39 protein-coding genes, 1 tRNA gene and 2 pseudogenes are annotated in these 42,073 nt (G+C 56.9%); 33 read left to right on the forward strand and 9 right to left on the reverse strand.

What is annotated here, in order from left to right:
• Positions 1 to 213 precede the first annotated feature (213 nt).
• From SOR61_RS05295 to SOR61_RS05440, 30 genes and pseudogenes are all read left to right on the forward strand, one after another.
• Positions 214 to 369 (forward strand): hypothetical protein, encoded by a 156-nt coding sequence (locus SOR61_RS05295; protein ID WP_320611636.1) that lies wholly within the window; start codon positions 214 to 216, stop codon positions 367 to 369.
• Between the two features lie 176 nt (positions 370 to 545).
• Positions 546 to 1,898, forward strand: coding sequence for a DUF4143 domain-containing protein (locus SOR61_RS05300; protein ID WP_320611637.1), 1,353 nt, complete (start codon positions 546 to 548; stop codon positions 1,896 to 1,898).
• 229 nt (positions 1,899 to 2,127) lie between these two features.
• Positions 2,128 to 2,247 (forward strand): DUF3848 domain-containing protein, encoded by a 120-nt coding sequence (locus SOR61_RS05305; RefSeq protein ID WP_407066510.1) that lies wholly within the window; start codon positions 2,128 to 2,130, stop codon positions 2,245 to 2,247.
• A 165-nt stretch (positions 2,248 to 2,412) separates the two neighbouring features.
• Positions 2,413 to 2,700: a hypothetical protein gene (locus SOR61_RS05310; protein WP_320611638.1), complete on the forward strand. Its 288-nt coding sequence runs from the start codon at positions 2,413 to 2,415 to the stop codon at positions 2,698 to 2,700.
• On the forward strand, positions 2,663 to 3,571 hold the full coding sequence (locus SOR61_RS05315) for a hypothetical protein (protein ID WP_320611639.1): 909 nt from the start codon (positions 2,663 to 2,665) through the stop codon (positions 3,569 to 3,571). The genes SOR61_RS05310 and SOR61_RS05315 overlap by 38 nt, the downstream gene beginning before the upstream one ends.
• Positions 3,572 to 4,502: 931 nt before the next feature.
• On the forward strand, positions 4,503 to 5,210 hold the full coding sequence (locus tag SOR61_RS05320; RefSeq protein ID WP_320611640.1) for a hypothetical protein: 708 nt from the start codon (positions 4,503 to 4,505) through the stop codon (positions 5,208 to 5,210).
• A 5-nt stretch (positions 5,211 to 5,215) separates the two neighbouring features.
• Positions 5,216 to 6,478, forward strand: a complete 1,263-nt coding sequence (locus tag SOR61_RS05325) for a hypothetical protein (protein WP_320611641.1) — start codon at positions 5,216 to 5,218, stop codon at positions 6,476 to 6,478.
• A 41-nt stretch (positions 6,479 to 6,519) separates the two neighbouring features.
• Positions 6,520 to 7,341, forward strand: a complete 822-nt coding sequence (locus tag SOR61_RS05330; protein ID WP_320611642.1) for a class B sortase — start codon at positions 6,520 to 6,522, stop codon at positions 7,339 to 7,341.
• Positions 7,342 to 7,436: 95 nt separating this feature from the next.
• The gene (locus SOR61_RS05335) at positions 7,437 to 8,018 is read left to right on the forward strand and encodes a TetR/AcrR family transcriptional regulator (RefSeq protein ID WP_320611643.1); all 582 of its coding nucleotides are present in this window, start codon (positions 7,437 to 7,439) and stop codon (positions 8,016 to 8,018) included.
• Between the two features lie 363 nt (positions 8,019 to 8,381).
• Positions 8,382 to 9,746 carry an extracellular solute-binding protein gene (locus SOR61_RS05340; protein WP_320611644.1) on the forward strand — a complete coding sequence of 455 codons (1,365 nt, stop codon included), beginning with the start codon at positions 8,382 to 8,384 and terminating at the stop codon, positions 9,744 to 9,746.
• A gap of 21 nt (positions 9,747 to 9,767) precedes the next feature.
• Positions 9,768 to 11,360: a LuxR C-terminal-related transcriptional regulator gene (locus SOR61_RS05345; protein WP_320611645.1), complete on the forward strand. Its 1,593-nt coding sequence runs from the start codon at positions 9,768 to 9,770 to the stop codon at positions 11,358 to 11,360.
• A gap of 174 nt (positions 11,361 to 11,534) precedes the next feature.
• A complete protein-coding gene (locus SOR61_RS05350; protein ID WP_320611646.1) occupies positions 11,535 to 11,888 on the forward strand; it encodes a hypothetical protein in 354 nt (117 codons plus the stop codon).
• Positions 11,885 to 14,305: a histidine kinase N-terminal 7TM domain-containing protein gene (locus SOR61_RS05355; protein ID WP_320611647.1), complete on the forward strand. Its 2,421-nt coding sequence runs from the start codon at positions 11,885 to 11,887 to the stop codon at positions 14,303 to 14,305. Before SOR61_RS05350 ends, SOR61_RS05355 begins: the two co-directional genes overlap by 4 nt.
• A complete protein-coding gene (locus SOR61_RS05360) occupies positions 14,298 to 15,728 on the forward strand; it encodes a hypothetical protein (protein WP_320611648.1) in 1,431 nt (476 codons plus the stop codon). The genes SOR61_RS05355 and SOR61_RS05360 overlap by 8 nt, the downstream gene beginning before the upstream one ends.
• Positions 15,725 to 16,342: a response regulator transcription factor gene (locus tag SOR61_RS05365; protein ID WP_320611649.1), complete on the forward strand. Its 618-nt coding sequence runs from the start codon at positions 15,725 to 15,727 to the stop codon at positions 16,340 to 16,342. Before SOR61_RS05360 ends, SOR61_RS05365 begins: the two co-directional genes overlap by 4 nt.
• Before the next feature lie 141 nt (positions 16,343 to 16,483).
• On the forward strand, positions 16,484 to 16,864 hold the full coding sequence (locus SOR61_RS05370; RefSeq protein WP_320611650.1) for a hypothetical protein: 381 nt from the start codon (positions 16,484 to 16,486) through the stop codon (positions 16,862 to 16,864).
• Between the two features lie 155 nt (positions 16,865 to 17,019).
• A complete protein-coding gene (locus SOR61_RS05375; protein ID WP_320611651.1) occupies positions 17,020 to 17,418 on the forward strand; it encodes a lipocalin family protein in 399 nt (132 codons plus the stop codon).
• 188 nt (positions 17,419 to 17,606) lie between these two features.
• Positions 17,607 to 19,061, forward strand: coding sequence for an SPFH domain-containing protein (locus SOR61_RS05380; protein ID WP_320611652.1), 1,455 nt, complete (start codon positions 17,607 to 17,609; stop codon positions 19,059 to 19,061).
• A 53-nt stretch (positions 19,062 to 19,114) separates the two neighbouring features.
• Positions 19,115 to 19,954, forward strand: coding sequence for a DUF4428 domain-containing protein (locus SOR61_RS05385; protein ID WP_320611653.1), 840 nt, complete (start codon positions 19,115 to 19,117; stop codon positions 19,952 to 19,954).
• Positions 19,955 to 20,014: 60 nt separating this feature from the next.
• Positions 20,015 to 20,698 (forward strand): TIGR00266 family protein, encoded by a 684-nt coding sequence (locus SOR61_RS05390; RefSeq protein WP_320611654.1) that lies wholly within the window; start codon positions 20,015 to 20,017, stop codon positions 20,696 to 20,698.
• A gap of 34 nt (positions 20,699 to 20,732) precedes the next feature.
• Positions 20,733 to 22,166, forward strand: a complete 1,434-nt coding sequence (locus SOR61_RS05395; RefSeq protein WP_320611655.1) for a hypothetical protein — start codon at positions 20,733 to 20,735, stop codon at positions 22,164 to 22,166.
• Between the two features lie 365 nt (positions 22,167 to 22,531).
• The gene (locus tag SOR61_RS05400; protein ID WP_320611656.1) at positions 22,532 to 23,665 is read left to right on the forward strand and encodes a hypothetical protein; all 1,134 of its coding nucleotides are present in this window, start codon (positions 22,532 to 22,534) and stop codon (positions 23,663 to 23,665) included.
• 19 nt (positions 23,666 to 23,684) lie between these two features.
• Positions 23,685 to 25,001: a TPM domain-containing protein gene (locus tag SOR61_RS05405; protein ID WP_320611657.1), complete on the forward strand. Its 1,317-nt coding sequence runs from the start codon at positions 23,685 to 23,687 to the stop codon at positions 24,999 to 25,001.
• 15 nt (positions 25,002 to 25,016) lie between these two features.
• On the forward strand, positions 25,017 to 26,177 hold the full coding sequence (locus tag SOR61_RS05410) for a hypothetical protein (protein WP_320611658.1): 1,161 nt from the start codon (positions 25,017 to 25,019) through the stop codon (positions 26,175 to 26,177).
• A gap of 50 nt (positions 26,178 to 26,227) precedes the next feature.
• Complete coding sequence (locus SOR61_RS05415; RefSeq protein ID WP_320611659.1) at positions 26,228 to 26,797, forward strand: DUF6935 domain-containing protein; 570 nt, start codon at positions 26,228 to 26,230, stop codon at positions 26,795 to 26,797.
• Positions 26,798 to 26,875: 78 nt separating this feature from the next.
• Entirely contained in the window at positions 26,876 to 27,253 is a 378-nt protein-coding gene (locus SOR61_RS05420) for a hypothetical protein (protein WP_320611660.1), read from the forward strand.
• A 208-nt stretch (positions 27,254 to 27,461) separates the two neighbouring features.
• A pseudogene (locus SOR61_RS05425) lies at positions 27,462 to 28,312 on the forward strand (aldo/keto reductase).
• A 12-nt stretch (positions 28,313 to 28,324) separates the two neighbouring features.
• Complete coding sequence (locus SOR61_RS05430; RefSeq protein ID WP_320611661.1) at positions 28,325 to 28,846, forward strand: hypothetical protein; 522 nt, start codon at positions 28,325 to 28,327, stop codon at positions 28,844 to 28,846.
• Positions 28,847 to 28,868: 22 nt separating this feature from the next.
• Positions 28,869 to 30,818 carry an FAD-dependent oxidoreductase gene (locus tag SOR61_RS05435; RefSeq protein ID WP_320611662.1) on the forward strand — a complete coding sequence of 650 codons (1,950 nt, stop codon included), beginning with the start codon at positions 28,869 to 28,871 and terminating at the stop codon, positions 30,816 to 30,818.
• Between the two features lie 167 nt (positions 30,819 to 30,985).
• Positions 30,986 to 31,804, forward strand: a complete 819-nt coding sequence (locus SOR61_RS05440) for an HAD-IIA family hydrolase (RefSeq protein WP_320611663.1) — start codon at positions 30,986 to 30,988, stop codon at positions 31,802 to 31,804.
• A gap of 91 nt (positions 31,805 to 31,895) precedes the next feature.
• Here SOR61_RS05440 and obgE read toward each other — a convergent pair whose 3' ends face one another.
• The 6 genes from obgE to SOR61_RS05470 all read right to left on the reverse strand — a co-directional run bounded on the left by obgE (position 31,896) and on the right by SOR61_RS05470 (position 36,687).
• The gene (obgE, locus tag SOR61_RS05445; protein ID WP_320611664.1) at positions 31,896 to 33,176 is read right to left on the reverse strand and encodes a GTPase ObgE; all 1,281 of its coding nucleotides are present in this window, start codon (positions 33,174 to 33,176) and stop codon (positions 31,896 to 31,898) included.
• A gap of 97 nt (positions 33,177 to 33,273) precedes the next feature.
• A complete protein-coding gene (gene rpmA, locus SOR61_RS05450) occupies positions 33,274 to 33,561 on the reverse strand; it encodes a 50S ribosomal protein L27 (protein WP_320611665.1) in 288 nt (95 codons plus the stop codon).
• Between the two features lie 3 nt (positions 33,562 to 33,564).
• Complete coding sequence (locus tag SOR61_RS05455; protein ID WP_320611666.1) at positions 33,565 to 33,894, reverse strand: ribosomal-processing cysteine protease Prp; 330 nt, start codon at positions 33,892 to 33,894, stop codon at positions 33,565 to 33,567.
• The gene (gene rplU, locus SOR61_RS05460; protein ID WP_320611667.1) at positions 33,894 to 34,202 is read right to left on the reverse strand and encodes a 50S ribosomal protein L21; all 309 of its coding nucleotides are present in this window, start codon (positions 34,200 to 34,202) and stop codon (positions 33,894 to 33,896) included. Before rplU ends, SOR61_RS05455 begins: the two co-directional genes overlap by 1 nt.
• Positions 34,203 to 34,364: 162 nt before the next feature.
• A complete protein-coding gene (gene prmA, locus SOR61_RS05465) occupies positions 34,365 to 35,318 on the reverse strand; it encodes a 50S ribosomal protein L11 methyltransferase (protein ID WP_320611668.1) in 954 nt (317 codons plus the stop codon).
• Positions 35,319 to 35,460: 142 nt separating this feature from the next.
• Positions 35,461 to 36,687 (reverse strand): acetyl-CoA C-acyltransferase, encoded by a 1,227-nt coding sequence (locus SOR61_RS05470; RefSeq protein ID WP_320611669.1) that lies wholly within the window; start codon positions 36,685 to 36,687, stop codon positions 35,461 to 35,463.
• Between the two features lie 286 nt (positions 36,688 to 36,973).
• Here SOR61_RS05470 and SOR61_RS05475 point away from each other — a divergent pair, with 286 nt between their 5' ends.
• On the forward strand, positions 36,974 to 38,137 hold the full coding sequence (locus SOR61_RS05475; RefSeq protein ID WP_320611670.1) for a helix-turn-helix transcriptional regulator: 1,164 nt from the start codon (positions 36,974 to 36,976) through the stop codon (positions 38,135 to 38,137).
• A gap of 52 nt (positions 38,138 to 38,189) precedes the next feature.
• Here SOR61_RS05475 and SOR61_RS05480 read toward each other — a convergent pair whose 3' ends face one another.
• Together SOR61_RS05480 and SOR61_RS05485 are read right to left on the reverse strand one after the other, a co-directional pair.
• Positions 38,190 to 39,533 carry a hypothetical protein gene (locus tag SOR61_RS05480; RefSeq protein ID WP_320611671.1) on the reverse strand — a complete coding sequence of 448 codons (1,344 nt, stop codon included), beginning with the start codon at positions 39,531 to 39,533 and terminating at the stop codon, positions 38,190 to 38,192.
• A gap of 26 nt (positions 39,534 to 39,559) precedes the next feature.
• Positions 39,560 to 40,942, reverse strand: a complete 1,383-nt coding sequence (locus SOR61_RS05485; protein WP_320611672.1) for an RNA-binding domain-containing protein — start codon at positions 40,940 to 40,942, stop codon at positions 39,560 to 39,562.
• Positions 40,943 to 41,153: 211 nt separating this feature from the next.
• Here SOR61_RS05485 and SOR61_RS05490 point away from each other — a divergent pair.
• Both SOR61_RS05490 and SOR61_RS05495 read left to right on the forward strand, forming a co-directional pair.
• Positions 41,154 to 41,230 (forward strand) — tRNA-Val (locus tag SOR61_RS05490).
• Positions 41,231 to 41,676: 446 nt separating this feature from the next.
• Positions 41,677 to 41,976, forward strand: a complete 300-nt coding sequence (locus SOR61_RS05495) for an EAL domain-containing protein (protein ID WP_320611673.1) — start codon at positions 41,677 to 41,679, stop codon at positions 41,974 to 41,976.
• Here SOR61_RS05495 and SOR61_RS05500 read toward each other — a convergent pair.
• Positions 41,932 to 42,073: pseudogene (locus SOR61_RS05500) on the reverse strand (relaxase/mobilization nuclease domain-containing protein); the annotation flags it as partial. The gene SOR61_RS05495 and the pseudogene SOR61_RS05500 overlap by 45 nt on opposite strands.

The raw sequence follows: 42,073 nt of genomic DNA on the forward strand, positions 1-42,073 counted from the left end.
GGAAGAACTGAAAGCCAAATCGGAACGGCTAAATGAACTGAATGCGATGCTCAATCTCGACAAAAGAGAGAACGAGATCGTTGACGGTGAGCGAGCCGATGAAGAACCGAGCCGCTCCAGCGATGACAGGGAGCGATGAAACGATCCGCACATTTGCAATACGGCATTTCCGTCGCTACAATGAAGTCAGATCAAAGGACGGAGGTGCCTGATATGTTCAGACGCAAAAAGGATAAGCGAATTGTTGAGTTAAATCCGGAAGAACTCCGGCTCGCTAAATATGCGCTCCTGGGGTTCCGAAACAAGCTGGTCGCACAGGGCAAACCGACCGAAGATGTCAATGCGCTGTTACTGAAAATCATGAAGTAACCAATGATAGCCGCAAGGAATCAAAACCTTGCGGCTATCATAAACTAATGAGGTCGATAATCTAAAAATGTGTGCGGAGCGACTTCTATTCGCCCATGAAATGTGCGGAGCGGATTGACAATCGCCCATGTTTTGTGTATAATGAAGCAGGAAACTCATGCTGGAGAGTGATTCAGATGTATTTGAAAAGAAAAGTAGATGCCTTCTTAGAGGAATGGAAAGCAGATAAAAACAGAAAGCCCCTTATTGTCAAGGGAAGCCGTCAAATAGGCAAAACGGAATCGATCCTGCATTTTGCTGCCGATCATTACGAAAATGTGATCGAGATCAATTTTGTCCGTGACGAGAAATACAAGGGAATCATCGCGGACGGATATGAAGCCGCTGACATTATCAAGAACATTTCACTCATTGACCCGACAAAGAAGTTTGTGCCCGAAAAGACGCTGATCTTCTTCGACGAGATTACGGAGTTTCCGGAAATTGCAACATCGCTCAAGTTCTTCTGCATAGATGGGCGGTTTGATGTGATTTGCAGTGGGTCAATGCTGGGAGTCAATTACAAGAAGATCGAAAGCAACAGCGTAGGGTATAAAAAAGACTATGAGATGTTTTCGATGGATTTCGAGGAGTTCTTGTGGGCAAAGGGCTATGGAGATGACACGGTAGAAAACCTGCTTTCCCATATGAAGGAATTCAATCCTTTTAGCGAGTTGGAGATGAATGTCTTCCATTCGCTGTTTCTGGATTACAATATCCTTGGCGGAATGCCTGCTGTCGTCGCGGAGTATATCGAGCGAAACACCTTTGAGGGATCGCTTGATACGCAGAAGCAGCTCATAGCGGACTATAAAGAAGATATTCGCAAGTATGCCACCGGAATCGATCAAACAAGAATTATCAATGTGTTCAACCGGGTTGCGCCGCAGCTTGCAAGGGAAAACAAAAAATTCCAGATTTCCAAGGTGGCATCCGGCGCAAGATTCCGGGATTATCGAGGATGCGCAGAGTGGCTTTCGGATGCAGGTATGGTCAACATCTGTTACTGCATGGAGTTTCCGGAACTGCCATTGGGAGGTAATTACGAGCCCAACACATTCAAGCTGTATTTTGCGGATACGGGTCTTCTGGTATCCATGCTGGATGATGAATCGCAGGAGGATTTAAGAGCCAATAAGAACCTGGGTGTTTATAAGGGAGCCCTCTATGAGAACATGGTAGGAGAAGCTCTCATCAAGCAAGGATATAAGCTGTTCTATTACAAAAAAGAGGATTCCACGCTGGAAGCCGATTTCTTCATTCGTTCAACCGCATCCTTGATTCCTGTTGAAGTAAAGGCGAAAAGTGGGCGGGCAAAATCAATGAAAACATTGATTGCCTCTGATCACTACCCGGATATCAGATATGGGATTAAGTTCTCAAAGAACAATATCGGGCATGAGAACAGGATATACACATTCCCGTACTTCTGCACATTTCTGCTGAAAAGATTTATGGCTGGTTTTCACGCTGAAGAAGAAGCGGAATAACAAAGACAGCATGGGGAGCATACAGCAAAAAATCTGGCAAAAATTCCCTGCAAAACGGAATACAACCCGATTCGACCGTTCATTGAAAAAGTGGACGGTCTTTCTTTTTGTCAAAGTTCACTTCCGTTGAGAACTTGGCTAAAAATATGTTCAACTTCTCAATTGAATGCTACATAGCCGCCGGCGATTCCCTCATCGGCGGCTAAATCTTTATGAAGGAGGAAGCAAAATGACAAACGAAGAACTGAACACCGCTTTATACAAGAAGGTGTTCGCAGAACAAGAGAAGTATCGGGAGTGGCTGCTTTCCCAGCCGCCCGACGAAATCCTGAACCACTGCTACGAATAATCCTTATTGCGTTTATGCCGTTCTCTATGAAAACGAGGCTCGATACCCGGGCAAAACAATAAAGGTGCGGAGCTTTCAGGTACAAGGCGTTGCTCGGCACGTAATAAAATCACTCTAAACAATAATCTAATGTCGATGGGAGATGTGTTGTTTTGAATGCGAAAGATGTTAAATGATCTGCATCAATTTAACAGAGATATTGCCTACCAACGTCATACGCAGCGTTTGGACGTTCTTGAAGAGCCTGACATGGAGGAAGAGGGATACAACCCTTTATTGCATAAATTTATTGATGCTTTGGCTGTATGTCAGCAATCGACTGAGGATGTTAAATTCTGGTGGCTTGACGAGATTGAGGACGCAGACCTAATAAAAAGTCTAATGCGACTTACGGATGATGAACTCGATCTGATTGATGGAGCTTGCGAAGTCCCTTTGGTATCTGCACCGTGATCTCAGCGAGGAAGCCGGTAAACAGGGCTATCTTTCCTGTCTGGACGATTACCAACGCGGAGGGTTTCCCGACGCCACCGCCCGTCTTGCGGAAGCCTTGAAGGATGCAGCGTTTTACCAGACGCTGAAGGATGAGTTTGCCGCGTTCTCCGCCGCCTATTCTCAGGACAAAAGCCTCATGCGCTTCCGCTTCCATAATCAGCAGAAGATTTGGACGCAGCTCAGCGAGCTTCCGCTGGAACGCAGAGAATACCATTCGGATATGGCGGAGATCCCATCTGTCGGAAGATTTATCACTGAGGATGAAATCTCCGCCTCTCTGACCCGTGGGAGCGGCATTGACGGCGGAAAGGGGCGCATCTACGCCTATTTCACAGAAAAGCACAGCTCTAAGGAACAAGTGGACTTTCTGAAAAACGAATACGGCATCGGCGGCAGGTCTCACGCAGTATCCGGTGCGACGCACAGCGGTGAGGAGCACGGCGGAAAAGGCATCGTCCTGAAAAAGCAGGACTGCCCGGATGTGCAGATGAACTGGGCGAATGTCGCCAAGCGTATCTCCGAGCTGATCCGTAAAGACCGCTTTCTGACGCCGGAGGAAAAGACACAGTACGAAGAGCTTCAGCGGCAAAACACAGAGCGAAATGCGGGCTGGAACGAGTACAACGCCGTAAAGGAAGCGCACCCCGACGATATGGTGCTGTATCAGGTGGGCGATTTCTTTGAGATGTACGGCGAGGACGCAAGACAGGCGGCGGAGCTGCTTGATCTGCATCTGACCACCCGGAACATCCCGGATACGGGGCGTGTAGCCATGTGCGGCATCCCTTCAAACCGTCTGGAGCAGTATGCAGCGCCACCAACGTTCTAAAAGCAGCATATTGCAACCTCCTGAAAAAGGGAAAGACCCCTTTGACTTGATATCTCAGTCAAAGGAGTCCCCTAAAAATAAAGCGTCCTTGACAGAAAGATACCTTCTGTCAAGGACGAATAAAACACTTATCCGCGGTGCCACCTTGATTCACGGCATGACCCGTGCACTTAGCAGGATACCAACATATCCCCGGCAAATGACGTCTGCCTGCAACGTCGCAGAATACTTTGTGAAATCACATTTGACTGCGCCCTCAGCGGTCCATTTGACAACTTGTTTCTTACCTGATTCTCAGCACCACAGGCTCTCTGTAAAGGCATCATTGCCGTTATCTCCGCTTCAACGGTTTGAAATATTAAAATTTTTTTAGAATATAGCATACACAGATCAGGATGTCAATAGGTCAATTCTGGTATCATTTGAGAGAAAAAACTGGGATGCTGCTCTGAGAGGGGAAAAGAAATTCTGCCCGGAACAAGCGGAATGGATGGCGCGCAGTTTTCGGCCCGAGAAGTGGTCTATGAAAGATGCAAGAACAAATTGTTGATAGTGCTGTTGCTTGCTGATAAAACGTTGAATTAGTTCTTTACTTTTTTGACCATTCTGGTACTATGGTCATATAGTAGATTGGTGTTCATAGATAATAGGAAGTACTACTGCGCAAATATATTTTGAGAGCAACATATGACACTCTTTTGGTGACTATTATGATTATTTGGTCACATCGTTGGATTTGTGGGATGCAATATAAGTTGGTAGAACATGCGCTTTCCTGATTGTTTGGGAGCATACAGACTACATATCAATCTGTTGCGGAGGTGAAATTGATTATATTATTAAGGTGCTTCCTTTTCTTAGAAAATAATCTAAAAATTAACTTGTAAAATAGAGGAGTCACCTATATAAAAAATAAATTGGAGGAAATGAGATGAACCATAAGCTACGAACAAGAGTTTTTTCCGTTCTAATGATTTTCGCCCTAGTATTTGGAGCGTTTTTGGGGATGATGACTGTCTATAAAGATAATAGTGTAATGACAATCTATCCGAAGGAAGCGGTACGGTCAGGTGCTTTGGGTGGAGAAAGTATAGAAAAGGAGTCCGCTATACGTCCCGAGAATTCGATAGTGACCGAGGGCGGAGCTGCCAGGGAAAGTGCTTCTGCCAACACTTTGTCGCCCTCCGGTTCGACTGTGGCGGCCCCCCTCCCTTCCAACCAATTGGCGTTCCAGTGTATTTATAGCACCCAGATGAAAGGTGAAATCAAAATTACTGGTAATACGCTGCATATGCCCGATTCCCGCTATTATACGCAAAAGTACATTGATAGCTATGGAATGACTGGAGCTGGAGGTCGAGGAAGTTCACAAAATAATGATCTGTATATGGGTGAGTACGATGCTGATAGTGATCCGAGTACCCGCAACTCCTCTGCAGATGAAATTGAAGTAACCGGCCAAGCGCGGATTCATAAAGCGTTTTTGGTCTGGGGTGGTACAACCAAGGCTGGTGATAAAACACGTACCGGCAGCCAAGTGTCCGGCAAAACACCGCAGGAAGAACCGCAAGCGGCAGCAGAAGCGGAGATTGCAGCCGGTCCGGTTATCAAGTTTAAAACGCCCCAAATGACGGGATAACGACGGTGAGCCCGACGAGATCCAATCGTCTTACAAATTATAAGAATGATTATACCGCCTATGCTGATGTGACTGAGATGGTCAAAGAAGGTGGGGCGGGCACCTATTGGGCAGGTGACCTTCCGATATCTACCGGTTATGATACCTATGGTGGCTGGGCTTTGGTTTTGGTCTATGCAGATGATACAAAACCGAGAAATGACCTTAATGTGTTCTTTGGACATCGATATGCAGATAAAAACATGGCCATCGCAATACAGCTCACTGGTTTAGTGACTCCGCCGGCCGGTACAGTTCACGGTAAGCTGGGAATGGTTACATGGGAAGGAGACTATTCGGGCAAAGGGGACTATATGACGCTTGGTAAGGTTCCGGATGCCAATAACCCGAGGGTTTATGATGGATTGAACGATCAAGATAATATTGCGAATTCAGCCGTAACTTGTAATGGTGAGGTGATCGCAAATCGTATCCCTGCTTACACCAATACCTTTGGTACAGACGCTAAGATCATCAACATTGATGGTAAAATAGAGAATGAACAAGACAAAGTCGGTCTTTATTTGACATCTGTTGGCGACGTGTATTACCCAACTATTGTCACTACAGAAGTGGAGTTGTATGCGCCGAATGTACAGGTGGAGAAGTCCGTAAAGAATATTACCCGTCCTGGCGCACAAGTTGCGATGGGGGGAGATATCCTGGAATATACCATCGATATGAAAAACATTGGCTACGATCGAGCCACACTTACTACGGCAACGGACAGATTGCCGGATGGCGTGGAGTATATCTCTGGCAGTGCTTCTTGTTTCAGCGGAAATAACTGGAGTCCCCGGACCGATGTTTCGGGCGACGATGAGGTGGTTTATGATGAGAATAACCGCTCTCTGATTTTCTATGTAGGAGATAATGCAACGTCCTCGGAGGGGGGGACGCTCGACTATAATCAAGCGAGCAGATACCGTTATCGAGCTGTTGTGAATGAGCCGGATCAAGTCAAAAAAATTACGAATACCATTCGGGTAGATTATGCAGGATCTGATAAGGATAAGAGCAACGGTGGAAGCTCAAGTGCAAGTAGCACGGTTACAGTAGAGCCGCAGAATCCAGCGCTTTTATTTTCAAAAGTGGCAGACAAGAATACGGTAGTGGCAGAAGATGTCATCACCTATACATTCACGGTGAAGAATACGGGCAATGTGACATTGAGCAACCTTACGCTACTCGTTCCTCTCTTCACTCAGAAGGAGGATTATGCGGAGTAATTCTGAAACATAACCGATTTTTCAAGGAGGTGACGAGTTCTTTGGATAAGAGAAGGCGAAAAAAGAGCAAGGATCTTTTGTTTTTATTTCTGCTTGTGTTTCTGTGTGCGATTGCAGCAATATCTTTCTTTATGATACTCTCCCAATTTTTTGAGGCGAAAAGAGAACAGGAAGCTTTTGAGGAATTATCGAACATCATTCCATACCACTACATAGACGAAGAAAGTGCAACCGACAAGGGAGACCTCCCTTTGAAGAATCCTGATAACGCGACGGAAAATGGAGACAGCCCTGTTAATCCGTATGCTGAATTAGCACAGAGGAATCCCGACTTTGCTGCATGGCTTCAAATGCCAGGAACCAACGTAAATTATCCTGTGATGTTCACACCAGATAAACCGGAGTACTATTTACGTCGTGCATTTGATCGCTCCGCTTCCATAAGTGGAACACCGTTTATTGGGGCAGATGCCTCTCTGGACAGTGACTGCTTTATCATTTATGGACATAAGATGAAGAACGGCTCTATGTTCGGCACGCTCGAATATTATACAGGTCCCGAGTTTTGGTCCCAGCAGAAATACTTTACGCTTGATACCGTAGATGAACAGCGAATCTATGAAATATTCGCCGTTGTAAAAACAAAAATCCTTGCAGCAGATACTTTGGATTTTCAGTATTACCGCTATACCGGAGCATTAAGCGATTCAAAGTTTTCGGAATTAACAGAATGGCTGCGAGGGCAGTCGCTGTATGACACGAAGATAAACCCTGTTTATGGAGAGCAGATTCTCATTCTTTCAACTTGCAGCTATCATACAGAGAATGGAAGACTGATTGTAGCTGCGAGAAAAGTGAAATGAATCGATAGAGTGGGTTATAATTTGGTTGGATTTGGTGTAGCGATCTTTTGCAGAATCTTACCTATACAGATTCTAAGAATATGAAAGGAAAAAATATGGCATTTAGTGAACAGGAACTTGTTACGATCCGTCAAACAATGTTGGACAAAGCCCGGCAGTGTGCGATTTCCGTTGGAGTGAAACTAACCTCTCTGGAGGTCATTACAGAAACATCTAACATTGCGAAGGGTTCGTTTTATCGATTCTTCCCATCTAAAGAATTGCTTTATTTGGAAGTGTTGAAGGGTATTGAGCAGGAGACATATAAGGCCGCAGGAGAGGCGATCCAATCAGAGAATGCCCTGCCAGCGTTTGAAGTGGCATCCAAAATGACGCTTTCTGCTTGTAAACACCTCCACACCTCAGGTGTGGTCCCATTTATAAAAAAAGATGTGCAGTATCTTCTGTCACGGCTTCCTGCGGAAGAGCGTAAAGCACATGACGAACAATACAAAGCGAATATCTTAGCGCTCCTAAAAGCTGCAGGCTTACAGCCGAAATGCAGTTTTGATCTGGCTGTTGCGACCATACAACTCCTGGTTCTGACCGTATTGCATTGGGATAGAATTGGAGGCTTATATCAGCAGGAGGTTATCGAAACGGTGATTCGGGGGACATGCCGTGAACTCTTTGATTGAAAAGCATTGTTTTTCCGGGAGTTTTTTCATTTGGAGAGTTTGAAAACGCTCTTTGCAGTTTGCCCGCCCTTGATTTTTACCTGGTTTTGGGTGGTTATCCAGTGGATAACCACCCAAAATTTGTGTAAAATGAGGGCTAAGTGGCGCCCCGATCGTATCACAAGAGCCAGTTTTTTGAAGAGGGAAGAAGGACCGTGCTTGTAATGCCTGTTTTCAGCCTTTATAATAGGGGTGAAAAGAGAACGGACAATGTGGAAGGAAAAGAGACTACCCACTGCGGGTAGGGGAGAAGAAGAGGATCTGTGCTATACTGAAACATAACGATTTTCGTGGAAACAGAACATAGGAGCGTGGGATGGAGATATGAAGAGCAGAGCATTCATTTTTTTGCTGATTCCTGTGTTGTTGCTTTTTGCAGGCTGTTCTGACACAACGGAACAAGAGGAGACGCCGACCACCATTACGGTCTGGCATGTCTATGGCGGACAGACCGATTCCCCATTGAATGACCTCATCAACCAGTTTAACCGGACGGTGGGAAAGGAGAAGCAGATCAATGTACAGGTCACTTCCGTGTCCAACACCAATACGATCCACGAGCTGGTCCTGGCTGCGGCCAACGGGGAGCCGGGGGCTTCGGAGCTGCCTGACCTCTTCATCTCCTATCCCAAGACGGTGATGGCGCTGCCTGATGACAGCATTCTGGTGGATTACCGGGACTACTTCAGCGAGAAAGAACTGGACGCCTTTCTTCCGGCGTTCCTGGAGGAAGGCACAATAAACGACCGTCTGCTCATCCTTCCGGTGGCCAAATCCACAGAGATCATGTTCATCAATCAGACCATCTTCGACCGCTTCTCCCAAGCCACCGGTGTGACCATGGAGGATCTGGACACCTGGGAGGGGCTCTTCGAGGCTGCTGAGCTCTATGCGACATGGACCGATGGAAAGACACCGGATATTCCGGGGGATGCCAAGTCCATGTTTGTCCACGACTACTACTTTAACTACTTCCAGGTAGGAGCGGAGTCTCTGGGTGAGGATTTCTTCCAGGGAGACAGGCTGGCCTTTGGGCCTGCGTTCCAGACAGCGTGGGAACCGCTGGCCCGGGCTGCCCTTCGGGGAGGCGTCTGGCTCAAGGGTGGGTACGCTACCGAGTCCATCCGCACCGGTGAGAGCATTGTCAGTGTGGCCTCCTCTGCCAGTATCCTCTATTACAGCGATGTGGTGACCTACCCGGATAATACATCCGAGGATATCACCATCGTCTCCCGCCCCTGCCCGGTCTTTGAAAAGGGAGACCGGCTGGTGATGCAGAGGGGGGCGGGCTTCTGCGCAGTGCGCTCCACCCCGGAGCGGGAGCGGGCTGCGGTGACCTTTCTCAAGTGGCTGACCGAACCGAAACACAATGTGGAGTTCGTGACCCGAACAGGCTACATGCCAGTGACCAAGGCTGCATTTGAAAACGAGCTGCCAAAGGCCATCGAGGGACTGGAGAGCGCCAAATATGCCTCGCTCTATCAGGCGTATCTGGACACCCAGGAAACCTACTCGTTTTATGTGCCGCCGCAGCTGGAGACCTATCTGAGCCTGGAAACGACCCTGGAGGACCGTGTGCGGGCGCAGCTTGCCCTGGGCCGCCAGGACTATCTGGCCGCCGGAGAAACCGGCCTGGAACAGATCGGTGCAGAACGGCTCCAGGCCTTCCGTGAGATCATGGAGCGATGACACAGGAGAGGAGGAAACACCGTGCTGAACAAGCTGAAGGGGCTCCGGGCACTGAGTGCCTTTGACAAAAAGCAGAGCGTCGGCATGCAGAGAAAACTGATGCTCTACTGGGTCTCCATGATCCTGGTGGTCTTTGCGGCGGTGATCCTCCTGCTGTCCATTGCCGGGGCCTTTTCCCGGGACGATGCGCAGCTCCATGAGGTGATGGAGCTCCACCTGAAAAACACAAAGGATAATCTCACCAGTCATCTGGAGCACCTGACCGCCCAGAGCCTGCATTTATCCCGGGAGCTGAGCCGGGAGATCGAGGGGGTGCTGGTAGAGGAGGGCATCTCCCTGCAGGAGGTGAATGATGACCCGGAGCGGCTGCTGAAGCTGCAGGAGGTCATGTACCCGCTGGTCAGCACCACCCTCCAGGCAGCCAACTGCAATGGTGCGTATGCCATGTTGAATGCCACCACCAACACCGGGCTGGCGGTGGCAGACCATTCCCGGAGCGGGCTCCACCTGCGCTACTCCAACCTCAGCGCCAGCAGCCCGGTCACGCCCACGGTGGTCTACTTCCGGGGCATCCCGGACATCGCCCGGAAAAAGGATCTGGAACTGCACAACCGGTGGAATCTGGAGTTTGACACCGATCAGGTCCCAGGGCTCCGGGACCTGATGGACATGCCTCTGACCCGACCGGCAGAACGCTACTTCTGGTCCCAGCGGTTCGACTTAAAGGATACCTGGGAATCTGCCATGCTGCTGTGCGTCCCCATTGTGGGCAGCGGCGGGACCGTGTACGGGGTCTGCGGCGTGGAGATCAGCGCCCTGTATTTCCAGTTTTCCTATCCCACAGTAGAGGGTCAATTCGGCTCCGCTGTTACTGTGCTGGCCCCCATCCGGGACGGCCGGCTCCAGCTGTCCGAGGGGTTGGTGGGCAGCGTCAGCGGTACCTACCTAGATGGCCGGGAGACCCTTGTCATCCATCAGGGCCGATATTACAACGAATATGATACAGGGGACGAGCGGTATATCGGTCTGCATCAGACCATTCGCATCGCCCGGGAAGAGGGGGAGGGGACCGTCTGGGCCGCCGCCATCCTGAGCCCCCAGGACAGCTATGCGGCCTACACAGCCGGCGTACAGAGGACCTGGGTCATTGCGGCCCTGGTGCTTCTTCTGGCGCTGCTGACGCTCTCCTTCTTCCTGGCCCGGAGATTTGTCCGCCCCATCACCGACAGCCTGAAGCGGTTCCAGCTGGAAGAACTGCTGGGACAGGCCATGTCCTCTGGAATTTCGGAGGTGGATGAACTGGCAGAGTTCCTGAATGCCCGGGCCCGGAACCAGCGGCTGGAGCAGGGAGAGCTCCCCCCCAACATCGCAGAGCTCTTTGACCAGTTCATCGCGCGAAACGATCTTTTGACAGAGGCAGAGCGGAATATCCTGCGCTACTACATTGACGGCCACGAGATCGCAGAGATCCCGGATCTGGCATTTATCAGCATGAGCACGGTCCGAAAACACAACCGGAGCATTTATGAGAAGCTGGGGGTCGCCTCCCGGGATGAACTGATGCTCTACATCGATCTGCTCCGCCGCTGCGGAAGACTGCAGGAACTCTCCTGAGCATACTGCCATGGCACAGCAAAGCGCACAAAACCGGAAGACTGGTTTTGTGCGCTTTCTCTATTATCCAATGGATACCGTTTGCAAAAAGCGGGAAAAAGTGTCCGGCATACCATATGCGTCCGGGGGCTACTCCTGTTATAACAGGAGTAGAAATGGAAGGAGGTGCACGATATGATCGATCTGTTGTGCAGTCATCTGGAGGATTGCGGCACACCCCGGTATTTCTGTTTTTCCATTCGCTGTGAGGTGTGCGGCGAGTTTTGGTACAGCAGCAGCGTTCCGTTTTCCAAGGCGGCCCAGGCGGCCCGCCACCAGGAGAAGAAGGAACTCTATGATGCCCTCTACCAGAGGGAGAAGCAGCGGGCCCGGTTGTCCGCCGGGCAGGAGGCCAGAGAGCGGTTCAGCCAATGTCCCATCTGCCGGCGGCTGGTCTGTGATACCTGCTTCCTCATCTGCGACGAGATGGATCTGTGCCGGGAGTGTGCCGGACGGATGCAGGAGTTCGGGGAGCCGGTGGCGCCATGAGAAGGAGATGGCCGTTGCTCCTCCTTCTGTGCCTGCTGCTGACCGGATGCAGCACGGCGGCCTCTGGAGGACGTTTGATCCCTGCGGCAGAGGGGGCCGGGACCTACAGCGGGGCGCTGCATCCCTTCCTTGCCGGGTATGGGATAGAGGAAGTGGAGGATTCCCTCTATGCGGAGGTATCCCGGGGCAATACGGCGGCCTGCTTTGATGTGCAGGCTATCCCGGCCATGGCCCGGGGGATCGGACGGTATTGGTATCCCCATGTATCGGCCACGGTGGTCCTGGCAGTGGACCGTACGCGGACCGATGCAGTGATCACCGGCTGGAACAGCCTGCGGGAGAGCGGAGCCCCTGTTGGCGTGAGCACCACCTCTATCATCCGCAATATGCTGGTCATGGGGGCGCTGGCCTACGGGCTGGACCGGAAGGAGCCTGCCAAACAGGATGCCCTGGAGTTTCTGGAGTATCTGTACCAGCATGGAGGATTCGAGATCGAGGGATCCGATGCCCCTGTTCTGCTCTGCCTGGACTACGAAGCCGCTGCATGGAACCGGCAGGGAGGGGCCTATGAGATCATTGTGCCGGAAGAAGGGACCCTGTCTTACCGTTTGGGGCTGCTCTCGGAGGTCCCCCTGACACTGGAGCCTGGACTGGATGAAGCCCTTCTGGCGGCGGGCCTGCCGCTGTCCAGCGGAGAGAGGCCCGAGGGCTTCCCTGAGGAGTATGGGTCAGCCCGCACCCTGGGAGAGAAGGACTATGACTGGTTTCTGGAGGTGGCCGGGGACAGCAGCAGAGATCTGCGCCGGCAGGTGTTCCATACCCGGCTCTATACCACGGCCGACCTGCGGGAGCATATTCTGTCCGCCCTGCTGATCACCGCCGCCATCTTGCTGTGGAAAGGAACGGTATCCCACCGAATGGTCCGCCGTGATATCCGCCTGGTGGTCGATCTGCTGGGATGGCTGATGGTAGGGTGGCTCCTGCTGCGCCTGTTCAAGTATCAGCTGGCGCCGGACGGGCTCCCCAGTCGAATGTGCTGGTATGGCTACTATCTCTTTCAGCTGGCGCTGCCGGTGGCCCTTTTGTATCTGGCCACCATTCTGGACCGGGCCGAGGGGGAGAGGACCCTGGTGCGGCCCCTTTGGCCGCCCCTTGTCTGTTATGTGCTTTCGGTGCTGCTGGTGCTGACCAATGATGTTCACCAGCTGGTGTTCCGTTTTGCGCCGGAGGGAAACTGGGCCAGCGATTACCGTTATGGGCCGGGATATTGGATCATTATGGCGGGCTTCCTCCTGTTTCTGGCCGCTGCCGTCTGGAAGCTGTTCCGCAAGGGCCGCAGGAGTGCCTCCCGAAGAGGCAGGGTGGTCTCTCTGCTGTTCTGCGCGGGACTGGTGGTCTACCTTGCTGCCTATGTCAAGCGGGTGCCGCTGGCGTGGGAGAGCGACTTTACGGTCAACATCTGCATCCTGTCCGCCCTTTTCTTTGAAGCGACGCTCCATGCAAGGCTGGTCCCGGTCAATCTCCAATATCAGCGCCTGTTTGCTTCGGCGCCCATCAGCCTGACCCTGCTGGATGAGAGCGGACGCACGGTCCTGGCCTCCCGGGGGGTGCGCCCTGTTTCCCATTCCGTCTGGAAGCGGCTGCGCATGGACATGGAGCAGCCGCTGCTGCGGGACAGCAATACCCAGTTCCATGCGGTCCCCATCCACGGGGGCATGGCGGTGTGGCAGGAGGACCTCTCTCAGCTCAACCGGCTGCGGAGAGAGATCCAGGACGTGCAGGTCCGGCTGGAGGCAGCCAATGCCCTGCTGCGGGAGGAGGGTGAGGTGAAAAAGCGTCTGCTCACGGCAGAGACCAAGCGGCGCCTGTTTGAGCAGTTGGACCGGGATATGGAACGCCGGGTTGCATCGCTGGCCCGCCTCATCAAAACCCTGCCGTCGGCAGACCATCCCCGTGGCCTGACCGCTTACATCACCCTGTGTCTGTGCCACATCAAGCGCAGCTGCAATCTGTTCTTTCTGGCCCGCCAGGGGGAACCGCTTCAGGGAGAGGAACTGAGCGTTTATCTGGACGAGTTGGCAGAGCTTGCCCGCTATGCGGGGCTGCAGATGCTGATCCGCTGCGGACAAAGCGGGGCCCTGGAGATCCGCAGGGCGGCGCTCTGCTACGACTTTGGCTTTGAGACCATATCGTGGGCCCTGCGAGAGGAAGCCTCTCCCCTCATGGGGTACCTGGAACCGGAGGGAGACCGGCTGGTGTTCCGGTTCCTTCCGGGCAGAGATCCCGGACAGTGGCACTTCTCGGAGGAACTCCTGTCGGCGGTAGCCAGGCAGGGGGGCCAGATCCTCTGCAAGGACCTGGATGACGCCGTCGGGATCTATATGACCCTGCCCCTGGGAGGTGAGGTTTATGGCTGAGTTTTACCGTTTGCCCCCGTGGATGCTGACAGCATTGGTGATGGTGCTGGCGCTGTGCATCGTGCTGCAGACTCTGGCCATCTCCTACAGCATCCGGCGCCTGCGCACCAGCTGGGTGCGTCAGGTGGAAAACGGGATGGAGTGCGTCATCCTGGCCGCCCTCTTTCTCTTCGCTGCGCTCCTGGCGCAGGTGCAGTATGGGCTGTTCTGCGGCTTTCTGGACCCCAGCGCCTATGGTCTTGCCCGGCAGGGGGTGTTTCTGCTGGCAGCGGTGCTGGGCACCGCGGCTGCGGTGGGAACCGAACTGCTCCGGCCCTTCTTCGCCGTGGGTGGGACAGCGGTCCTGCTCCCCATGACAGAAAGGCTGGCAGGGCCTGCGTACCCCCTGGTTTTCCTTGCAGCGATTCTCTTTTTCCTCCTGCGCGGAGGAGTCCTCTGTCTGACGCGCCGGCGGGCGCTCCATACCCAGCTCTCCACCATATCCGTGAAGGAGGCCATCGATACCCTGCATACGGGGCTGCTGTTCTTTCGCCGGGAGGGAGACATCCTGCTGTGCAACCGCCGTATGGCTGTGCTGGCCCAGCAGATGACCGATGGTCCCCTGCACGATGGGAGGGAATTTCAGCGGCGTTTGGAGGGCGGCCCCCTGCGCAGAGGCTGCGTACGGGAGGCCCTGGGAGGCCAGCAGGTGATCCGCCTTCCGGACGCCTCTGTGTGGAGCATTGCCTCCCATGACATTCCCATAGGGCGCCGGACCTGGGTGCTGCTGACTGCCGATGACGTGACGGAGCGGTGGGATGCGGTGACCCTTCTCGCCCACCAGAATCAGGTGCTGGAGAAGCGGGGACAGGAGCTCCGCCACACCATCGAGCATCTGCAGGCCATCTGCGAGGCGGAGGAGATCGCCCGGAGCAAGGGCAGGGTCCATGATCTTTTGGGGCAGCGGATCAGCCTGCTGCTCCGGGCCCTGCGGGACGACAAGCAGCCGGACGAGGTCCTGCTGATGGAGTTTGTACGCAACCTTCCCTCGGCATTTCTGGAGGAACAGCCCCCCAGCCCGGCTCACCGTCTGGAGATGCTGAAGGAAACCTTTCAGGGCATGGAGGTGTCTGTGGAGATCCGGGGGGAACTGCCGGAGGACACAGAAGTGGCCGGGAACTTTGCCGAGATCGCAGTGGAGTGCGTCACCAACGCAGTGCGCCACGGATATGCCACCCGGGTCCAGTTCCATTTTTTCCAGAATGACTGCTGGCGCATGACAGTCACCGACAACGGCATCCCCCCCGCCGGGCCTATAAGGGAGGGAGGCGGCATTGGCGGAATGCGCCGCAGGGCCCGCCGGCTGGGGGGCACGCTGGAGCTCTATACCATACCCCGATTTCGGATCGAACTGTCTGTTCCAAAGGAGGCTGTGCAGAAATGATCAAAGTTCTGATCGTAGAGGACCACGCATCCATGCGGGAATCGCTGACCATGGCGCTGACGGCTGCGGGAGAGTTTTCCGTGGTGGGCGAAGTGACCAACGCCGAGTACGCCCTGGATTTCTGTAAGCACCTGCACCCGGATCTGGTGCTGATGGATGTCTGTACCGAGGGCGGGGCTTCCGGCCTGAAAGCTGTGGAAGATATCCGCAAAACCTGTGGAGAGATCAAGATCATCGTCATGACGGCCTTTGACGAGATCACGTACATTCCCCGGGCCAAGGCTGCCGGTGCCAACGGCTTTGTCTACAAGAGCCGAAGTCTCAACGATTTTCTGGAGGTGGCCCGGACGGTGATGGCGGGCGGCAGCAGCTTCCCGGAGCCCAGGACCATCCCCATGCCCCAGGGGGAGGCCCCGCTGACCGACCGGGAGATGGAGGTGCTTCGTCTCATGTGCAAGCACATGACCAATAAGGAGATTGCCCGGGAACTGTTTATCAGCGAAAACACCGTCAAGTACCATAAGATGAACATGCTGGGAAAGACCGGTTTTTCCAAGGCGGTGGATCTGGCCTTCTATATGATCTACAACGGCTGGATCAATCCGCTGTATTAAAAAGAAATCTGTGTTCAGTCCACCGGCATTTGCCGGTGGATTTTTGTTGGCCCGGAGAAAAGACTACCCGCTGCGGGTAGGGTGCAGGGCGCAAAAAGACGCTACAATAAAGCCAGACATCCGATAGGCAAGGAGGTGGGGATGTTGAAAACGGTGCTTTTGATCATGCAGCGGGCATCGCTGGCCCAGGGGTTGATGGCGAAGGTGCGTGATATCCCCGGTATCCAGGTGTACTATGAGTCGGACTATGACCATGTAGATGCGGCCATCCGCAGCCATCTGGCTGCCGGCGTGCTGCTTGAGGTCTCGGAGGGCGGCGCCCATGACATTGGCTTTTGCCTGACTCTGTGTGCATGGCTGCGGGAGGTCGCGCCCCGCTGCCGGCTTATGCTGATGTGCCCCGAGGGGCAGGAAGAGGCAGTCCACCGCGCCGTTGAGGCCAAGCGAAAGGGTGAGATCGACGACTTTGTGTTTTATGATGTGTCCCTGGACTATCTGGTGGCCAGCCTGCAATCTCTTTGAGGAGGGCAGAGATCCTTTTGCACTGGGAACAGGCCCCTGACCCAGGTGGAAGGGTGCCTTCTGCAAAGAGGCGTGTCCCTGTAGAAATAACCTGGAAGGGTTATGAGCATCGTATGATCCCTGCAGAAACAACAAAAAAGAAAGGAAAGATGAACATGAAGAAGCGAGTATTGACAGTTCTGTTAGCCCTGGCGATGATGGTCGGTCTGGTGGCCTGCGGCGGCGGTGGCGGCGGCGGCACCAGCGAGGCAAAGAGCGCTGCCGGTACCTACCACCTGGATTCCATGAAGTCCGGCGACGAAGAGATCACCATGAAGGAAATGTCTGAAATCATGGGAAGCGAGATCATCGTGGCCATGGAGCTGAAGGATGACAACAGCTTTACCCTGGATTGGGGCGTTTTGGAGGCAGGCGACAACGTCAGCGGTACCTGGAAGCTGGATGGCGACACCCTGACCCTGAGCGCAGCCGGCGACTCTTTGGACGTCACCTATGACGGCAAGACCATCGTCTTGGACGTGGAAGGCGAGATCCTGACCTTCGTGAAGCAGTAAGGTCCTACAAAGGAATTTTGTGCACACGGTTTCAAACGGAGCGGCATTTGCCGCTCCGTTTTTTGCAAGTTGCTGGAAAAACTACCCGCAGCGGGTAGGGCGGCGCAGAGGGGAAGCCAGTAAAATGAAATCAAAGGAGAGAATCGCAGGATAAAAAGCAGATAAAAACTGAGGAAGGAGATCACACTATGGGACTTATCAAAGCTGCGTTCGGTGCAGCTGGCGGCGTCATGGCCGATCAGTGGAAAGAATTCTTCTATTGCGAGGCCATTCCCGCAGATGTACTGGCGGTAAAAGGAAAAAAGAAGGTCACGGGCCGCTCCAGCAACCACAAGGGCGATGACAATATCATCTCCAACGGCTCTGTCATTGCGGTGTCAGAGGGCCAATGTATGCTCATCGTAGAGCAGGGCAAAGTGGTGGATGTGTGCGCTGAGCCCGGGGAATACACCTATGATATGTCCACGGAGCCCAGCATCTTCTCCGGTGACCTGGGTGAATCCATCAAGGGCGTGTTCCAGAACATCGGAAAGCGCTTCACCTTTGGCGGCGAGGCCCCCAAGGACCAGCGCATCTACTACTTCAACACCAAGGAGCTCACCGGCAACAAGTACGGTACCCCCAGCCCGGTCCCCTTCCGGGTGGTGGACCAGCGGGCTGGTATCGACCTGGACATTGGTCTTCGGTGCTTCGGCGAGTACAGCATCCGGCTGAACAACCCGCTGCTGTTCTACACCAATGTCTGCGGCAACGTGAGCGAGGACTATAAGACCGAGCAGATCGCAGGGCAGATGAAGACAGAACTTCTGACCGCCCTCCAGCCTGCCTTCGCCAAGATCTCGGAGATGGGCATCCGTTACTCCGCCCTCCCCGGCCACACCCTGGAGCTGGCCGAGGCGCTCAACGAGCAGCTCTCCTCCAAGTGGCGTGACCTGCGGGGCATGGAGATCGTGTCCTTCGGCGTCTCCAGCGTCAAGGCCAACGAGGAAGACGAGCAGATGATCAAGGAGCTGCAGCGCAACGCAGCCTTCATGGACCCCACCCGGGCAGCCGCCCATCTGGTGGGCGCCCAGGCCAGCGCCATGCAGGCAGCAGCCAGCAACCAGAACGCCGGCCCTGCCATGGCCTTCATGGGCATGGGCATGGCCGGACAAATGGGCGGCATGAACCCCCAGAACCTCTATCAGATGGGGGCCCAGCAGCAGGAGCAGCCTGCGCCCCAGCCCGTTGCGCCGCCCCCTGCACCGCCCCAGCCCGCCCCCGCTGCGCCTGCCGGGTGGGACTGTATCTGCGGCGAGAGCGGCATCACCGGCAACTTCTGCCCCAACTGCGGCAGCAAAAAGCCGGAACCCAAGCCCGCCGCCGAGAGCTGGACGTGTCCCCAGTGCGGCACAGCTGCCACCGGAAAGTTCTGCCCTGAGTGCGGGACCAAGAAGCCGGAAGTGCAGCCGGAGGGCTGGGTATGCAGCTGCGGCGCAGTGAACAAGGGGAAGTTCTGCCCCGAGTGTGGCCAGCCCAAGCCCGCAGGCGTTCCCCAGTACAAGTGCGATAAGTGCGGCTGGGAGCCGGAGGACCCTGCCCATCCGCCCAAGTTCTGCCCTGAGTGCGGAGATCCCTTTGACGACGGGGACCTGCAGGGGTGAACCGGGAGGAAAAACGCACCCACAGTTGAGACGATTCAGAAAGGAACGAGGATATGGGACTTTTTGGGAAGTTGTTTGATAAAAAGGAATGTTCGGTCTGCGGCGGGGAGATCGGACTGCTTGGCAACCGAAAGCTGGAGGATGGCAATCTGTGCAAAAGCTGCGCTGCCAAGCTCTCTCCCTGGTTCAGCGACCGCCGCCGGAGCACGGTGACAGAGATCCAGGAGCAGTTGGCGTACCGGGAGGCCAACCAGGAAAAAGTCTCTGCCTTCCGGGTGACCCGGACCCTGGGCGAGAGGACCAAGGTGCTGCTGGACGAGGACGCAGGGCTGTTCATGGTCACCTCCGCCAAAGACCTGGCGGAGGCCAACCCGGACGTGCTGTCCTTCTCCGATGTGACCGGGTGCATTCTGGACATCGACGAGAGCAAAACGGAGATCGAGTACAGAGACGAAGAAGGGGAGCGGCATAGCTTCAGCCCCAGGCGGTATACCTGCTCCTACGACTTCTCCATCGTGATCCACGTCAACCATCCCTACTTCAACGAGATCCGTTTCCAGCTCAACAGCGAGACCGTGGATAACGACGTGGAGACCCTGCTGGACGGACCGGACGACATCCGGCTGTTGGGGGGCGGCTTCCGGGCTATGATGGGGGGAGGCTCCCAGTTCTCCGACGCAGAGGAAGTACAGGGCAGTGTGGAATACCGGCAATACGAGGCCATGGGCCAGGAGATCCGGGAGGCCCTGCTCCAGGTCCGCCAGCAGGCCCGGGAGGAGGCAACTGCGGCTGCGGCCCCCAAGGCCGCGGTGACCTGCCCCTACTGCGGTGCGACCACCACGCCGGATGCCAGCGGCTGCTGTGAATTCTGCGGCGGGGCGGTCAACGGATAAGACAGACACCCGGAAAAACCAGGACAGACAGGAAGCAGCGCCATGGAAAGGAGTCACACCATGAAAAGCTACGAAATTTTGGGCGGCAACCTCCCCGTTGTCGTGTGTGAGTTAGCCCCGGGGGAAGCCATGATCACCGAGAGCGGGAGCATGAGCTGGATGAGCCCGAACATGAAGATGGAGACCACCTCCGGCGGCGGCATGAAAAAGATGCTGGGCCGGCTGGCATCCGGGGACTCCATATTTCAGAACCGGTATACCGCAGAGGGAGGAGACGGGACCATTGCCTTCGCCTCCAGCTTCCCCGGTGCCATCAAAGCCCTGAACATCAGTGCCGGTCATTCCATGATCGTGCAGAAGAGCGCCTTCCTGGCCTCGGAAGAGAGCGTGGAGCTGTCCATGTATTTCCAGAAAAAACTGGGAAAGGGACTCTTTGGAGGCGAAGGCTTCGTGATGCAGAAGCTGAGCGGGCACGGAACAGCCTTTGTGGAGATCGACGGCCATGCGGTGGAGTATGACCTGAGCGCCGGCCAGGAGATGGTGATCAGCACGGGCTACCTGGCAGCCATGGAAGAGACCTGCACCATGGATGTGGTCACGGTCAAGGGGGCAAAGAACATGCTCTTCGGCGGCGAGGGGATTTTCAATACCGTGGTCCGTGGTCCGGGCAAGGTGATTTTGCAGACCATGCCCATCAGCAGAGTGGCAGAACTGCTGCTCCCATTTTTCGGCGATAAGAAATAATAAGCTGCGTATCGATTAAAAGAGGTGACGAGTCATGTTGAAGAAAAAAGGATTATGGAGCCTGGTTCTTGCGGCGCTGATGCTTCTCAGCCTCACCGCCTGCACAAAAGAGGAAAAGAAAGCGCCGGCTCCGGAGGCAAAGTCCCCCAAGACGGTGAACGCCGCCCTGTGGGACCTGGTCTATGACGAAGCGGACGGCTGGGTCTACAAAGAGGACGACTTCTACAATGGAGAGACCTCCTCTAAGATCACCCTGTCCATCCCCAAAGAAGGAGAAGAAGACAAAAACGTTCTCACTGCGGTGATCCATGTTGCCCTGGAAGACCCCTATTCCTTCCGTGACTATCTCACCAGCTATGGGTTCGACGAGCGGGAATACGTGGATAAGGCTTACGAGCTCACCAATGTAGGCGGCGTTGACTGCCTCAAGCAGGAAGGAAACAGCTGGGGCTCGTCCAGTCTGCGGTACTTTAACCGGGTAGAGGGCGCCGGCGCAACGGTGATGATCCAGCTCATTGGAGAATACAAGGACGAAAAGGCAGAAAAGCTTCTGGCCGGCCTGACCATCAAGCTGGAAGACACCGGCAATAAAGACGGCCCCTGGTACTGGGAAGGGGAACCCTACTCCGCTCAGCCCCGCAGCGCCATGGTGGGCACCCATACCCTGGACAGCCAGTGGATCCCCATTACAGACTGCATCATGACCAAGGAGACCTTTAACCACGCCGTGGCGGTCAGCGGAAACCAGGCCTTCCTGCTGGTGGACGGTGCGCTCAAGCGCTATGACTACGACGGCAAATCCCTGAAGTTTGCAGAGGATATTGCGCTGGACAAAGAGTATGAGGACATTTCCGTTGACACCAACGGGACCGTCTGGCTGTCCAACTTTGCTGCTCCCCTGATCAGCTGGAAGGACGGCGCAAAGACCGCCTCCTACGAAGGGCCGGACCATGTGGCCATGCATCCCTCCGGGACCTGGGGCGTCAACTGGTTCTCCAACGGGGAGTGCCAGAAGATCACCCTTTCCGGCGGGACCATGAAGACCGAGCCGCTTATCTTCAAGGAAGTCAGTACGGTCAGCCACCTGCTGGTGGATGAGAACCACATCTATGTCTGCGGCTCTGCTGCGGATGAAAGCGGCCATAAGGTGTTCGTCTATGACGCCAAGGGTACCTTGCAGCGGACGCTGGCTGATTCCGACGGCAGCGGGCTGGGAAGCGTCACCTTCGTTACAGAGACCCCCAACGGCTTCCTGGGCCTGGACGGGAACATGCGCGAGGTGGTGCTCTGGACCAAGGACGGCGCTTACATAGGCGCAGTCGATGACGGCGACCTGTTCGGCACCAGCTATCCCTGGTTCTGCGGCGCCACAAAGCTGGACGACGGCAGCATCCTGGTGATTATGACAGAGACCAGAGCGGACAAGTCCGCGAAGGAACTGGTCGCATATCAGCTCAGCGGCTTCTGAGCGGAATGAGGAGGGGGAAGAGGAAACGCGCGAGACTTCCCCAGGTGCGCTGCGCAGCAAGAACGCAGACCGCATGGAAAACGCACAAGAAAACAGGCGCTTGTCTTGACGATGGACTTTACCAACGCAGCGCTGAAACACGCAGACTGGATCGTTGACCCGGGCCTGCCCGTCAGCGGGGATCCCACATCTGCGGAACCGGCTCCCGCCCCGCTTTGGGGCGGGAGCGCGCCCAATCGGGCCCCTGACGGAGGGGGAAGGCATCCGTCCAGCCGATACACGGCACCACAGTAAGAACTGCTTCCGGCGCTGCGCCGTTCCAGCCCTGGAAAAGGCAGCGCCGGCACGGGAAGCGAGGGAATGAAATGTCAACACAGATCACCAACTATCAGTGCCCCAGCTGCACCGGACCGCTGCACTTCTCGGGTGCCTCCGGCAAGCTGGAGTGCGACTACTGCGGCGCCAGCTACGACGTAGCGGAGATCGAGGCGCTTTACGCAGAGAAAGAAGCCAAGGCGGCAGCGGCGCAGCAGGCGGCCGAGGAGAAGAGGGAGGAGCAGACCCCGCCGCCCTCAGGAGAGGCGTCCTGGGATACCTCCGGGTTTTGTGAGGACTGGGGCGCAGAAGGAGAGGGGATGCGGACCTACAGCTGCCCCAGCTGCGGCGCAGAGCTCCTCTGCGACGCAAGCACGGCGGCCACCTCCTGTCCCTACTGCGGGAATCCCACGGTGGTGCCGGGGCAGTTCTCCGGGCATCTGCGGCCGGATTTTATCCTCCCCTTCAAACTGAGCAAGGAGGATGCGGGCAAGGCCCTGAAGGACCACTACAAAGGAAAATTTTTCTTACCCAAGCAGTTCAAAGATGAGAACCATGTGCAGGAGATCCGGGGGATCTACGTTCCCTTCTGGATGTTTGACGGCGAGGCCGAGGGCAGCGCCCATTATGAGGCCACTCGTTCCCATACTTACGTCTCCGGCGACTATGAAGTCACGGAAACCGAGCACTACGACGTGTACCGGGCTGGATTCGTCACCTTTGAGAAGGTGCCGGTGGATGCCTCCAGCAAGATGCCGGACGACCATATGGACTCCATCGAGCCCTATGACTACGGGGAGATCAAAGACTTTTCCACGGCGTATCTCCCCGGTTTCCTGGCCGACAAGTTTGACGTGACCGTGGAGGACTGCCAGCAGCGGGCCGACCAGCGCTGTGAGGGGACCCTGACCTCGGCGCTGCGCCAGACCATCGGGGGATATGACACCTGTACCCTCAGGGATGATCACATCAACCTGAAAAGGGGCAAGGTACACTACGCCCTGATGCCCGTCTGGATGCTCAACACCAAGTGGAAGGGCAAGGACTTTCTCTTTGCCATGAACGGGCAGACGGGGAAGCTGGTGGGCGACCTGCCGGTGAGCTGGGGAAAGTTCTGGGGGCTGTTTGCCGCCATCGCCGTCCCCCTGTCGGTGGTAACGTCTTTGCTGAGCTTTGTGCTGTGAGAAGGAGGGTGGGTCAGATATGAAGAAAATATGCTCCCTTTCTGCGCTGATTTTCCTGCTCGTCCTGCTGCTCTGCACGCCTGCCATGGCGGCGATGGAGTACGGCGTTATCTATGACGAGACCGAGATGCTGGCGTCGGAAACGCTGACCCTGCAAGGGGAAAAGACGCTGCCCATGCTCTCCAGGACCCTGGGCCTTGATCTGCGGGTGGATGTGCTGACCGAGATCAACGACAACGGTGTCATCGACACCGCCGAAGCGCTCTACGAGAACTACGACTACGGCTATGGAGAGGAGAACGAGGGCGTTTCCCTGACCATTTACCTGGAGCCCCAGGACGACGGTACCTACGCCATGTCCTCCAGCGAGGACTGGTGCGTCTATGTCAAGCTGAGCCAGGAGAGGGGCAGCAGTCAGGAACTGGCCAACATCATCCGCGATGCGGTCCAGCCCTGCATGGAGTTGCAGGACTGGGACGGCAGCGACATGACCGCAAGCAGCACCGCCCTGACCAGGGCCGTGGACGCCATGTCTGTGGCCGCAGAGGCCTACATCCTGGGTGAGCCCGCCGGCTCCGGCCAGGAGACGGGCACGGAAGCCCCCGAACCCTCCGACACGGCGGAAGAGCCGGGGTTCGACATTACGGACATCGAGTACGTGATGGACGAGAGCGGTGTCCTCTCCGAAAAAGAGTGGCTGGAGCTGGAGTCCCGGGCCAAGAGCATTTCCCAGAGCCATCAGGTGGGCGTCTACTTCTACATAGTGGATGACTATACCCTGTACGGCGACGGTGAAGTCTACGACGTGACCACCAAGATCTACCACGGCATCGATCTTGGCCTGGGCAAGGACCGCAACGGCATCATCGTCCTGCTCAGCATGAAGGAGCGGGACTACGCCATGTTCGTCTATGGCGAGTTCGCCGAGTATGCCTTTGATTCCTACGGACAGGAAAAGCTGGAAGAGGCTTTCCTGGAGAACTTTGGCAGCAACGACTGGAAGACCGGCATCACCCACTATCTGGACACCTGCGACGAGTACCTGACCAAGGCCGAGGAGGGCAAGCCGGTGCGCCCCGCCCACTGGCCGTGGGTGCTCATGATGACGGGACTCTCCTGCCTGGTCGCAGGGACCATCTGCATCGTCCTCATGCGCAAGATGAAAACGGTCCACCAGAAGTCGGAGGTCGATGCCTACATCGCCGCCGGTGGTCTGAGCCTGACCGATCAATACGACCGGTACACCCACACCACCGAGACCCGGGTCAAGATCGAGAAGGAGAGTTCCAGCAGTGAAAGCGGCGGAGGCGGAAGCGGCCGCAGCGGGAAATTCTAAGAAGGAGGCCAGACCATGAAGACAACCTATCTTCGCCGGGTCCTTTCGGCACTCCTGTGCGCCATCCTGCTCCTGGGCCTGGCCGCCTGCGGCGAAAAAGCCCCCACCCCTCCAAAGGACGAAGTAAGCACCGCTGGCGGCAAAACGGGCCTGCAAGAAGACTCCGACCCGGAGACCACCTCGGAGGAGGGGGCGGAGTCCCTTGCCTGGCTGCGGTCCGACATGACCGACAGCAGCCAGACCACAGGCGGGGTGACCTACCTGGGCCACCGGGACCAGGGTGACACCGTCCCCCTGTCCAACTGGATGAAGACCCACTGGATGGGCCTGGTGGATACCCTGCCCTTCATGCTGGAGATCAGCAGACAGCGCACCCTGGGCCCGGGCTACGGCGACCTGTACTGCATTGTTCCCCGGGATGGAGACACCAGCCTTACCGTGGAGCGGGTCGCCTGGAAGGGCTCCGCTGCCACGCCGGTGGCCGGAGAGACGCTCTACCAGGGCGACGGCAAGCCCGTGTTCCTCTTCGTAAACTTTGAGACCTCCCGGGAGAAGCCGGACACCCGGATCACCCTTGTGACCAAGGATGGAGTCAAGGTGGTCTGGTACCCGGTGAGCGACGAGTACGACGTCCCGGTGGTGCCCGCCGGGAAGGGGGGCGAACCCATGCTGATGGACTTTTCCATCTTCGGCGTTGTCACCGGGCTGGACTATCCCCAGGACTGGAGCCCCCAGGACCAGGGAGCCACCCAGAATGGCTGGACCGAAGAGGAGTGGCGGTGGGGGGAGGAATGGCAGCCCCCGGCGGGGACCGAGTGGCTGCCTCCCACCGACCAGGGACTTGCCCGCACCACCTGGCTCTGCGGACCATGGATGATGGACATGAGCTGGGGGGACGGAGACCCGAACTATTCCGGTGCCGTGACTCTTTACTACCAGGAGAGTGCCGGACAGCTGTATGAGCTTTGCTATTCCGGCGTCTGGCGCATGGAGGGCGACCGCCTTTGCATGAAGCTCTTTGCCTCCAGTGACTTCTGCATCCAGGGCAGGTATCCGGTGCTGATTGACGCTTCCGGTGAGCACCTTCACGTGGAGGCTGACCCCGACACCTATTCGTGCCCGCCCTTTTTCGACGACGATATGCTTTACAGAGATCTGACGCTCACCTACGGCTGAGAAACAGACAAGGCGCGCCGGACCGCTGCGCGCGTGAGAGGAGATCTTGTATGGGTATTTTTGACAAACTGAACCAGGCTGCCATGGGCAGCGCAGCCGCCGCTGGGCCCTCTGTGGGTGCGCATTGGGAGACTTTCACCTTTGCGGCCCTCCCCGAAAGTCTTGCCCAGCTGCAAGCCATCCCGGAGGCCGCCCTGGCCACCCCCTTCCAGACGGCCGCCCTGACCGTCCTGGCTCTGTGCGCCTGCGCCGCCGACCGGACCATCGGTGCGGAGATGCTCAACTGGCTGCGGGGCCCGCGCCCTCTGACCGGCCAGGACCTCTCCTTCCTGCATGACCGGTTCCGGGATGGAAAGACCTACCTGCCCTTCACCTACTTTGCAGGCGCCTCTCCCGACAACAACTATACCCCCGCCCGGCCTTATACCATCCACATCGAAAGCAACCACGTTTCCGGTGCGGAGCCGGGCTACATGAAACTGTTGATCCCCTGCGGCGGCGCGGACGCCCCCCGCCCCATCAAGCTCCGCCAGCGGGGCAGTGATGGGAAGTGGTTCCTCTGGGAGCAGTATCTGCTGGTCGGCGTCCGCACTCCGAAGGCCTCCGATCCCTGGGCGTAGCTCCGGAGGCGGGGCCGGGACAGGACCGGTCTGGGGAGCGGCCAGGAAAACATTCGCATTTGACAGAGGGGGCCGATCATGAAAACAGTGCTATTTCTCTCATCCAATAAGATGCTTGGGCAGGGATTATCGGTGGCCTTTCGATCAAAGCCGGAGCTGGATTTCCGATGGGCGGCTCAGCTCAATTATCCGCAGGCCATCGTTGCGGTCGATATTTTCCATGCCGATGTCGTGATATTGGATCTTGTGGATCAGGCGGATATGGAGCAGGCGGTTGCGATCTGTCAGTCCATTCGGCGGGATGAGCAGGATGTAAAGATCCTGCTTCTGGTCAGGCCGGAAGAAGCGGTGGTGCGCAAGGAGGCTGTAGACATCAAAAATTCTGGCCTGGCAGATGATTTCGTCTTTTGTGATAGTTCCCTGACCTACCTGCTTGCGAAGCTGGAGGCGCTGTGATCTTCCCGGGAGAACAGCGCCTGCAGCAGACGGCAGGAAGCCATCGGATAGAAAGCGGCTTTGAGACATTCAAAGCTGCCCTTTCTTTTTCTCCGGCGGCGTGCCCCAGGCAGAGGTGGGGGATGCAGGGGCGGGAAGAGAGGCCACTTTTTTTTGTGCGGCGGCTGTGGTATACTGCTGGTAAAACGAAACAAAGGAGGCGGATGGTATGCGTACGCCGGAAAAGACATTTTCTTTGCGAAACGGAGTGGAGATCCCTGCGCTGGGTTATGGGACCTGGAAGATGCCGGAGGGTCCGGAGGGGGTCCAGGCGGTGAAGACCGCCCTGGAACTGGGGTACCGACACATTGACACAGCGGCCTGCTATGGCAACGAGACCAGCGTAGGCCGGGGCATCCGGGCAGCGGAGATCCCCAGAGAGGACCTCTTTGTGACCAGCAAGGTGTGGAACACCGACCGGGGCTATGACAAGACCCTGGCGGCCTTTGACCAGACCATGGAAAATCTTGGCCTGGATGTGCTGGAGACCTGTATCTCATCCACTGGCCTGCGGCCGCCCACCAGGATAAGGACTGGGAAATCACCAACCGGGAGACCTGGCGTGCCATGACCCGCCTGTACCGGGAAGGCAGGGTGCGGTCCATTGGGGTGTCCAACTTCCTGCCCCATCACCTCCGGGGCCTTCTGGAGACGGAAGAGATCCCCATGGTGAACCAGATCGAGTTTCATCCCGGCTGGATGCAGCCGGAGGTGGTATCTTTCTGCCGCACCCATGGGATCTTGATTGAGGCTTGGAGCCCCATGGCCCGGGGACGGCTCCAGAACCATCCACTGCTGAAACAGTTGGGGGAGAAGTATGGAAAGACCCCGGCCCAGCTGTGCCTGCGCTGGTGCCTGGACAACGGGACCCTGCCGCTGCCGAAATCAGTGACCCCCAGCAGGATGCAGGAGAATCTGGATCTGTTTGACTTTGCCTTGGCGCTGGAGGACCTGGAGGCGATGAACGGGATGGAAACCGCAGGGTATTCCGGTCTGGACCCGGACCGCATTGATTTCTAAAGGAGGGGCAAGATGTTTGGTCGGAAGAAGAAACGGGAGGAAAAGGCAGCCCATCAGAAGGCCGTGCGCAAGGGCCTGCTGTTCTGGCTGCCGGGGGGTTCCTCCCGGCTGGATGTGTATGTGGACTACTGCGTGATGCGCTGCCTCAGCAAGACCAGAATGGAGGAAAAAGAGCGGGTCATCCCCTTCACCTCCATTAAGGATGTGGTGTATACGCCGCCCACAGCCATGCGCCATGCCTGCCTGCAGCTTATCACCAAGGAGATGCCCGATGTGAAAAAGAGCTACTGGTACGCCTATGAGAATAATCTGGTGGTGGTGCATCCCTCCACGGAGGAGCTGGCCCATAAGGTCCGGGAGTACATTCTCAACCCCAATGGGTCCAGCGTCATTCCCCCGGATTACTTAAACCAGCTGAAGAAGGAGGTCCGGCAGGCCCGCCGGGCGGAGAAGGAAGCCCAGGCCCAGCAGGAGAAAGAGAGCCGGGAAGAGAAACGGGCCGAGGTGGAGAAAAAGCCGGAGGAGCAGGCGTAAAGAAGAGGAGAGAAAGAGAACCATGAATCAGAAGCTGTTTTCCCCGGGTCAGATCGGGACCTTGACCCTGCCCAACCGCATTGTGATGACCGCGGCTGCGGCGTCCCTGTCGGAGCCGGATGGCACCATGACAGAGGAGATGCTGGTCTATTACGAGGCCCGTGCAAAGGGCGGCGTTGGCCTCATCATTACAGAGATGGTCTGCGTGGATCAGGCGCACGGGGTCCTGTACGACCGGGAGCTGAACGCTGACCGGGAGGAGAACGTGGCGTCCTTCCGGCAGTTGGCGGACCGGATCCATCCCTATGGCACCAAAATTTTTGCCCAGCTGTTCCATCCTGGTTCCAACGCAGACCCGAAGTTGACGCCGGTGCTGCCCCTGCTGTCGGCCAGCAAGGCCCGGGGAAAGAAGCGGGGAGAGGCCCGAGAGGCCACCCGAGAGGAGATCCGTGAGATCGTGGAGAAGTTTGGCCGGGCGGCGGAACGGGTCAAGCGGGCCGGATTTGATGGGGTGGAGATCCATGCCGGTCACCACTATTTCCTGCATAGCTTCCTGAGCCCTGTGACCAACCACCGTACCGATGAGTACGGCGGAAGTCTGGAGAACCGCACCCGGATTCTGCGGGAGATCGTGGAGGCCATCCGGGCCACCTGCGGTAAGGATTTTCCCCTCATGTTCCGGGTGTCTCTGGAGGAGTATATTGGCAGAGAAGGGTACCATGCGGATACCGGCATTAAGATCTGCCGGATGCTGGAACGCTGGGGAGTGGACGCCATCAACGTTACGGCCTCCGGCACGGACAGCAAGCTGAGCCAGAGCGTGGAGCCTATGAACTATCTGCAAGGCTGGCGGAAGCATTTGCCCAAGGCGGTGAAGGGGACGGTATCCATTCCTGTCCTGTCGGTGGCTCTTATTCGGGACCCGGCTTATGCAGAAAAACTGCTGGAAGAGGGCGTGCTGGACTTTGCAGGCTCGGTCCGCAGCCATCTGGCAGACCCGGAGTGGGCCAGGAAGGCCCGGGAGGGGCGGACAGAGGACATCATTCCCTGCATTTCCTGCATGGCCTGCTTTGAGAAGTACGAGGTGGACCGGCACATCACCTGCGCCGTGAACCCGGAGACGGGATACGAGGCATCCCTGCCGCCCTTGAAAGAGGATGGTGAAGGCCGTCTGGTGGTGGTGCTGGGCGCGGGCCCGGGGGGCATGGAGGCAGCGTGGATCGCGGCCCGCCGGGGCTTCCGGGTGGTGCTGTTTGAAAAGGCGGACGTGCCCGGCGGCCAGCTGCGGCTGGCAGTTCGCACGCCCCGCAAGGAGAAGATCCAGTGGCTGATCGACAGCCTGGTCCATCGCTGCGCCCAGGCGGGGGTGGAGTTCCGGTATGGATGTTCCCCTACAGTAGAGGAATTGAAGGCCATGGCTCCCTATGCCGTGTTGGATGCCACCGGTGGTCACCCGGCCATTCCTGCTTCCATCCAGGGCGCAGCGGAAAGCCCAATGGTGTGCACGCCCCCGGAGATCATTTCCGGGGAGGCAGCGATCCGGGAGGAGAGCGTTGTGGTGGTCGGCTCTGGTATGACCGGCCTTGAGACAGCGGAAATTCTGTCGGAGCGGGAGAACAACAACGCGGTGATGGTGCTGGAGGCAGCGCCTCGCCTGGCACCCGGGGTCCAGGGCTCCAACCGCAATGCAGTCACGGCGATTTTGGAGATCAACAACGTGGTCTTCCTGTGTAACCGCACCCTGACCAAGGTGGGAGAGGGCCGCATCTGGTTCTGTGACACCAAGACTGGGGAAGAGTATGTCTATCCCTGTGATCGGGTGGTACTGTCTCTGGGGACGGTACCCAATGCACCCTATGGAGAAGCCCTGCACGACGTGTGCCAGCGGGTGTATTCCATTGGCGACCGGGCCAAAGGCGGACAGATCTGGGACGCAGTACGCAGCGGATACCGGACAGCCCTGACACTGTAAGAGAAAGAATCCAAAAGATGCCCTGCCAATTGGCAGGGCATCTTTTTTACAGGAAGCAGAGGTTTAACAGAGAAAGGATGGAGAATTTAACAAAGGGTGTGTAGAGTAGGGGGTGAGATAAGAAGAAAAGAAACGCAGTTGGCCCAGGAAGAGCAGGAGGAAGAACTGTGAAAGAATTAAGACAAAAAAAGGGCTTCATCTGTGACATGGATGGCGTCATTTATCATGGAAATCGGTTGCTGCCTGGGGTTCGGGAGTTTGTAGACTGGCTCTACCGGGAAAAGAAGGAATTTCTGTTCCTGACCAACAACAGCGGCAAGACCCAGCGGGAGCTTCAGGGGAAGTTATCCCGTCTGGGCCTGGACATCGATGAAAAACATTTCTACACCAGTGCCTTAGCCACGGCAGAGTTTATTGCCAACCAGATGCCGGGAGCAAAGGCTTTTGTGATCGGGGAACCAGGCTTGCTCAACGCATTGTACGAGCGGGGGATCACCTTTGACGATGTGGCGCCTGACTATGTGATCGTGGGGGAATCCAGCAGTTATACCTACGATAACATTTGCCGGGCTGTGCGGTGTGTGCAGCGGGGAGCGAGATTGATCGGTACCAACACAGACCTGACCGGCCCCACAGAATCTGGTGTGGTTCCTGCCTGTCGGGCGCTGGTGGCCCCCATTGAACTGGCCACGGGAAAAGCAGCGTACTATATTGGCAAACCCAATCCTCTCATGATGCGCACGGGGATCAACATGCTGGGGGTCCATTCTCAGGACACCGCCATCATCGGAGACCGGATGGATACCGACATTGTGGCCGGGATCGAGTGCGGTCTGGATACGGTGCTGGTGCTGTCCGGGGTGACGGATCGAAGCATGGTGGATCATTTTCCCTACCGGCCCCGCCTCATTCTCAGTGGAGTGGGGGAGATCCCGGACGCAGCAGAAGAGGAGGATTTCTCTCCGGTGGAAGCGTTGGCCGTGTAAACGCCAACGGGAGAACAACAGGCACAGAGAGACGCTGTGCCTTTCCTTCAAAAGAAAAACGGTGCACAGAGTGGTTCTGTGCACCGTTTGTTTATCTCTGGTATTCGAAGTCCAGGTTGTAGAGGCTGACCAGGTCGCCGTCCTTGATTCCCATTTCTTCCAACCGGTCGAAGAGTCCGGCGTTGCGGAGCATACGGTCGAACCAGTTGCGGGATTCGTAGTTGGAGAAGTTGACGTTGGCCATGATCTTCTGGAGCCAGGGGCCCTCCACGATCCACACGTCGTCCTCGTGACGGATGGACAGGGGTTCGGAGGTGTCCACCTGAGGGGGACGCTCCACGTATTCCGGCTCGTAGACGATCACCGGGGGCAGGTGGGCCAGCTCGCCGGCGGCGGCCTTCATGAGTTCCCGGACCCCCTGATGGGCGGCAGCGGAGAGCTCAAAGAAGGAGAGGCCAAGCCCTTCCACGTGGGCTTTCAGCTTTTCCAGCAGAGTGCGGTCCTCCAGAATGTCGGTCTTGTTGGCGGCCACGATCATCTTCCGGCTGGCCAGCTCGGGGCTGTATTCTTTCAGCTCAGCGTTGATGGTCTCGAAGTCCTCCACCGGGTCCCGGCCTTCCGAGCCGGAGACGTCGACCATGTGGATGAGCAGGCGGCAGCGGTCGATGTGGCGGAGGAAGTCGTGGCCCAGCCCGGCGCCGTCGGAGGCGCCTTCGATGATGCCGGGGATGTCGGCCATGACGAAGGAAACCCCTTCATCCACAAAGACGACCCCCAGGTTGGGGAAAAGGGTGGTGAAGTGGTAGTTGGCGATCTTGGGACGGGCCTTGGTGGCCACGGAAAGCAGGGTAGATTTCCCCACGTTGGGGAAACCCACCAGGCCCACGTCAGCCAGGAGTTTCAGTTCCAGCAGGACGGTCCGCTCTTTGCCAGGCAGGCCGGCCTTGGCGAACTGAGGAGTCTGACGGGTGGGGGTGGCGAAGTGCTTGTTGCCCCAGCCGCCGTTGCCGCCCCGGCAGAGGACGAAGGGCTCGTCCCCGGACATGTCCTGGATGATCTCTTTGGTTTCGGCATCCCGGACCACGGTGCCCCGGGGAACCTTGATGATGAGGGGGGCGCCGTCTTTGCCGGTGCAGCGTTTTCCGCTGCCGTTGCCGCCGTTTTCGGCTACGTATTTGCGTTTATAGCGGAAGTCCATAAGGGTGGACATCCGGTCGTCCACCTGGAGGATGATATCGCCGCCTCGGCCGCCGTCCCCGCCGTCGGGGCCGCCGGCAGCCACGTACTTTTCTCGGTGGAAGGCCACCGCGCCGTTGCCGCCTGCACCGGAGCGAACCAGGATGCGGGCGGTATCGATAAAGGTATTTGCCATGGGGCACCTTCCTTTCTTTGGGGATGGATGAGAAACGTTGGAAAAAAGCCCCGAACGGGGTTCCGTTCGGGGCTTAGGATGCGCAATTTGTCGGAAATTACTCCGCAATGGCCTCAACGATGGAGACCTGCTTGCGGTCCTTACCCAGCCGCTCAAACTTGACGCGGCCGTCCTTCAGGGCAAACAGGGTATCGTCCTTGCCGATGCCCACGTTGGTGCCGGGATGGATGTGGGTGCCGCGCTGACGAACCAGGATGTTGCCGGCCAGGACGAACTGACCGTCGCCGCGCTTAACGCCCAGACGCTGAGCCATGGAATCACGGCCGTTACGGGTGGAGCCAACGCCCTTCTTGTGAGCGAAGAACTGAAGTCCGATATGAAGCATAGGTTACACCTCCATGACGATAATGTTTTCGGGGTATTCCTCCTGAAGCTGGACGAAGTAGAGCATCAGGGAGGCCAGGAGAGTCTGGCAGACCTGATCGGCTTCTCCTTCCAGGTTCCGGGGGAGTTTGAGGGAGATGGAAGCGTCTTTGTCGCTGACTTTCACGGCGGCCTCCAGGCCGAGGACGTCGTTGATGGCGCACTCGGTCAGGCGGACGGCGCTGGTGACAGCGGCGCAGAGGATATCCTCTCCGGATTCGGCCAGACCGCTGTGTCCCTGCACGGAGAAGGAGACAATGCGGCTGCCGTCAGTTGCGAAAGAAGCGGTTGTCATTAAGCGTTGATCTTCTTGATCTCAACCTTGGTATAGGGCTGACGATGGCCCTGACGCAGACGGTAACCCTTCTTGGGCTTGTACTTGAAGATGACGACCTTCTTGCCCTTGCCGTTCTTCACGACGGAAGCGTCGACAGAAGCGCCTTCCACCAGGGGAGCGCCGAACTTGGGCTCGTCGCCCAGAACAGCCAGAACCTTGTCGAACTTGATCTCGTCACCGGCTTCATTGTTCAGCTTTTCGATGAACAGGACGTCGCCTTCTGCGACCTTGTACTGCTTACCGCCGGTCTCAATGATTGCATGCATGCTGTGTGCACCTCTTTCCTTAATTACGGGCTCGCTGTCGTGGGCGAAACGCAGGGGGAGAAACTCCTGCGCCTGCTTCTTGACCCATTCAAAGCGGCTTTAAAATTATATCAGCGAGGAAAGGGGAAGTCAAGAGGACAACGACGTTTTTCCAAGAATATTTTAGGAAATGGGTTCGATCTTGGCGGCCAGGGCGATCCAGCCGTTCTTTTCCATCCGGCGGATGACGGTGAGTCCGGCCTTGTTCAGAGCGGCAGCCACTTCGTCCCCTCTCTGGTCGATGATACCGGAGCAGAGGAAGGTCCCGCCGGGAGCCAGCAGGGTGGGCACCAGGGGAGCCAGAGGGATGATCACGTCGGCAACGATGTTGGCCAGCACCAGGGGGGCCTTTTCCTGGGCCAGTTCCCGGACCAGACCGTCATCATCCAGTACGTTTCCAGCCAGGAAACGGCAGCGGTCCTTTCCGATGTCGTTAAGGGCGGCGTTTTCGTAGGCCACGTCCACGGCCTTGGGGTCGATGTCCACACCCACAGCGTGGCTGGCGCCCAGCCGCAGGGCGGCGATGGCCAGGATGCCGCTGCCGCAGCCCAGGTCCAGCACCGGGGCACCGGGCACGGTGTAGTCCTCCAGCCCTTCCAGGCAGAGCTGGGTGGAGGCGTGAGAGCCGGTACCGAAAGTGAGGCCGGGGTTCAGGAGCAGACGAGTTGCGCCCTCGGGAATGGCAGCGGTGTCTCTTTCCCACTCGGGAACAATGTAGAGCTTTTTCCCGATGGCCAGGGGGCGGTAGTACTTCTGCCAGCTGTGTGCCCAGTCGTATTCCCGCAGGGGGACGGAAGTGTAAGGTAGGTCAATGCCTTTGAGGTATTGGGCCAGCTGGGCCTGTCCGTCCTGGTCGTCGGTGACATAGAGCTTCACCCGGGAGACCCCTTTCATCTGCTCCATAAGTTCGTCGTCCACGTAGTCCCAGTACTGGCGGTTTTCTTCCAGGAAGGAGAGGAACTCTTCCTCTTCCTCCACCACGAAGCCGGTGACTCCGTTGGCAATGAGCCGGGCGGAGAGGGCCTCCAGCTCTTCGGATTTGGTGTTGATGGCGATCTCAAGCCATATGCTGTCCATGGCGCATCCTCCTGTGGTTGTGATAGTTTGTCATATCGTAAGGGTATTTTACCATGTTTTTGCCCTGGGAACAAGGAAAAAGCCCCCGGCACGGAGGTCCGTGCCGGGGGCTTGGATGGTGAAAAAGAGGGGATCGCGAAGATTACACGTCGCGAGTCCACAGGGAAGCCATAGCGGGGCCGCCGCCGACGCACAGGGAAGCGCCGCCCACGGTAGCGCCACGACGCTCCATTTCGTAGAGCATGGAGACAATGATCCGCAGACCGGTGCAGCCGATGGGGTGACCCAGGGAGATACCGGAACCGTTGACGTTGGTGCGCTCCATGTCGATCTCCCAGCCGTGCTCTTCCTTCAGCTTGCGGCCGACACCCAGGAACTGAGCAGCGAATGCCTCGTTGATCTCCCAGTAGTCCACGTCAGCGAAGTCCATGCCGGCCTGCTTCAGGCACTTGGGGATGGCGTAAGCGGGGCCGATGCCCATGTACTTGGGCTCCACGCCGGCGCTGCACATGTTGATCATCTTGGCCATGGTCTTCAGGCCCAGCTCCTTGGCCTTGTCAGCGGACATCACGATGACAGCAGCAGCAGCGTCGTTGATGCCGGAAGCGTTGGCAGCGGTGGTGACACCATCGGGGGTGAAGACAGCCTTCATCTTGGAGATGGTCTCGTAGCTGCAGTTGCGGATGGGATGCTCGTCGGTGTCAATGGCGATATCGCCCTTCTTCTTGTTGTGGATCACAACGGGAACGATCTCGTCCTTGAACTTGCCGCTGTCAATGGCAGCGCAAGCGCGGTTGTGGCTGATGACGGCCAGCTCGTCGCACTCTTCACGGGTGACGTTGCAGAGCTTTGCCACGTTGTCAGCGGTCACGCCCATGTGGCCGGGAACCAGAGCGTCATACAGAGCGTCGTGGATCAGGCTGTCGTACAGCTCAGCGCCGCCCTCGGTGGGGATGCCGCCCATGCGGTAGCCCATACGAGCCTTGGGGAGCAGGAAGGGAGCCTGGGTCATGTTTTCCACGCCGACGACCAGACCGATGTCGGTCTTGCCCAGCTGGATGTTCTGGCAGGCGATCTCCAGAGCACGCATACCGGAGGCGCAGTTCTGGTTGACGGTGACAGCGCTGCTGCTGATGTCCAGGCCGATGCGCATGGAGACCTGACGGGCAGGCAGGGAACCCTGCATACCGGTATAGCACTCACCCATGACGATTTCATCGATGGTCTTAATATCAATGCCGGCGCGGCGAATGGCTTCCTTACCAGCGGTAATAGCGAGCTCTCTGGCGGACACATCCTTGAACTGGCCCTGGAACTTGCCGATGGCAGTGCGGCAGGCGCTCACGATAACTACATCTCTCGGTTGCATTTGAGATATCCTCCTGTACAATCATATATTTGTTCATTTTATACTAAAATGATTTAATCAAATTCACGTATGGATATATTATACACCGAAAAGGAGCGGTGTCAAGCCGAACTATAGGCCAGAGAGAAAAATTTTCTGATAGGAATGAAGGAGAAAACTTGAGATTCTGGTACAAACTATGTATAATAGAACCATCCAAACCCACAAGACCCTAAATGGGGAATGCATCACTTCTGTCATTTTCCTCGAATAGAGAGATGTGGGGCGAAATAAAGGAGGCGTGTCCATGAGCAAGATCCCGGAAAAGTGGCATGACGCGGCCATGGCCCTGTCGTTGGAGATCGCAAGGGACAGCGACAACTTCCCCAAAAAGGTGCTATCTCTTTTTGATAAACACTTTGGATTTCGGCGGAGCATTTTTTTCCCTTATCACTTCTCGTCCTTTCCGGGTGTTCCTTCCCGCCGGGTGAGCACCTTGAGCAACTACATCACCTACGGCATCCGATACGGTCCCATGTATGACTACAAGGACCACATTTATAAAGATGATATTTTCCGCTATTCCTCTCTGCCGGCCCATTTAAAGGGACGGCATGTGATCTTCACGGAGGATGTGATGCCCCTGGAGGAGTATGAGCGGACCCCCTATGGCATTCATATGTCCGGGGAAGATATGTATTACCAGGCGGTGCTGTTCTTTTACCTGGGGGACCGGGTGATCGGTTCCATGGGCCTCTTCCGGTCCCGGGAAGAAGGCGGCTTTGGGGAGGAGGAGCGGAACCTCCTGGAGTACCTGGCGGTCCTGGTTGAGGCCAATTACCAGAACTACCTCCGCCACAGCGGCGAGGCCCGGTTCCATGACAGCTTCAACCTCTTTTACCAGGAGAATAAAATGGGGGCTGCCATTCTCAACCAGGATATGACCGTCATGCAGTGCAACCAGGCGGCCAAGGACATCAGCCGGGTGTTCTGGGAGCAGTACCGGCATAACCAGGGTCATTTCCTGCGGAGCAACTACCAGGGAGAGAGCCAGTTCCGGGAAGTGCAGACCATGATCAATGAGATCAGCGAGCGTCTGACCACCCAGGGCGGGAGCAGCCAGACCATCACCTCTCTGGCTGGGGACATCACCTTTTATCATACTTCCTTCCTGTCCTCCAGCGCAGCGGGGCTCATCCAGACCTGGCACCTGATGCTCATCACCTGCCAGACCAAGGAACTGCCCAAGAACCTGAACCATCCCTACAACACCTTGACCCAACAGGAGCGGCGGATCGTCTATTACCTGGCCTCTGGTATGAAAAATGAGCAGATCGCCGAAGAGCTGCACATTAGCATTTATACCGTCCGCACCCACATTGCCAATATTTATAAGAAGTTTGAAGTGAACAACAAGGTAGACCTGCTGATGCACCTTCAGCCCATTTTAAAGGAGCAGGGAAAGCCGTAAGAATGAGAAAACACCACGCAGCGGGACAAGCCCTGCTGCGTGGTGTTTTTGGTTAAAGGGACGCCAGAATGGCCTCGTAGCAGCGGACGGTCTCCTGGGGCGTTCGAGTGCCAAAGAGGTAGTGCCGGCCGTCGTGGGTGGTGAGAAGGAGGAAGGGCGGACAGGTGGGGTCCAGGGCCACCTGGACCGAGCCCAGGCTGGGGGCGGAAAAGGTCCCTTTCAGCAGGGTGTCCATTCCGGTGCCGTGGGTCCGGCCCAGATGCGGGGGCAGCTCCTCCAGCAGCTGGGCAGAGGCCACCTGGGTGCAGGACAGGGTATAGTCCTCGCCGTTTTGCCCGGCGGTGATTTCCTGGCTGGTGACGGTTAAGAGAAGGGGTGTCTGGGCGTAGGCGTTCAGAGCCGGCCCCAGGAACGGCAGCGCCAGCAGGCAGGCCAGCCCCAGGGCGGTCAGGACCTTCCCTGCCGGGCGGGCCAGATTCACGGTGGTGTTCAGCCCCGTCCGGGCGTTCACAAAGAGGTGCCGGTCCCTGGGGTTGTAATAAAACAGGCCCAGGAGCCAGCGGTCGTCTTCGTCCCGATAGGGATCTCCGCCCACAGACTGGGAGAGGGTTTCCTGCTGCTTTCGGGTGCGAAACTCTGCGGCCAGACAAACTGCGGTCATGAGAATGGCCAGGGCAAAGAATAGGAGCAGGGCGGGCAGCCCTTGGAGCGGAGGCAGACCCAGAACCAGACTGCACCCGGCCAGGCAGTAGGCGCACACCCCCCAGACCAGATTCCAGTTGCGGCGGCGGAGGGCGGTGAGGGCTTTGGTGCGGTCCAGGTCCTCCCCCACCTGCTCCGGGCGGTCCCGGTAGGTATAGCGATAGCAGAGGAAAAAGAGGACCTGGCAGAGCGCCATGATGACGGAAGAAGGCCACAGGGCCCTGTCCCAGAGAAGGGGAAGCAGGGAGAGCAGGACCGGGGGCAGGAAGAACCAGACAGGGAGCCGGCGGAAGGGTGGGATGGCTTCCTTAGGGATGGGAGCAGGCTGCTGTCCCAGCCGATTCCAGCCGTGAACCTGTTTCAGTCGTTTTAAGTCCCGGTTGCAGAGAACGTAAGGAACATAGGGGAGCAGGATACAGGCAAAGAGCCAAAACCCCCAGAAGGCGAAGGAGAGGGAGAAGGAGGGAAGAAAAAGGCAGGGGAGCGCAGCAGCGGTCAGGGCCAGACAGAGCCAGCCCATCTGCTTTCGGAACCGGCGGAGCCGGGCCTGGACCTCCGGGTGCTGCTGTCCCTCATAAGGAAAGGTGACACCTGCGGCGATTCCCTTTTTCCATTTGGTCTCGTTTCTGAGCAGAAGGAACAGGAGCGCAGGGAGCCAGATAACGCTGATCCAAAGGATGATGGTGCCAGACATAAAAGGACCTCCTTTCGAGGGGTGGGTCAAGAGGGCAGGGAGTAACGGCGTTCTTTTTTGACGATCAGATTTTTCTGCAGTAAGACCGACAGGGCCTGGCTGACCTCCTGTGGGGAGAGCCCCAGGGTCTCTTCCAGTTCACCGGGGGAGGCAGAGACGTGGTCGGTGAGATACTCAGCGATCTGCTGGCGGGTCAGTTCCTCTGCGGAAAACTCTCTGGGAGGCAGGGGAAGAGAGAGGCTGGTGACCCCGGCCTTAAAGGCCTCGGACAGGGTGGGGGTGGTCCAGCCCTGCTGCGCCCAGAGGGTATAGATGCTTTTCAGCCCCTTCCCGGTACCGGACCCCAGTTTGATCAGGGAGAACAGGCGGGTGAGGACCATGTTGCGAGGGTCGGCGGCGCCGCCTTCTTTGGCAGCGTCCGGGGAGACCCGGAGCAGGCCTCCGTTGGAGACCTGGAGCCTGGTGTCCGTGCGCTGGATCATGAGCCCGCCCCGGCTGAAATAGTCGGCGTGGAGGATGGCGTTGAGGACCGCCTCCCGCATGGCAGCAGCCAGGTTGTCCCGGCGGCGGGGGTCTTTCTCCAGCAGGGCGGCCACGGCAGTAAGGCGGCGGGCGGTCATGGTGTAGAAGGAGAAGAGGTTTTCCGGGGGACCCGGACGGATGGTGGCCAGTTGGAACCCGGTGTCGGTCTCCCGGTACTCCAAGCGGAGCTGAGGAAAGACCTCTCGAATGGCGCTCCGTTTGCCCAGAAGGAGGAGTCCGGCCAGGGTGGGATGGATTTCGCTGTCCTGGCCCCGGCCCAGCACGCCAGCGGCCAGAAGAAAGGGCTGGTCAGGGAGAAAGTTCCAGGGGTGTTCCGGCTGCCGCATGGCCATGAGCAGACGGAAGTGCCGCAGGGTCTCCTGGCAGAGGTCGTCGGGGGAGCGGCCGTCCAATACGGCCAGGTCAGCCGGGGCGTCGTCCCGGTCCCGGAGCATGGCCCGGACTTCATCGGGGGAGCAGTGGTAGTCCCCCTCCCCATCCCGGCGGTAGGAGCCGGTAAAGGGGCTGTCGCCGATGTACACCGGACGCTGGTGCCGGTTGGCCCTGGGAACGGTGATGACCAGGATCTCCTTTTCCTGGATGGTGTGGCGCTGCACATCGCTGGGCTGTAGGATGTTGGCGCTGACCTTGGACGGGTTGGTGACAGTGTCCCAGAAGATGGTCTCGTAGGCGTTCCCATTGGGGACCCCGGTGATGCGCAGCTGCTTGTCAGAGGATTCCTCCACCCCCAGCAGAATGATCCCGCCGATGGTGTTGGCGAAAGCAGAATAGGTTTCCCACAGGCTGTGGGGGAAGCCTCCTGCGGCTTTTTTGGCTTCGATCCGGTTGTTCTCATGGTAGCGCACGATGTTGTTCAGGTCGATCATGGACAGTACCTCCCGTTCAGGAAACGGAGCCCATCGTCTATGGGAAGGGTAAGATAGGAATTACTCTATTATATATAGGTATATATTCCTTGTCAATTTGCGAAATCCGGGTCTTCCAGAGGAGAGAAAAGAATTGCCGAAAAAATTTGAAAAAGTGCTTGACAAATGGAGAACCATGCTATAAAATAAACATCGTTCCGCAAGAGAACACGGACGATTAGCTCAGCTGGTATGAGCATCCGCTTGACGTGCGGGAGGTCACAGGTTCAAGTCCTGTATCGTCCACCAAAACACCTGAAACCAAATGGTTTCAGGTGTTTTTTTGCGTTTTGCGGGATAAAAGCTGAGATCCGGCCAGGGCATCCCGAGGGATACAGCGGTTCTGTTGGCTCGTTGGCGGGCCAGAAGGCCCCAGGGCAGACCAACGGGGCTTTCTACCGGAAGATCATGGATCGGGACAGTGGGTGGACTGTGGATCCATGGTCTTCCATAGGAATAAATTTGCAAGAATACCGTAGGTCCTATTCATGAAAGGACGGAAAAATCTGGGAAGAGAGAGGGTAAAATTATCATCTGTTAATTGCGGTGGAATGATTTTACAATGGAAGGATAGACTTCCGTCATTTCAGCCTTTTTCCGCTCTTGCAGTGGAAAAACCACTTGCCTTCCCTGTGTGGATGATGTTTTTGAAGGACTATCAGGAGATCTGCTCCCGGCACAGCGTTGCGCCCAATATGATCGAGTTTGAGCTGACCGAGACCATTATGTTTGAGGATCCCCAGGGCATCAAGTCCATCATTGACGACATCCATGCCTATGGTTTCCGGTGCTCTCTGGATGATTTTGGCACAGGGTTTTCTTCTCTGGGGCTTTTGAACGACCTGGATGTGGATGCCATCAAGCTGGACCGGAGTTTCTTCGTAGGGAAGAACAACAACCGCCGCGGGCGATATGTGGTAGAGTCCGTGCTGAAGCTGGCCGCGCAGCTCCATGATGTGATTGTGAATATGTCCTTTGTCTATGTGAGTAGATAAAACAAATTCGTACTCGTCTTTGAGTATCTTTTTACACAGCTCTATACCGATTTGGTGTGCCATTTTAGGCGTGGTTTCTCCCGGTAAAAAGGATTGA

The organism is Evtepia sp. (assembly GCF_034090835.1).
Lineage (GTDB): Bacteria > Bacillota > Clostridia > Oscillospirales > Oscillospiraceae > Evtepia.

What these genes read in the sequence shown, in the direction of transcription:
- SOR61_RS05365 (WP_320611649.1), top strand. Translation starts at nt 15,725, where the DNA reads ATGATCAAAGTTCTGATCGTAGAGGACCACGCATCCATGCGGGAATCG.
- SOR61_RS05295 (WP_320611636.1), top strand. Translation starts at nt 214, where the DNA reads ATGTTCAGACGCAAAAAGGATAAGCGAATTGTTGAGTTAAATCCGGAA.
- SOR61_RS05375 (WP_320611651.1), top strand. Translation starts at nt 17,020, where the DNA reads ATGAAGAAGCGAGTATTGACAGTTCTGTTAGCCCTGGCGATGATGGTC.
- SOR61_RS05315 (WP_320611639.1), top strand. Translation starts at nt 2,663, where the DNA reads ATGGAGCTTGCGAAGTCCCTTTGGTATCTGCACCGTGATCTCAGCGAG.
- SOR61_RS05335 (WP_320611643.1), top strand. Translation starts at nt 7,437, where the DNA reads ATGGCATTTAGTGAACAGGAACTTGTTACGATCCGTCAAACAATGTTG.
- SOR61_RS05350 (WP_320611646.1), top strand. Translation starts at nt 11,535, where the DNA reads ATGATCGATCTGTTGTGCAGTCATCTGGAGGATTGCGGCACACCCCGG.
- prmA (WP_320611668.1), bottom strand. Translation starts at nt 35,318, where the DNA reads ATGGACAGCATATGGCTTGAGATCGCCATCAACACCAAATCCGAAGAG.
- SOR61_RS05435 (WP_320611662.1), top strand. Translation starts at nt 28,869, where the DNA reads ATGAATCAGAAGCTGTTTTCCCCGGGTCAGATCGGGACCTTGACCCTG.
- SOR61_RS05340 (WP_320611644.1), top strand. Translation starts at nt 8,382, where the DNA reads ATGAAGAGCAGAGCATTCATTTTTTTGCTGATTCCTGTGTTGTTGCTT.
- SOR61_RS05385 (WP_320611653.1), top strand. Translation starts at nt 19,115, where the DNA reads ATGGGACTTTTTGGGAAGTTGTTTGATAAAAAGGAATGTTCGGTCTGC.
- SOR61_RS05405 (WP_320611657.1), top strand. Translation starts at nt 23,685, where the DNA reads ATGAAGAAAATATGCTCCCTTTCTGCGCTGATTTTCCTGCTCGTCCTG.
- SOR61_RS05300 (WP_320611637.1), top strand. Translation starts at nt 546, where the DNA reads ATGTATTTGAAAAGAAAAGTAGATGCCTTCTTAGAGGAATGGAAAGCA.
- SOR61_RS05320 (WP_320611640.1), top strand. Translation starts at nt 4,503, where the DNA reads ATGAACCATAAGCTACGAACAAGAGTTTTTTCCGTTCTAATGATTTTC.
- SOR61_RS05355 (WP_320611647.1), top strand. Translation starts at nt 11,885, where the DNA reads ATGAGAAGGAGATGGCCGTTGCTCCTCCTTCTGTGCCTGCTGCTGACC.
- SOR61_RS05415 (WP_320611659.1), top strand. Translation starts at nt 26,228, where the DNA reads ATGGGTATTTTTGACAAACTGAACCAGGCTGCCATGGGCAGCGCAGCC.
- SOR61_RS05475 (WP_320611670.1), top strand. Translation starts at nt 36,974, where the DNA reads ATGAGCAAGATCCCGGAAAAGTGGCATGACGCGGCCATGGCCCTGTCG.
- SOR61_RS05305 (WP_407066510.1), top strand. Translation starts at nt 2,128, where the DNA reads ATGACAAACGAAGAACTGAACACCGCTTTATACAAGAAGGTGTTCGCA.
- SOR61_RS05485 (WP_320611672.1), bottom strand. Translation starts at nt 40,942, where the DNA reads ATGATCGACCTGAACAACATCGTGCGCTACCATGAGAACAACCGGATC.
- SOR61_RS05430 (WP_320611661.1), top strand. Translation starts at nt 28,325, where the DNA reads ATGTTTGGTCGGAAGAAGAAACGGGAGGAAAAGGCAGCCCATCAGAAG.
- rpmA (WP_320611665.1), bottom strand. Translation starts at nt 33,561, where the DNA reads ATGCTTCATATCGGACTTCAGTTCTTCGCTCACAAGAAGGGCGTTGGC.
- SOR61_RS05370 (WP_320611650.1), top strand. Translation starts at nt 16,484, where the DNA reads ATGTTGAAAACGGTGCTTTTGATCATGCAGCGGGCATCGCTGGCCCAG.
- obgE (WP_320611664.1), bottom strand. Translation starts at nt 33,176, where the DNA reads ATGGCAAATACCTTTATCGATACCGCCCGCATCCTGGTTCGCTCCGGT.
- SOR61_RS05480 (WP_320611671.1), bottom strand. Translation starts at nt 39,533, where the DNA reads ATGTCTGGCACCATCATCCTTTGGATCAGCGTTATCTGGCTCCCTGCG.
- SOR61_RS05360 (WP_320611648.1), top strand. Translation starts at nt 14,298, where the DNA reads ATGGCTGAGTTTTACCGTTTGCCCCCGTGGATGCTGACAGCATTGGTG.
- SOR61_RS05410 (WP_320611658.1), top strand. Translation starts at nt 25,017, where the DNA reads ATGAAGACAACCTATCTTCGCCGGGTCCTTTCGGCACTCCTGTGCGCC.
- SOR61_RS05395 (WP_320611655.1), top strand. Translation starts at nt 20,733, where the DNA reads ATGTTGAAGAAAAAAGGATTATGGAGCCTGGTTCTTGCGGCGCTGATG.
- SOR61_RS05390 (WP_320611654.1), top strand. Translation starts at nt 20,015, where the DNA reads ATGAAAAGCTACGAAATTTTGGGCGGCAACCTCCCCGTTGTCGTGTGT.
- SOR61_RS05420 (WP_320611660.1), top strand. Translation starts at nt 26,876, where the DNA reads ATGAAAACAGTGCTATTTCTCTCATCCAATAAGATGCTTGGGCAGGGA.
- SOR61_RS05470 (WP_320611669.1), bottom strand. Translation starts at nt 36,687, where the DNA reads ATGCAACCGAGAGATGTAGTTATCGTGAGCGCCTGCCGCACTGCCATC.
- SOR61_RS05495 (WP_320611673.1), top strand. Translation starts at nt 41,677, where the DNA reads ATGATCGAGTTTGAGCTGACCGAGACCATTATGTTTGAGGATCCCCAG.
- SOR61_RS05455 (WP_320611666.1), bottom strand. Translation starts at nt 33,894, where the DNA reads ATGACAACCGCTTCTTTCGCAACTGACGGCAGCCGCATTGTCTCCTTC.
- SOR61_RS05380 (WP_320611652.1), top strand. Translation starts at nt 17,607, where the DNA reads ATGGGACTTATCAAAGCTGCGTTCGGTGCAGCTGGCGGCGTCATGGCC.
- SOR61_RS05310 (WP_320611638.1), top strand. Translation starts at nt 2,413, where the DNA reads ATGTTAAATGATCTGCATCAATTTAACAGAGATATTGCCTACCAACGT.
- rplU (WP_320611667.1), bottom strand. Translation starts at nt 34,202, where the DNA reads ATGCATGCAATCATTGAGACCGGCGGTAAGCAGTACAAGGTCGCAGAA.
- SOR61_RS05400 (WP_320611656.1), top strand. Translation starts at nt 22,532, where the DNA reads ATGTCAACACAGATCACCAACTATCAGTGCCCCAGCTGCACCGGACCG.